Here is a 57,671-nt window from a genome sequence, read left to right on the forward strand (position 1 = left end):
CGGCGGCGGGCTTCGGCAATGGCCTGCAGCTCCAGATGGCCACCGCCAATGGTGCCCACAATGCGGTCCGCGAACACCGCCATCCACGCGCCGGGTTCACGCGGGGCCGAGCCTTCGGTAGACTCCACCCTTACCAGACAGGCAGGGGCGGCTGCAAGGCCGTCCAGCAGTAAAAGTACATCAGTCAATCCAGATCCTTCACGCCATCAAGGGTCGTCCGCCCTGCGGGGCCTCGTTCCAGTCCACAGAAGCCACCATGCCGCCCACCCCCACCGAGCGCTCTTCCAGCCACCGCAGCCACTGGCTGCTTGCCGGACTCATGGCCGCCGTTGCAGCGCTGGTGGCGGCCTGCAAGTCGGCCCCCGAGCCCCCGGCCCCTGTGCAGGACAGCACCATGCCCAGCACGGAACCCCCAAGCGTCAAGGGGCCTGTGCCCGCCACCGCAGGCTCGGCCCGCGCGTCTGCAGCCAGCACCGCACGCGCCTACCGGCAGGATGCAGCCACCCACCTGTACGGCCTGAACGCGCAGCGCGTGTTCAAGGGCAAGCTGCCGCCCATGCTGTATGCCATCGGCGTGCTGGAGGTCGATATCGATCGCACCGGCAAGGTCACGCGCCTGCGCTGGATGCGTGCCCCGCGCCATGCGCCCGAGGTGGTGGCCGAAATCGAGCGCACCGTGCGCGCTGCAGCGCCCTTCCCGGCGCCCACGCGCATGGGCAAGGTCACCTACACCGACACTTGGCTGTGGGACAAAAGTGGGCATTTTCAGCTCGACACGCTCACCGAAGGGCAGCTTTAAGTACATCCCCCTGAGACGCTTCGCGCCCTACGAGCCGCGGTAGGTCGAATAGCTCCAAGGGCTCACCAGCAACGGCACGTGGTAGTGCTGGTCGGCATGCGCAATGCCGAAGTCCAGGCTCACCTGGTTCAGAAAATTGGGCTCGGGCAGTTGCACGCCCCGGGCCTTGAAGTAGCCCGCCACATCAAAACGCAGCCGGTAGGTGCCGGTGCGCAGGCTGACGTTGTCGAACAGCGGCGCATCGGTGCGGCCGTCGTGGTTCAACACCAGGCGCTTGATCAGCGTGGCGCTGTCACCCTCAGTGGAGTACAGCGTCACCTCCATGCCAGCGGCGGGGCAGCCGTTCATGGTGTCGAGAACGTGGGTGCTCAATCCCATAGGGAATCTCCTGAAACGGGTTTACAGCCGATCGGCGAGGATTGCCAGACCGCAGCGTGTAGACCAAAAGTGTATACACTTTTCGCCATTCCAACGTATCATGACACCATGGAATCCTCATCCACCAGTGCAATTGTCGACGCGTTGACGCGTGCCATCGTAGAGCACCGCCTGCAGCCGGGCACCAAGCTGGCCGAGCAGAAGCTCGCCGACCATTTCGGCGTGTCGCGCACGCTGGTGCGCCAGGCGTTGTTCCAGCTGGCGCAGAACCGGCTGGTCACGCTGGAGCCCGCGCGCGGCGCTTTTGTCTCCACGCCTTCCGTCGAAGAAGCCCGCCAGGTGTTTGCAGTGCGCCGCATGCTCGAAACCGAAATGACGCGCGCCTTTGTGCAAACCGTGACCCCTGCCAAGATCAAGGCCCTGCGCGCCCATGTGGCCAGTGAGAAGGCCGCCATGGGCACGGCCGACGCGAGCAGCCGCACCGAGCTGCTCGGCGACTTTCACGTGCGCATGGCCGAACTCATGGGCAATGAGGTACTGGCGCAGATGCTGGGCGACCTGATCTCGCGCTGCGCGCTCATCACGCTGATGTACCAATCGGCCAGCGCCGCCGAGCATTCCCACGAGGAGCATGGCGACATCGTGGCCGCCCTGGCCGCGCGCGACGAGGCCCTGGCCGTCTCCCTCATGCAGGCCCACCTCGAACATGTGGAAGCCAGCCTGACCTTCGACCGTAAGCGCCCGGCCAGCGACCTGGCCGCCGCGCTCAGCGCGTGACATCCCCGTCCGTGACATGACCCCTTGAATCCCCGATGCCCATGATCTACGACTCCACCCAGCCCTACCCCCGCGACCTTATCGGCTACGGCAAGACCCCGCCCCACGCGCAGTGGCCGGGCGGCGCGCGCATTGCCGTGCAGTTCGTGCTCAACTACGAAGAAGGCGGCGAGAACGCCGTGCTGCACGGCGATGCGGGCAGCGAGCAGTTCCTGTCCGAAATGTTCAACCCCGCGAGCTACCCCGAGCGGCACATGAGCATGGAAGGCATCTACGAATACGGCTCGCGCGCTGGCGTGTGGCGCATCCTGCGCGAGTTCGAAAAGCGCAAGCTGCCGCTCACGGTGTTCGGTGTGTCGAGCGCACTGCAGCGCCACCCCGAGCTGACCCAGGCCTTCGTGCAACTGGGCCACGAGATCGCCTGCCATGGCCTCAAGTGGATCCACTACCAGCACGTGCCCGAAGAGGTCGAGCGCGCCCACATGGCCGAGGCCATGGAGATCATCCAGCGCATGACGGGCCACCGGGCCCTGGGCTGGTACACCGGCCGCGACAGCCCCAACACCCGGCGCCTGGTGGCCGACTTCGGCGGCTTCGAGTACGACAGCGACTACTACGGCGACGACCTGCCGTTCTGGATGGATGTGAAGAAGAGCAACGGCACCACCGTGCCCCAGCTCATCGTGCCCTACACACTGGACTGCAACGACATGCGCTTTGCGCTGCCGCAGGGCTACTCGCACGCGGACCCGTTCTACCAGTACATGAAGGACACGTTCGACGTGCTGTACGCCGAAGGCGACCCGGCCGGCGACAACGCGCCCAAGATGATGAGCATCGGCATGCACTGCCGCCTGCTGGGCCGCCCCGGCCGCATCACGGCGCTGCAGCGATTCCTGGACCACATCCAGCAGCACAGCGACGTGTGGGTGTGCCGCCGCATCGACATCGCGCGCCATTGGAAACAGGCGCACCCCTACCCTTCTCAGAAAGCAGGCTGACACCATGGCCCTGACCCTGGAACAACTCAACACGGCCGGTGCGGCCGAAGCCCTGCAGCTGCTGGACGGCCTGTACGAGCACTCGCCCTGGATCGCCGAGCAGGCACTGGCGCAGCGGCCCTTCCGCTCGATGGCACACCTGCAGCACGCCATGGCCCAGGCCGTGCGCACCGCCAGCACCGAGGCGCAACTGGCCCTCATCCGCGCCCACCCCGAACTGGCGGGCAAGGCCATGGTGGCCCAGAGCCTCACGGCCGAGTCCACCAACGAGCAGAGCAAGGCGGGCCTCACGCAGTGCACGCCCGAGGAGTTCGCACGCATCCAGGCGCTCAACACCGCGTACAACGAGCGCTTCGGCTTCCCGTTCATCCTGGCGGTGCGCGGGCCGCGCGGCACCGGCCTGCCCAAGCGCGAGATCATCGACACCTTTGCACGCCGCCTGGACAACCACCCCGAGTTTGAGCTGGCCGAAGCCCTGCGCAACATCCACCGCATCGCCGAGATCCGCCTGAACGACAAGTTCGCCGCCGAGCCCCTGCTGGGCAACGACGTGTGGGACTGGCAGGAAAAGCTCGCCGAACACTCCGACCCCGGCTTCGCTGAAAAGGGCCAGCTCACCGTCACCTACCTCACCGACGCGCACCGCGCCTGCGCCCAGCGCATCAGCCACTGGATGCGCGACTGCGGCTTCGACGAGGTGGAGATCGACGCCGTCGGCAACGTGGTGGGCCGCTACCACCCCGCCACGGAAGGGGCCCGCTACCTCATCACCGGTTCGCACTACGACACGGTGCGCAACGGCGGCAAGTACGACGGCCGCCTGGGCATCTTCGTGCCCATGGCCTGCGTGCGCGAGCTGCACCGCGCCGGCAAACGCCTGCCCTTCGGCATCGAGGTGGTGGGCTTTGCCGAAGAAGAAGGCCAGCGCTACAAGGCCACGTTCCTGGGCTCGGGCGCGCTCATCGGCGACTTCAACCCCGCCTGGCTCGACCAGAAGGACGTGGACGGCGTGACCATGCGCGCGGCCATGCAGCACGCGGGCTTGTGCATCGACGACATCCCCAAGCTCCAGCGCGACCCCGCGCAATACCTGGGTTTCATCGAGGTGCACATCGAGCAGGGCCCGGTGCTCAACGAACTGGACCTGCCCCTGGGCGTGGTCACCTCTATCAACGGCAGCGTGCGTTTTCTGTGCGAAATGATCGGCACCGCCAGCCACGCCGGCACCACCCCCATGGACCGCCGCCGCGACGCGGCCGTGGCCGTGGCCGAACTGGCGCTGTACGTGGAGCAGCGTGCCGCGCAGGACGGCGACTCGGTGGGCACTATCGGCCAGCTGCAGGTGCCTGCAGGCTCCATCAACGTGGTGCCCGGCCGCTGCCAATTCAGCCTCGACCTGCGCGCGCCCACCGACACCCAGCGCGACGCGCTGGTGAGCGACGTGAAGGAGCAGCTCGCCAAGATCGCCGCCCGCCGCGGCCTGCGCTACACGCTGGAAGAATCCATGCGCGCCGCCGCCGCGCCCAGCGCGCCCGCCTGGCAACACCACTGGGAGCGTGCTGTGGATACGCTGGGCGTGCCCGTGTTCCGCATGCCCAGCGGCGCGGGACACGACGCGATGAAGCTGCACGAAATCATGCCCCAGGCCATGCTCTTCGTGCGCGGCCTGAACTCGGGCATCAGCCACAACCCGCTCGAATCCACCACCAACAACGACATGCAGCTGGCCGTGGACGCCTTCACCCAAGTGCTGCGCCAACTTGCAGAGGAACAACAACCATGACCACCCCCCACCACTACGCCGCGCTGGACGCCTGGATCGACCAGCACTTTGACGAGGAAGTGCGCTTTTTGCAGGCACTGGTGCGCGTGCCCACTGACACGCCACCCGGCAACAACGCGCCCCACGCCGAGCGCACCGCCGAGCTGCTGAAGGACTTTGGCTACGAGGCCGAGAAACATGCCGTGCCCACCGCCGACGTGTTGGCCTACGGCATGGAGTCCATTACCAACCTCATCGTGCGCAGGCCGTACGGGGACGGCGGCAAGACCATTGCCCTGAACGCCCACGGCGATGTGGTGCCGCCCGGCGAAGGCTGGACGCACGACCCCTATGGTGCAGAGATTGTGGACGGCGCCATGTACGGCCGCGCCACCGCCGTGAGCAAGAGTGACTTTGCAAGCTTCACCTTTGCGGTGCGGGCGCTGGAGGCCGTCGCCAAGCCCGCGCAGGGCGCTGTGGAACTGCATTTCACCTACGACGAGGAGTTTGGCGGCGAACTGGGCCCCGGCTGGCTGCTGCAAAAGGGGCTAACCAAGCCCGACCTGATGATCGCTGCCGGCTTCAGCTACGAAGTGGTCACCGCCCACAACGGCTGCCTGCAGATGGAGGTGACCGTGCACGGCAAGATGGCCCACGCCGCCGTGCCCCACACCGGCGTGGACGCACTGCAGGGCGCGGTGCACATCCTGAACGCGCTGTATGCGCAGAACGACGAGTACAAGAAGGTCACGTCTAAGGTCAAAGGCATCAAGCACCCGTACCTGAACGTCGGCCGCATCGAGGGCGGCACCAACACCAACGTCGTGCCCGGCAAGGTCATGTTCAAGCTCGACCGCCGCATGATCCCCGAAGAGAACCCGGTGGAGGTGGAAGCCGCCATTCGTCGCATCATCGAGCAGGCGGCGGGCGAGCGCGACGGCATCCGCGTGGAGATCAAGCGCCTGCTGCTGGCCAACGCTATGACGCCGCTGGCCGGCAACCAGCCCCTGGTGGACGCCATCCAGAAGCATGCGCAGGCCGTGATCGGTGAGCCCGTGCCCGCCGTGGGCACGCCGCTGTACACCGACGTGCGCCTGTATGTGGAGCGCGGCATCCCCGGCGTGATCTACGGCGCGGGCCCGCGCACCGTGCTCGAATCGCACGCCAAACGTGCCGACGAGCGTCTGCAACTCGAAGACCTGCGCCGCGCCACCAAAGTGATCGCGCGCTCGCTGAGCGACCTGCTCGCCTGATGCGGTCTCGCGCTCAGGCGCTGCGCCGTGCCCGCTGCGCCTGGGCCAGCCGCGAAAGCCGCTGCACCAGGGCCGGGTACTGCGATTCGGACGTATTGCCGTAGCCCAGCACCAGGCCGTTGTCTTCGGGCTGTGCACGCAGGGCAAAGCGTGACAGCGGCGCGGGGGCCATGTCGTAGGCGCGGGCCGCCTCGGCAATCGCCTGGTCGGGGTATTCGGGCGGCAGGCGCACCGTGAGGTGCATGCCGCTGTCGCCCCCCAGCACCCCATGTGGCACAGCCAGGTGCTGTGCCAATGCGTCGCGCAACAGCGCCTGTCGGCTGCGGTACAGGCGCCGCATGCGGCCCAGGTGCCGGCTGAACTGCCCGCTCTCGATGAACTCCGCCAGCGCCAGCTGCTCGTGGCGGTGTCCGCCGCGCAGCGTCTCCCTGAGCAGTGGTGCGGCCACGGCCGCCAGGGCCTGTGGCAGCACCACAAACCCGAGCCGCAACGATGGGAACAGCGTCTTGCTGAACGTGCCCACGTACATCACCGGCGCTTCAGGCACCAGGCCCTGCATGGCACCGATCAACTCGCCCGCATGGCGAAATTCACTGTCGTAGTCATCCTCGATGATCCAGGCGCCACAGGCCTGCGCCTGGCGGATCAGCGCCAGCCTGCGGGCCACGGGCAGCACCCCGCCCGTGGGGTACTGGTGCGACGGCGTGGTGTAGATGAGCCGGGGCGGCGCTGCCGTCCAGGCATCGGCAGACACCACCAGGCCAGCACCATCGACCCGCAAAGGCGCCACCCGCAGGTCCCCACACTGGAACGCCGTCTGCGCCCCCCGGTAGCCCGGGTCCTCCACCCAGGCCGTGTCACCCGGGTTGGCCACCAGCCGCACACACAGGTTCAGCGCCTCCTGCGCACCTTCGGTGATGACCACCTGCCCCTCCTCGCAGCGCACGCCGCGTGCCACCGCCAGGTGCCGCATGATGGCGCCCTGCAAGGCGGCCTCGCCCGCCGGATTGCCATAGCCCAGGGCCGACACGCCAGATGCCTTGAAGGCGCGGTCAAAACAGCTCTTCCAGGCACTCAGGGGAAAACGCGCCAGCGCCGGCACTCCCGGCCTGAAGGCCAGGGTCTCGCCCGCATCGGCAAAACGGCTGACCACCTGCGCGCTGCGTTCGGACAGGCGCGGCGGCGCAGCGCGTGCGGGGTCCGCATGGCCTCGGGCACGGTTGCGGTCCAGCGCGGACACCTTGGTGCCCCGGCGGCTCAGCTCGATGTAGCCCTCGGCCCCCAGCTGCTCGTAGACCGCTGTCACGCTGTTGCGCGAAACGCCCAGGTCCGCCGCCAGATCCCGTGACCCCGGCAGGCGGCAGCCCGAGGGGAAACGCCCATCCAGGATGGCATCGCGAATGCGGGTCAGGAGCTGGCGCTGCAGCGAATCGCCCTGCCGGTCGCGCACCAGCGGGGCGTCCAGAAAGACATGGCGGACGGGGTCGATGGCAGGGAGGCGTTGGATCATGGTGGCCTGTGAAAAGCCACCAGATAGCAACCCCAGTGGCACCATCAGATTGTGCATGAGTGGATCTTTTGAATGGTCCACAAGAATCCTAAAGTCACACGCTCGATCTCTCTCTTGCCCCTTCGACCGCGCAATTCCATGTCCACCTTCATGAATGATTTCGCCCAGCCCATCGGTGCCCCCGCGCCCGGCTGGACACCCCGCCCCCAACCCGCCGGCGTCACCCTGGTGGGCCGCCACTGCCGGCTGGAGCCGCTGCAGGCCGACCGCCACGCGGCCGACCTGGACACGGCCTACCGGCTCGCGCCGGACCCGCGCGCCTGGACCTACATGTTCATCGGCCCATTCGACACGCCCGAGGACTACCACCGCTATGCACAGAGCGCTGCACAGAGTACCGACCCTCGCCACTTCGCCGTGGTGGACAAGGCCACAGGCAAGGCCGTGGGCACCCTGGCGCTGATGCGCATTGATCCCACCCATGGCGCCATCGAGGTCGGAAACGTGATGTTCTCGCCCCTGCTCCAGCAAACCCCCGCCTCCACCGAGGCGCAGTTCCTGCTCATGGCGTATGTGTTCGACACGCTGGGCTACCGCCGCTACGAGTGGAAGTGCGACAGCCTCAACACCCCTTCGCGGCGCACGGCCGCGCGCCTGGGTTTCCAGTTCGAGGGCATCTTCCGCCAGGCCGTGGTCTACAAGGGCCGCAACCGCGACACCGCCTGGTTTTCAATCATCGACACCGAATGGCCCGGGTTGCGGCAGGTGTTCGAGGCATGGCTGTCGGACGACAACCAGGATGCACAGGGGCGTCAGCGGCGCTCGCTGACGCAGGTGCGCGAATCACTGGGCTCAGGGGCTTCATAACCACCGCGCTGAAGGCATCGAGGAGTGCGGCGCCGTGCAGCACCTCCTGCACAAAAAGCAGGAATAACGGGCGTGCACTGGGCGCATACTCAATCGGCATAACCCGCTGCCCGCACGCAGCGCGTGCCCACCCTACACTTGCCGCGGGCGCCCTTCGCACGGCCCACCCGCCCTCCCCTTCCTACAGAGCCAAAAACCATCTCAGGAGCATCACCCATGAACATACGACACACGCTGCTGGCCTCCAGCCTGGCGCTGGCGCTGGCCAGCCTCACGGCCTGCGGCAGCATACCCACCACGGCAGCAGCGCCCGCGCCCGCCGTACAGCAGACCGCATCGGCCCAGGCCGCCAGCGCCGCGTACGACTTCGACATGGACGTGTTCCACCCCGTGGTGGCACGCAACGGCATGGTCGCCACCGAGCAGGAGCTGGCCTCGCAGATCGGCCTCGACATCCTCAAGGCCGGCGGCAACGCGGTGGATGCGGCCGTGGGCATCGGCTTTGCGCTGGCCGTGGCCCTGCCCAATGCGGGCAACCTGGGTGGTGGCGGGTTCATGGTGGTGCACGATGCCAAGACCGGCAAGAGCGTGGCGCTCGACTTCCGCGAAGTGGCGCCATCAAAGGCCACGCGCGACATGTACCTCGATGCCAAGGGCAACGTGGTGGACGGCAAATCGCTCTACACCCACTACGCCGTGGGCGTGCCCGGCACCGTGGCCGGCATGGAGCATGCGCTCAAGACATGGGGCACCCTGCCCCTGTCGCGCGTGATTGCCCCCGCCATCGAGTTGGCGGACAAGGGATTCCCGGTCAGCGAGACGCTGGCCAAGATCCTGCAACAAGAGAAGAAGAACATGGGCAAGTGGCCCGCCACCCAGGCCATCTTCTGGAAGAACGGCGAACCCCTGAAGGTGGGCGACCCTCTGGTGCAGAAAGACCTGGCCCAGTCCATGCGCCTGATCGGCCAGCAAGGCGCCAAGGCTTTCTACGAAGGCGAGATCGCCCAGAAGATCGCCGCCGAGATGGCACCACACGCCGGCGCCCTCACGCTGCAGGACCTGCGCGAATACAAGGTGGCCGAGCGCGTGCCCACGCGCGGCACCTACCGTGGCTATGAGATCGTGACCATGCCGCCACCCTCCTCCGGCGGCCCGCACCTGGTGCAGATCCTGAACATGCTGGAGCCCCTGCCCCTGGCCCAGTGGGGCCCCAACAGCGCGCAGACCATCCACTACATGGCCGAGAGCATGAAGCTCGCGTACGCCGACCGCGCCGAGTACCTGGGCGACCCGGACTTCGTGAAGATCCCGCTCAAGGGCCTGACCTCCAAGCGCTACGCCGAATCGCTGGCCAAGGGCATCGACGCCAACACCGCGCGCAGCGGCAAGAGCATCAAGCCCGGCCAGCCCCAGCCGTATGAAAGCGACCAGACCACGCACTACTCCGTGGTGGACAAGGCCGGCAACGCCGTGGCCGTGACCTACACGCTCAACACCAACTTCGGCAGCGGCATCGTCGCCAAGGGCACGGGCATCTTGCTCAACAACGAGATGGACGACTTCTCGGCCAAACCCGGCGTGGCCAACGCCTACGGCCTGGTCGGCGGCGACGCCAACGCGGTGGCCGCCAAGAAGCGCCCCCTGTCGTCCATGACGCCCACCCTGGTGCTCAAGGACGGCAAGCCCACCCTGGTGACGGGCAGCCCCGGCGGCGCGCGCATCATCACCACGGTGCTGCAGACAGTGGTCAACACCATCGACTTCGGCATGAACCCCGCCGAAGCCGCTGCCGCACCCCGCGTGCACCACCAGTGGACGCCCGACGAGCTGCGCGTGGAAAAGGGCCTCTCGCCCGACACCCTGGCCCTGCTCAAGCAGCGCGGCCACAACATCGCGGTGAAGCCCTCGATGGGCCGCACGCAGACCATCCAGATCCGGGGTGGCGCGCTGTATGGGTACTCGGACCCGCGTAATCCGGATGGGAAGACGCTGGGGTATTGATTGCTACTCAATTAATAGCTACTACCGCTTGATGAACGTGCGGTAGCGGCCAATTTGAATCAGAAATCCCGCTCACCGAGAGGTGTGCGGGATTTTTTCTTTTCTTCAGCCCACGGCCACGATGCTGGATATGACCCGGCGCACATCCGCGACAACGCGATCTGGTAGCGTGGCAGCAGATTCAAGAGTGTTTTTTTGCAGCAGCATTTCGCTCGTGGGCACATTGCTTACCGTTGGCGACGGCCGCACTCCATCGAAGTAAAGCTGGTGCAACGACTGCCCGAGAGCCTGCAGAAAAAGTACGCACTCTCGCAACTTCTCGGGATCGATGGAAGTAGATCCATTCGATATCTCGCTTTCCTGGGCAACACCACGATGAGCAAAGATCTCATGCCGGAACGGTTTCACATCCGCGACGTAGAACTTCCGACGCTGCTCCACAGATTTTTTTAGCTGCTGGAAGTCAGCATATGTGGGAACAAATGCCAAATCTATCCGTTGCTGAGCCTGCTCTCTGGATTGCAGGCCATACCGGTCCATCTGGCGCTGTGTAAAAGCTGTGAGCTCGAAAATTTCGATATTGTCTACACAGTGCTTCAGTAGCCGATTCACGGAATAGTTGCGCCCCTCGGGATCGAAAATCCTTCCTAGCGTAACCACTGCGGACGTCAGCAGAGCATCCAAAGCCGTATTCCAGAACGTGGCTGCGCTACCCATTGCAGTCGTAGCGCTCTGGCTACCAAATATTGAAGCGTAGAGCGCATGCATTGAATAGACGTAACGAACAGCATCCCTGCATTCAGACTGGAATACCTCAAGCAGTTTTTCGAACTCATCAGAGGCTTCTGACATAGCCCACCTTTGATTTGGTCTCGGTAAGACCCAGTCTGCCATGACCCCGCCCTGGGAGAACTTCAGGTCGAAGCGACCTCCCCAATCTCAAAATTCGCCATCTTCTCCAGCGCCCGCACCATCGCCGAGTGGTCCCACCCCTGCCCGCCATGCGCCACGCAGGCGTTGAACAGCTCCTGCGCCATCGCCGTGTTGGGCAGCGGCACGCCCAGCTCCCGCGCGCTCGACAGCGCGAGGTTCAGGTCCTTCTGGTGCAGTCCGATGCGAAAGCCGGGCTCGAACCTGCGCTGGATCATGCGTTCGGCATGCACCTCCAGGATCTTGGACGAGGCGAAACCGCCCAGCAGCGCCTGGCGCACGCGGGCCGGGTCGGCGCCCGCGCGGGCGGCGAAGAGCAGCGCCTCGGCCACGGCCTCGATGTTCAGGGCGACGATGATCTGGTTGGCCACCTTGGCGGTCTGGCCGTCGCCGTTGCCGCCCACCAGGGTGATGTTCTTGCCCAGGCGTTCGAACAAGGGCCTGATGCGCTCGAACACCGCCTCGGGGCCACCGACCATGATGGACAGCGTGGCGTTCTTCGCGCCCAGTTCGCCGCCCGAAACGGGGGCGTCCAGGTACTGCGCACCCAGGGCCTCGATGCGCGCCGCAAAGTCCTTGGTGGCCACGGGCGAAATGGAACTCATGTCCACCACCACCTTGCCCACGTTGCCTTTGAGGCCCTGGGCCACACCGTCGGCGCCGAACAGCACCTTCTCCACATCGGGCGTGTCGGGCAGCATCAGGAAGATGATGTCGGCCCGCTCGGCCACGCCGCGCGCCGTGGTGCACTGTGTGGCGCTGCTCTCTGCGATCTGCGGCGCCACGCGGCCGCGCGTGTGCACGTACAGCTGGTGACCCGCAGCGATGAGGTGGCCGCACATGGGCGCTCCCATGATGCCCAGGCCGATGAAACCGAGTTTGAGGGGGGTGTCGGTCATGTTCTTGTTCTCCTTGTGTGGTGGTGATTCGTCGATCCGTGGGTGTGGCTCATGCGGCAAGCGCCGTGCGCCACCCCAGGCCGATTTCCGTGGTGCGTGCAGGCCGGTACTCGCAACCCACCCAGCCGTCGTATCCGATGCGGTCCAGGTGCGCAAACAGGTAGCGGTAATTGATCTCGCCCGTGCCCGGCTCGTTGCGGCCGGGGTTGTCGGCCAGCTGTACGTGGCCGATGCGCGGCAGGTGCTTTTGCAGCGTGGCGGCAATTTCGCCTTCGGTGCGCTGCGCGTGGTAGATGTCGTACTGCACCAAGGCGTTGCTGGCATCCACTTCGTCCAGGATGTCCAGCGCCTGGTCCGTGCGGGTCAGGTAGAAGCCCGGGATGTCGAAGGGGTTGATGGGCTCGACCAGCAAACGCAGCCCGGCCGCCTTCAGCTCCGTGGCCGCAAAGCGCAGGTTGTCGACCAGGGTGCGGCGCAGCAAGGCGGCGTCCACGCCCATAGGCGCCTTGCCGGCCAGGCAGTTGAGTTGTGGCACGCCCAGCGCCTTCGCATAGGTGATGGCGCGGGCCACTCCCGCGCGGAACTCGGCAACGCGATCCGGGTGGCAGGCAATGCCGCGCTCGCCCGCGTCCCAGTCGCCGGCGGGCAGGTTGTGCAGCACGATCTGCAGGTGGTGTGCGTCAATCTGTGCGCGCAGTTCCTCAGGAGTGTGGACGTAGGGGAAGAGGAATTCCACGGCTTCGAATCCGGCGCGGGCAGCGCGCTCGAAGCGGTCGAGGAAAGGCACCTCGGTGAACAGCATGCTGAGGTTGGCAGCAAAGCGGGGCATGGGGAAGTCTCCGTGAAGGTGAATCAAAAAAAGAGGAGCTGGGGCTGCTGTAGGACGGCCTGGCTCTCTGCCCCTACCGTTCGGGCTGAGCCTGTCGAAGCCGGGGCACTGAGGCGGCATTCGACAAGCTCAGGCTGAACGGTGGGGGTCGCCTCAGTCCAGCACCGCCAGCGCGCTCGGCACATCCGCCACCTGCGTGGCCAGCTCCTCGAACTCGACGACGTTGTCGATCTCCGTGCCCATGGCGATGTTGGTCACGCGCTCCAGGATCACCTCGATGACCACGGGCGTTGCGTGCTCGGCCATCCAGGCCTCGGCCTGGGCGATGGCGGGCGCGAACTCCTCGGGGCGGTGCACGCGGATGGCCTTGCAGCCCAGGCCTTCGACCACCTTCACGTGGTCCACGCCATAGCCGCGCGCCACCTCGCCCTCGGCCATGTTCACGTTGTCGAACGCGAGCTGCACGCAGTAGTCGATGCTGAAGCTGCGCTGCGCCTGGCGGATCAGGCCCAGGTAGCTGTTGTTGACCAGCACGTGGATGTAGGGCAGCTTGAACTGCGCGCCCACGGCCAGCTCCTCGATCATGAACTGGAAGTCGTAGTCGCCCGACAGCGCCACGATCTTGCGCGCCGGGTCGGCCACGCGCACGCCCAGGGCGGCAGGCACCGTCCAGCCCAGCGGGCCGGCCTGGCCGCAGTTGATCCAGTGGCGCGGCTGGTACACGTGCAAAAACTGCGCGCCCGCTATTTGCGACAGACCGATGGTGGAGACATAACACACGTCCTTGCCCAGCGCGCGGTTCATGCACTGATACACGCGCTGCGGCTTCATGGGCACGCTATCGAAGTGGGTCTTGCGCAGGTAGTCCACGCTGTGCTTGCGGCCCAGGCATTCGGCGGCCCAGCTGCTGTGGTCCTTCAGGCGCCCCGCGGCCTGCCATTCGAGTGCCACGTCGACAAAGAGCCGGAGTGCGGCGCCCGCATCGGAGACGATGCCGAAGTCCGGCGCGAACACGCGGCCGATCTGCGTGGGCTCGATGTCCACGTGCACAAACTTCCGGCCCCGGGTGTACACATCGACCGAGCCCGTGTGCCGGTTGGCCCAGCGGTTGCCGATACCCAGCACGAAGTCGCTGGCGAGCAGCGTGGCATTGCCATAGCGCTGGCTGGTCTGCAGGCCGCACATGCCGGCCATGAGCGGGTGGTCGTCGGGGATGCTGCCCCAGCCCATCAGCGTGGGAATCACCGGCACGCCCAGCAGCTCGGCCAACTGCACCAGCAGGTCCGACGCATCGGCATTGATGATGCCGCCGCCCGCCACGATGAGCGGGCGCTCGGCGCCGTTGAGCATGGAGAGCGCTTTCTCGATCTGCGCACGCGTGGCGGCGGGCTTGTAGGGCACCAGGGGTTCATACGTGTCGAGGTCGAACTCGATCTCGGCCAGTTGCACGTCGATGGGAAGGTCGATGAGCACGGGCCCGGGCCGGCCGGAGCGCATGAGGTGGAACGCCTGCTGGAACGCCTGCGGCACCTGCGCGGGCTCCAGCACGGTGGTGGCCCACTTGGTCACGCTCTTGGCAATGGTGGCGATGTCCACCGCCTGGAAGTCTTCCTTGTGCAGGCGGGCGCGCGGCGCCTGGCCGGTAATGCACAGGATGGGGATGGAGTCCGCACTGGCCGAGTACAGGCCGGTGATCATGTCGGTGCCGGCGGGGCCGCTGGTGCCGATGCACACGCCGATGTTGCCAGCCACGGCACGCGTGTAGCCCTCGGCCATGTGGCTGGCGCCCTCCACATGGCGCGCCAGGATGTGGCCAATGCCGCCGTGCGCCTTGAGCGCCGCATACAGCGGGTTGATGGCCGCGCCGGGCACGCCGAACGCAACGCTCACGCCCTCTTTCTCCATCACCTTCACGGCGGCCTCGATGGCCTTCATTCTTGGCATTGCACATCTCCTTCGGTTGGGGTCGTTGATGTGGCAACTCTAGGCAAGCACCCGCTGTGGCGGAAGGTGGCGGCAGACCATAAAATTTATTCCACACAGGAATAAGCCGCAGCGCACAGGCGCTGCACCATGCGCTGCAAGGAGGCAAAAACGATGGACAGGCTCGATGCCATGCAAATGTTCGTGCGGGTGGTGGAGACCGGCAGCTTCACCAAGGTGGCCCGCGAGTTCGTCACCACACAGCCCACGGTGACCAAGCAGGTGGCCGCCATGGAGGCACACCTGAAGGTGCGGCTGCTCAACCGCAACACGCGCGGCGTGAGCCTGACCGAGCCCGGTGCGCTGTACTACGAAAAGTGCAAGGCCATCGTGACCGACGTGGCCGATGCCGAGAGCGTGGTGCGCGTGCGCCAGACGCAGGTGCAGGGCCAGCTGCGGGTGGGCAGCTCGGTGGCGTTCGGGCGGCGCGTGGTGGTGCCGCTGGCGCTGGAGTTCATGGCGCAGAACCCGCAGGTGCAGCTGGACCTGAGCTTCGAGGACCGCTACACCGACCTGGTGGCCCACGGCATCGACGTGGCGATCCGCCTGGGCAAGCTGGCCGACTCGGCCCTGGGCGCGCGCACGCTGGGCATGAACCCCTGGGTGCTGGTGGCTTCGCTCACCTACCTGCGCCGCCACGGCACGCCGCGCCGGCCGTCGGACCTGAAGGACCATTCGACGCTGATCTACAGCAGCGTGCAGGGCAACGACCTGTGGCGGCTGCGCAATGCGAGCGGCGAGGCGGTGTCGGTGCCGGTCACGGGGCGGCTGCGGTCCAACAACCTCTCTGCGCTGCTGGCGGCGGCGCGCGCGCACATGGGCATCGCGGCGCTGCCGCACTACGTGGCGGTGGAATCGCTGGCGGCAGGGCGCGTGGTAGAGGTGCTCAAGACCTGCCGCCTGCCCGAGCAGGAGATCCATGCGGTATACCCGTCACCGCGGCTGGTGCCGCAGAAGGTGCAGGCGTTCGTCGCGTTTTTGCAGGGGCGGTTTGGCAAGGACTGGGTTGACGCTTTGCCGCGTGAGGGGGCTGCGAGGAAGTAAAGGATGGCTGGGAGATGACGAGGTTGCGCCCTAATTGGAGGCCCTCTCTCCCCAACCCTCTCCCGCGAGGGGAGAGGGGGTTAAGAAAGGTACGCCGGTGGTGGTTGTACGGTCTTGGCCGAGTCAGCCGCTTTTGCTGCAGCCTTCAAGCATGGCCGCAGGCGCAGCCGTTGCAAACATCCTGGCCGTCGTGACGCCCATCAAGCTCCCTCTCCCCTTGCGGGAGAGGGCTGGGGAGAGGGGTAATGATCAGGCACAGCGCCAGCAAAAACCCTGGACCTTATCGCCCTGCAGCCCAGGCACAGCCACCGCCAACCGCTACAAAATCAGGATCGCCCGGAAGTCATTGACGTTGGTGTGCGTGGGCCCCGTGACAACCAGATCGCCCAGCGCATCGAAATAACCATACGCATCGTTGCGGTCCAGATGGTCCGCGATGGACAGGCCGTGCGAGGTGGCACGCGCCAGGGTGTCGGGCACCACACGCGCGCCGGCGTTGTCTTCCACGCCGTCGATACCGTCGGTGTCCGCAGCCAACGCCCACACACCAGGCTGGCCCTGTAGCGCCTGCGCGAGCCCCATGCAGAACTCGCCCGCCCGGCCGCCCCGGCCCTTGGCAGCGTCGGGTGCGCGCGGGCGGATGGTGACGGTGGTCTCGCCGCCCGAGAGGATCACGCAGGGCCGCGCAAACGGCTGGCCATGCCTTGCCACAGCGCGGGCCAGCGCAGCGTGCACCTTGCCCACCTCGCGCGATTCGCCTTCGATTTCGTCGGAGAGGATGTACGCAGCCACACCGGCCGCACGCGCGGCCTCGGCAGCGGCCTGCAGCGACTGCTGGGGCGTGGCCGTCATGTGCACCACATGGTTCGCAAACACGGCGTCGCCGGGCTTGGGGGTTTCCAGCGCGCCTGCTTCCAGTGCAACGCGCACTGCGGGGGGCACGTCGATGCCATAGCGCGCCAGGATGGTCAGCGCATCGGCGCAGGTGGTGGCGTCGGGCACGGTGGGGCCGCTGGCGATGACCGAGGGGTCGTCGCCCGGCACGTCGCTGATGGTGAGCGTGACCACCCGCGCGGGTGCGCAGGCCGCCGCCAGGCGCCCGCCTTTGATGCGCGAGAGGTGCTTGCGCACGCAGTTCATCTCGTCGATGGCGGCGCCGCTCTCGAGCAGCGCCTTGTTGATGCGCTGCTTGTCTTCGAGCGTGAGGCCGTCCGCCGGGAGCGTGAGCAGGGCCGAGCCGCCGCCCGAGATCAGGCACAGCACCAGGTCGTTTTCGGTAAGGCCCTGCGTCAGCGCCAGGATGCGCTGCGCGGCGGCCAAGCCGGCCGCATCGGGCACGGGGTGCGCGGCTTCGACCACCTCGATGCGCTGCGGGTAGCCCTCGGGCCGGGGCGGCAGTCCCAGGAACGCCGCCTCACGCGGCGGCGTGTGGTGGTAGCGCGTGACGACCAGGCCCGACAGCGGCGCATCAACCGGCCACAGCGCCTCCACCGCCTGCGCCATGGCGCCACCGGCCTTGCCCGCACCCAGCACCAGGGTGCGGCCTCCGCTCTCACGGCTGGGCGGCGCGGGCAGAAAGGCGGCGGTGTTGTGCAGCGGCAGCGCACGGCGCACGGCCACCCGGTACAGGTATTCGAGGAACTCGGCGGGCTGGAAGACGGGATCGGGCACGTTGTCGTTGTTGGTCATGGTGGTCTCCGCGGGCGATTGTGGAGCAGTAACTCCAAGGTAACCGCGCGTGAAAGTCAAAAGTGCTTCAACCACCACCGCGCCGGCGGGCCCCCAACGGCAGGGCCCAACACGGGATAACCCCATGTTCTGGCTCGCAACACTTGTCTACAGTTCTTGTATGCAAGATTGATCACAGTGCCACCGTCTCCTTTCTTTCGTCAAAGGGTTCCCATGCTCCGCTTCCTCAACTCCTTGTTCGGCCGGGTGATCCTGGCCCTGATTGCCGGCGTGGCCGTCGGGCTGTTCTGGCCCGATACGGCCGTACAGCTCAAGCCTCTGGGCGACGGCTTCATCAAGCTCATCAAGATGCTGATTCCGCTCATCGTCTTTTGCGTGGTGGTGCATGGCATTGCCGGCACGGGCGACCTCAAGCGGGTCGGCCGGGTGGGCATCAAGTCGCTGATCTACTTCGAGGTGGTCACGTCCATCGCGCTGGTGTTGGGCCTGGCGCTCGCATTTTGGTTCGAGCCCGGTGTGGGCATGAACGTGGACCCGAGTGCGCTGGACCCCAAGGCCATGGGCGCCTATGCGGAAAACGCCAGCAAACTCACGGGTGGCGGCTTCAGCGACTTTTTGCTCAAGCTCATCCCCACCACCGCCGTGAGCGCATTCGCCAATGGCGACGTGCTGCAGGTGCTGCTGTTCTCCATCATCTTTGGCTGCGCGCTGGCGCTGCTGGGCGAGCGCGGTGCGCGGGTCACCAGTCTGATCGAAGACCTGTCGCACGTGCTCTTCAAGACCATGGGCCTGATCATCAAGCTGGCGCCGCTGGGCGTGCTGGGTGCCATCGCGTTCACGGTGGGCAAGTACGGCATCGGCTCGCTCAAGCAGCTGGGCATGCTGGTGGTGCTGTTCTATGCGGCGGTGTTCCTGTTCGTGGCGGTGGTGCTGGGCCTGATCATGCGGGTCTCGGGCTTCAGCCTGTTCAAGCTGCTGCGCTACCTGCGCGAGGAGCTGGCCGTGGTGTTCGCCACCACCTCGTCGGACAGCGTGCTGCCCCAGATCATGGCCAAGCTCAAGCACATGGGCATTCGCGACTCGACCGTGGGCCTGGTGATCCCCACGGGCTACTCGTTCAACCTGGACGCGTTCTCGATCTACATCACGCTGGCCGCCGTGTTCATCGCCCAGGCCACGAACACGCCGATCTCCATGGCCGACCTGCTGACCATCCTGGCGATCTCGCTGGTCACGTCCAAGGGCGCGCATGGCGTGCCGGGCTCGGCCATCGTGGTGCTGGCGGCCACGCTGCATGCCATTCCGGCCATCCCGGCCATCGGGCTGGTGCTGGTGCTGTCGGTGGACTGGTTCATGGGCATTGCCCGCGCGCTGGGCAACCTGATCGGCAACTGCGTGGCCACCGTGGCCATTGCCGCGTGGGAAGGCGATATCGACCGCGAGCGCGCCCACGCCGTGCTAGACGGCCAGGCCGTGCCGCCGCAGCAGCAGTGACCGCATGCGACAAGCCAAGCCATAACAACCCACAACACCACGGCCCACCCCATGCCCCCTTCTACCGTTCTGACCCGCCGCCGCGCCATCGCAGGCGCTGCGGGCCTGTGCGCCCTTCCCTTCGGCTGGGGCCTCGCCGCCGCCCAGGGCAAGGGCGAGCCCGACCAGCTGGACCGCATCCTGCGCAGCCGGGTGCTGCGCGTGGCAGTGCCGCAAGAGTTTCCGCCGTTCGGCTTCACGCGCAACGGCGTGGTCGATGGCTTTGACATTGCGGTGGCGCGCATGCTGGCCAGCGACCTGCGGGTGTCGCTCAAGATCCTGCCCGTGGCCAGCGGCGACCGCCTGGCCGCCCTGCTCGAAGACCGGGTGGACCTGATCATCGCCAGCCTGGGCAAGACCGCGGAGCGCGAGCGCGAGATCGATTTTTCCACCGCTTACGCACCGACCTACATGGGCATCTTCAGTGACTCCGGCGCGGGCCCGGCGGACCTCGCCGCGCTCAAGGGCCGCCGTGTGGGCGTGGTGCGCGGCAGCCTGGAAGAGACCGAGTTCAAGGCCCAGGCACCGCACGCCACAGCCGTGGCATTCGACAGCTCGGCCCCCATGCTTGATGCGTACGTGCGCCGCAGCATCGACGCCTTTGCGGCGGGCAATGTGGTGGCTGAATCCATCCCGGATACCGCCCTGCGCGAGCGTATCAAACGGGTGGCCGTGCTGCGGCAAAGCCCCTGCCACATCGGCGTGCGCAAGCACGAGCCTCGCCTGCTGGCGCGGGTCGATGCCTTTCTGGCCCAGGCCCGGTCATCGCAAGCGCTCATGGTCAATGCCATGCACTGGTTCAAACACAGCCTGTCGCCAGAGATGTTCCGCGATGGCAAGGGCTGAGCAGGCGCTCCACACGCCGCGCGGTCCCCGCCCTCCCCCGCCTGCAGGCGCGTTCCCCGCCACCGGCACGAGAACTCTCCCACCATGATGACTTCGCTCCGCACCCGCATCCTGCTCATCACCACGGCAGCGGTCACCGCCGCCCTCGCACTGACGGGCGCCGCCACCTACGCCATCGTGCGGTCGGCAACCCTGCAGACCATCGAGGACAACCTCACGGCCATCGCCTCGGGCAACGCGCTGGCCATCGAAAAATGGGTGTCGAGCAAATCCCTGGCCGTGCAGGCAGCCGCTGCCGCCGTGGAGCATGGCGACCCGCAGGGCATCGTCCTGCACATGAACAAGGCCAATGGCTTTCCCGTTACCACGGTGGGCTGGCAGGACAAGCGCTGGGTATCGAGCAGCCCCACCACACCACCCACCTATGACCCCACGGCGCGCCCCTGGTACCAAAGCGCGGTGAAGACCGGCAAGCTGCTGGTCACCAAGCCCTACGGCGACGCGTCCACGGGCGAGCCTTTTGTGTCGTTCGCCGCGCCCATCCTGCGCGACGGAGCGGCACAAGGCGCAGTGAGCGGTGCGGTTCCGCTCAAGGGCGTGCAGGAAGTGGTGGCCGCAGTGCACCCCACGCCCAGCAGCCTGGGCTTCGTGGTGGACAAGGACGGGCTGGTGCTGGCGCACCCCGATGCGCAGCGCATGCTCAAGCCCGCCTCAGAACTCTCGCCCGCGCTCACTCCCGCCGTGCTCGCAGCGCTGCCCGTTGCCACCCACGCGCTGGAGGCCACACTGGCAGGCTCTGCCAAGCTGCTGCGCGCACTGCCCGTGGCAGGCACCGACTGGTACCTGGTCGTCGCGCTGGACAAGGCCGAGGCCACCGCCGGCCTGGCAGGCGTGCTGCGCACCTCGGCCATCGCCATCGTGCTGCTGGCGCTGGCCGCTGCGGGTGTCAGCGCACTGCTCACGGCGCAGTCCTTCCGCCGGCTGTCGCAGGTGCGCGATGCGATGGATGAGATCGGATCGGGCAGCGGCGACCTGACGCACCGGTTGCCCGTCACCGGGCACGACGAGGTGGCGCAGATCGCGTCCTCGTTCAACGCCTTCGTGGACAAGATCAGCACCGTGCTGCAGGACGTGCGCCAGGGCGTCGAATCCATGAAAACGGCCACCGACGAGATCAAGGCTGGCAACCACGACCTGTCCCACCGCACCGAGACATCGGCCAGCAACCTACAGGAAACCTCTGCCTCGCTGTCGCAGCTCACAGCCACCGTGCAGCAGTCTGCAGATGCCGCAGCGCAGGCCGCACAACTGGCCCGCTCGGCCAGCGCCACCGCCACCCGGGGCGGCGAGGTGGTGGCGGACGCCGCGAGCACCATGGACGAGATTTCCAGCGCCTCGGCACGCATCGGGGAGATCATCGGCGTGATCGACTCCATCGCCTTCCAGACCAACATCCTGGCACTGAACGCAGCCGTGGAGGCTGCCCGTGCGGGGGAGAACGGCCGGGGCTTCGCGGTGGTGGCCAGCGAGGTGCGCAGCCTGGCGCACCGCAGCGCCACGGCCGCCCGGGAGGTGCGGGCGCTCATAGACGCCTCGGGCGCCAGCGTGGCCACGGGCACCCAGCGCGTGCGCGCGGTTGGCGAGACCATGAACGAGATCGTGCACGGCATCCAGCGCGTGGCGCAGATCGTGGGGGAAATCAATGGCTCCATGACCGAGCAAAGTGCCGGCATCGGCCAGATCAACCAGGCCGTGGCCGAGATGGACCGCGCCACGCAGCAAAATGCAGCGTTGGTTGAAGAGTCCACCGCCGCATCGGGCGTGCTCAACGACCAGGCCCACCACCTCGCACGCACCGTCGCCGGCTTCCAGCTGGAGGCCTCGCGTGCGCCCATCCACGCTGGCTTGCCAGCCCTGCCCCGCTGACACAATCGACCCCATGAGCCTGAGCCAGACCCAGATCGCCCAACAGGTGGTGGAATCCATCCTTGCGCAGAAGCTCGCCCCCGGCGAACGCCTGGGCGAGCAGGAATTGGCCGACCTCTTCGGCGTAAGCCGCACGCTGGTGCGCGAGGCGCTGATGCAGCTGCAGGCACGCGGCTTTGTCGAAGTGCGCTCGCGCCGGGGTTGGTACGTGGTGGAGCCTTCGGTGGAGGATGCGCGCGACGCCTTCTCGGCACGGCGCATCATCGAATCGGGCATCCTGGCCGACGCAGGCAAGCCGCTACAGACAGTGACCCGCCGCCTGCGTGCACACATTGCCGATGAGCAGCAGGCCATCGAAGGCGCCGACGCGGCCACACGCGCCTTCCTGCTGGCGGATTTCCATGTCTGCCTGGCAGAGGCAATGGGCCACCGCAGCCTCAGTGACATCCTGCGCGACCTCACCGCGCGCACCACGCTGGCGGCCTCGCTGTACCAGTCACAGCACGCGGCCAGCCAGTCCTGCGCCGAACACGCTGCCATCGTGGAGGCCCTGGAGGCCGGCGACACCGTGCTGGCCCGCGAACGCATGCTGGCCCACATCGGCCATGTGGAAGGCGCACTGAACTCCGACCAGCCGCTGGTGCGGGACCGGCTGCGTGAATCCCTGGCACCGCTGACCGGCCAACGCGCCAAGGCAGCATCCACGCACCGGGGCTAGGTCCAGCCGCAGGCGTTGCACGCCCCTACCCCAACGCCCCCAGCAGCCCACGTTTGGGGCAGCGGTTTGCGGCTGCCCGTTCTAAGGGTTTACCGGGATAAGCGCGTCCGGTCATTTTGTATACGATTTTTGTATGGACTGTTGTGCACCATTTCGCACCAGTACCCATCTCGTATTCACACTGATCCACCCTAAGGACACGCCATGAACCCACCCGTACACCCCGTGGACGAACACCTGCCCCTGGGGCGACTTACGGCGCTGGGCCTTCAGCATGTGCTGGTGATGTACGCTGGCGCGGTGGCCGTGCCACTCATCGTGGGGCGTGCGCTCAACCTCACACCCGACCAGGTGGCCAAGCTGATCTCTGCCGACCTGTTCGTCTGTGGGCTGGTCACGCTGATCCAGGCACTGGGGGCGTCGCGCTGGTTCGGCATCCAGCTGCCCGTGATGATGGGCGTGACCTTTGCCTCGGTGGCCCCGATGATCTCGATGGCACAAAGCACGGGAGGCACGGCCGGAGCCGGACTGATCTTTGGATCGGTGATCGGGGCGGGCGTCATCTCCATCCTGATCGCGCCACTGGTGAGCCGCATGCTGCGGTTTTTTCCGCCCGTGGTCACCGGCACCATCATTGCGGTCATCGGCATCAGTCTGATGCGCGTAGGCATCAACTGGATCTTTGGCAATCCAGTGGGCCCCACGGCGCCCAATGTGGTGAACCCCGAGCACATCAAGTGGCTCAGCGAGATGCAGTCCGTCGCCGGGGCACCCGGCTCGTCCCTGCCCCCCGTGCCCAAGGGCTTTGCGGTGGTGCCCACGGTGCCCAACCCCAAATACGCCGACCTGACCGGCGTGGGCATCTCGGGCCTGGTGCTGCTGTCCATCCTGCTGATCGCCAAGTTTGCCAAGGGCTTCATCGCCAACATCTCGGTGCTGCTGGGTATCGTCATTGGTGCGGTGGTGGCCGTGGCGCTGGGCATGATGAACTTCGACAAGGTGGCCAAGGCGCAGTGGTTTGACCTGGTGCTGCCGTTCGAGATCGCCGGCCCCGTGTTCGACCCCATCCTGATCCTGACCATGACGCTGGTGATGATCGTGGTGATGATCGAATCCACCGGCATGTTCCTGGCCCTGGGCGAGATGACCGACCGCAAGGTGGACCAGGCCGCTCTGACGCGCGGCCTGCGCACGGATGGCCTGGGCACGCTGCTGGGCGGAATCTTCAACACCTTTCCGTACACCAGCTTCTCGCAGAACGTGGGGCTGGTGGCCGTCACCGGCGTCAAGAGCCGCTTTGTCTGCGTGGCCGGCGGCGTGATCCTGATCGTGCTGGGCGTGCTGCCCAAGATGGCGGCGCTGGTCGAATCGCTGCCCACCATGGTGCTGGGGGGCGCCGGGCTGGTGATGTTCGGCATGGTGGCGGCCACCGGCATCCGCATCCTGGGCGGGGTGGATTTCAAGCACAACCGCTTCAACGCCATGATCGTGGCCGTGTCGATCGGCGTGGGCATGATCCCGCTCATCGCGCCCAACTTCCGCCAGTGGATGCCGCATGCCATCCACCCCCTGATCGAATCCGGTATCCTGCTGGCCTCGATCGCGGCCGTGGCCCTGAACGTTTTCTTCAATGGCGCCAGCCGCGACACCTCCGCCGCTGTGAACGCCGCACGCCAGGCCGACGCCCACTAGCGTCCCGCCTGCCCGCTGCCCGGAAAATGCTCACCATCCAAGAACTGGCCACAGCCTGCTGGCCCCACCCCCTGACCGCACCGGCTGCCAGGGGGTTTTGGATTCATGCGGCATACGCATAAACCTGCATGCCAGCCAGCCGCGCCATCGGGTACCCTTGTTTTGCATTCCGCCGAGGACTTCCAGGATTTCCGTATGACACAGAACATTTCCGCCGCCGAACAGGCCTTGCGCGACGCTGCGCGCGAATACCACCGCAACCCCACCCGGGGCAAGATTTCGGTCACCCCCACCAAGCCCCTGTCCAACCAGCGCGACCTGTCGCTGGCCTACTCGCCGGGCGTGGCCTACCCTTGCCTAGACATCGCGGCCGACCCGTCCAAGGCGTTTGACTACACCTCGCGCGGCAACCTGGTGGCGGTGATCACGAACGGCACGGCCGTGCTGGGCCTGGGCGACATCGGCCCCCTGGCCAGCAAGCCGGTGATGGAGGGCAAAGGCTGCCTGTTCAAGAAGTTTGCAGGCGTGGACGTGTTCGACATCGAACTGGCCGAGCGCGACCCCGACAAGCTCATCGAGATCATTGCGGCGCTCGAGCCCACGCTGGGCGGCATCAACCTCGAAGACATCAAGGCGCCCGAGTGTTTCTACATTGAGCAAGAGCTGAGCAAGCGCATGAACATCCCGGTGTTCCATGACGACCAGCACGGCACGGCCATCATCTCCAGCGCAGCGCTGCTCAACGGCCTGGAGCTGGTGGACAAGGAGATTGGAGCTGTCAAGATCGCTGTCTCGGGCGCTGGCGCTGCTGCCATTGCCTGCGTGAACGTGATGGTGGGCCTGGGCGTGAAGGTAGAGAACATCTTCATGTGCGACTCCAAGGGCGTGATCTACCAAGGCCGCCCCGGTGGCTACGACGAGTCCAAGGCGCGCTATGCCCAGAAGACCGACGCGCGCACGCTGGCCGATGCGGTGGATGGCGCCGATGTGTTCCTGGGCTGCTCGGCCCCGGGCGTGCTCACCGCCGAGATGGTCAAGACCATGGCTCCGAAGCCCATCATCCTGGCGCTGGCCAACCCCGAGCCCGAGATCCGCCCCGAACTCGCCAAGGCCATCCGCCCCGACTGCATCATTGCCACGGGCCGCTCGGACTACCCCAACCAGGTCAACAACGTCCTGTGCTTCCCCTACATCTTCCGGGGTGCACTCGACTGCGGCGCCACCAAGATCACCGAAGCGATGAAGCTGGCCTGCGTGCGCCAGATTGCCGACCTGGCCAAGGCCGACATCAGCGAAGAAGTGGCCAGCGCCTACGCGGGCAAGGAACTCACCTTTGGCCCCGACTACCTCATCCCCACACCGTTCGACTCGCGCCTGATCCTCAAGATCGCGCCCGCCGTGGCCAAAGCCGCAGCGGAGTCGGGTGTGGCCACGCGCCCCATTGAAGACATGGAGGCCTACAAGGAGACCCTGTCGCGTTTCGTCTACCAGACCGGCATGCTGATGCGCCCCGTGATCAACGCGGCCAAGGCCCTGCCTGACGCGCAAAAGCGCGTGGCCTACGCCGACGGCGAGGACGAGCGTGCCCTGCGCGCCGCGCAGATGGCGATTGACGACAAGATCGCCCAGCCCATCCTCATCGGCCGCCCCGCCGTGATCGCCGCCCGCATTGCCAAGGCCGGCCTGCGCATGCAGCTGGGCAAGGATGTGGAGGTGTGCAACCCCGAGGACGACCCCCGTTTCCGCCAGTACTGGGAGCACTACCACCAGCTCATGAAGCGCAACGGCGCCACGCCCGAAGTGGCCAAGGCGGCCGTGCGCCGCTCCAACACCATCATCGCCTCGCTGATGGTCAAGCTGGGCGATGCGGACGCCATGATCTGCGGTCTGGTGGGCACGTACGAGACACACCTGGAGCGCATCCACAGCATCATCGGCCGCCAGGAGAGCGTGAACGACTATGCCGCGCTCAACGCGCTGATGACCAACCGGGGCACGCTCTTCATTGCCGACACCTACGTGAACGAAGACCCCACCGCCCAGCAGCTGGCCGACATCGCCTGGATGTCCGTGCAGGAAGTGCAGCGTTTTGGCCTGCCACCCAAGGTGGCTTTCCTGTCGCATTCGAGCTATGGCTCGTCCAAGCGCGCATCGGCCAAGAAGATGCGGCTGGCCCGCGACCTGTTCGTGGCCGCCCACCCCGACATCGAATGCGATGGCGAGCTGCACGGCGATGCCGCACTGGAGCCGAACATCCGCAATGCCTACATGGCGGACTCGACCCTGACGGACTCGGCCAACCTGCTGATCTGCCCCAACCTGGATGCCGCCAACATCCTCTACAACGTGCTCAAGACCACCACCAGCGGTGGCGTGACCGTGGGCCCCATCCTGATGGGCGCCGCCGCCACGGCCTACATCCTGACCCCGGCCGCCACCGTGCGCCGGGTGCTCAACATGACGGCGCTGGCCGTGGCCAGCGCGGCCGCACGCCCCAAATAAGGGCACACCGAAGGGCCTGCGGAGCCCTTCGCCCCCAGGGCATAGCCCCTGGGCGGTGCAAACCAGCGGGCGCTTGCACCATGCGGGGAAACCCTGCATGCCCGCACGCACCACTTCAGGGAACAATGGCTGCATGCCTGGTTGCGCTACCGCGAAATCAGGCATCGATTTTGCTGAGTCCATGGCTATCCAGCCGTGTTGACGGCACCTTCCCCAGCCCTTCCCCGACAGGAGCCCCCCATGAAAAAACGATCGTTCCTGCAATCCGCCGCACTGCTGGCCGCTGCCAGCACGTTCTCGCTGGCGCAAGCGCAAACGCTCACCCCTATCAAGTTCCAGCTCGACTGGCGTTTTGAAGGCCCTGCTGCGCTGTTCCTGCAGCCGGTGGCCAAGGGCTATTTCAAGGCCGCCGGGCTGGATGTGACGGTGGATGCGGGCAACGGCTCGGGCGGCGCGGTGCAGCGCGTGGCCTCAGGCACCTACGACATCGGCTTTGCCGACCTGGCCGCTGTGATGGAGTTCCACGCCAACAACCCTGACGCGCAGAACAAGCCCGTGGCGGTGATGATGGTCTACAACAACACACCCGCCTCGGTCATGGCGCTCAAGAAGAGCGGCATCACCAAACCCGCCGACCTGGCCGGCAAGAAGCTGGGAGCCCCCGTGTTCGACGCCGGCCGCCGCGCGTTCCCTATCTTCCAGAAGGCCAACGGCATCGGCGCTGTGCAGTGGACCGCCATGGACCCACCGCTGCGCGAAACCATGCTGGTGCGCGGCGACGTGGACGCCATCACCGGCTTCACCTTCACCTCGCTGCTGAACCTGGAAGCCCGCGGCGCCAAGGCCGCCGACGTGGTGGTGCTGCCCTATGCCGACTTTGGCGTGAAGCTGTATGGCAACGTGATCATCGCCAGCCCCAAGCTCATCAAGGAGAACCCGGCCGCCGTCAAGGCCTTCCTCTCGGCCTTCACCAAGGGCGCCAAGGACGTCATCGCCAACCCGGCAGCCGCCATCGAACACGTGAAGGCGCGCGACGGCATCGTGAACGTGCCGCTCGAAACCCGCCGCCTGCAACTGGCCATCGACACCGTCATCAACAGCCCCGATGCACGCGCCGAAGGTTTTGGCCAGGCCAAACCCGGCCGCCTGTCGCTGATGGCCTCCCAGGTGTCGGACGCGTTCAACACCAAGACGCGCGTGAACGCCGACGATGTGTGGAACGCCAGCTTTCTGCCCAGCGCGGCCGAGTTGAACATCCTGCCGAAGAAGTAAACAAGCAAGCAAGTTCGTCAAGCACTGCCTTTTTACTATCAATTTAATAGCTTCTTGCGCTTATCTATCAAGCGCCAGCGGCCATTTCCATTAAAAATCTTCTACCCATGCAGGCTGCCGACTCCTATTTTGTGGACTTCCGTGATGTCTGGCTCGCCTACAACGACGAGTTGCGCGCGAAGAACCAGTTTGCGGTGGAGGCCATCGACCTGCAGGTGCGGCAGGGCGAGTTCATCGCCATCGTCGGCCCTTCGGGTTGCGGCAAGTCCACCTTCATGAAACTGGCCACGGGGCTGAAGATGCCTTCGATGGGCAAAATCCTCATCGACGGCCAGCCCGTGACGGGGCCGCTCAAGGTCTCAGGCATGGCGTTTCAGGCGCCCTCGCTGCTGCCCTGGCGCACCACGGTGGACAACGTGCTGCTGCCGCTGGAGATCGTCGAGCCCTACCGCAGCCACTTCAAGCAAAAGCGCAAGGAGTACGAAGAGCGTGCCCGCAAGCTGCTCCAGAAGGTGGGCCTGGGCGGCTACGAAGACAAGTTCCCCTGGCAGCTGTCGGGGGGCATGCAGCAGCGCGCCAGCATCTGCCGCGCGCTGATCCACGAGCCCAAGATGCTGCTGCTCGACGAGCCCTTTGGCGCGCTCGATGCGTTCACGCGCGAGGAGCTGTGGTGCATCCTGCGCGACCTGTGGGCCGAGCAGAAATTCAACGTGATCCTGGTCACCCACGACCTGCGCGAGTCGGTCTTCCTGGCCGACACGGTGTATGTGATGAGCAAGAGCCCGGGCCGTTTTGTGGTGAAGAAGGAGATCGATCTGCCCCGCCCGCGCGACCTGGAAATCACCTACACCAAAGAGTTCACCGACATCGTGCACGAGCTGCGCGGCCACATCGGTGCGCTGCGCCAAAGCGGCGCGCCCATCGCCCAATAGACGCAGACCGCGTTCATCACCACCATGCACAAGAAAACCGTAGAACGCTGGTCGCCCTGGATCCTGCTGGTCGCGATCATCCTGCTGTGGCAGATCATCTGCTCGGCCTTCAATGTCTCTGAATTCATTTTCCCCAGCCCCTGGGCCATCGGCACGCAGCTGGTCGAGTTCGGGGGCGTGATCGCCGCCCACGCCTGGCGCACCTACTGGGTCACCATGGCGGGCTTTGGCATCGCCATCGTGGTGGGCGTGCTGCTGGGTTTTGTGATCGGCAGCTCACGCCTGGCCTATGCCGCCGTGTACCCGCTGATGACGGCCTTCAACGCGCTGCCCAAGGCCGCGTTCGTACCCATCCTGGTGGTGTGGTTCGGCATTGGCGTGGGGCCGGCCATCCTCACGGCGTTTCTCATCAGCTTCTTCCCCATCATGGTCAACATCGCCACGGGGCTGGCCACCCTGGAACCCGAGCTGGAAGACGTGTTGCGCGTGCTGGGCGCCAAGCGCTGGGACGTGCTGACCAAGGTCGGCCTGCCGCGCTCCATGCCGTACTTCTACGGCTCGCTCAAGGTGGCGATCACGCTCGCCTTTGTGGGCACGACGGTGTCGGAGATGACCGCTGCCAACGAAGGCATTGGCTACCTGCTCATCAGCGCGGGCTCCTCCATGCAGATGGGCCTGGCGTTTGCGGGGCTGATGGTGGTGGGTGCGATGGCGATGGCCATGTACGAACTGTTCAGCGCCATCGAGAAGCGCACCACCGGATGGGCGCACCGGGGGTCGCAAGGGGAGTGAAGCCCTCGGCGGACACCCTGGGCGCGCGGTACCCGCACACCCAGCCGTCGTGACAGCACGGCCGTTGACCGGCCTGCGACCGGCTGCTCAGGGGAAGGACCGCCGCGAAGGGAATTCGCCATCCGACTCCCACAGTCCGGGCCGTGACCGTACACGCACGGTCCAGCCCCGCTTTCCGTGGACATAGCTGCGATAGCTGGTCGTGAACTTCCCGTCCCGGGGCTCGCTGCGGACCGCCAGAAGCTGGTCTACCGCTCCCACCCGCACTTTCTTCCACGCCGCTTTGCCCGTCTGGGCCAGTACGATGGGCTGCAGGTGGCCATCCGCAGCGCGGGCCTGCGCGTAGGTCAGTCGGTTTCCTTCGATCTGGACCAGCTTGGTCAGCGGTCCACTGTAGCTGCCCACAGGTGCCGTCAGATCCACCGTCACCAGAACAGTGGGGCTGCGCACGCCACGCAAAAGAGCGGAGTCCAGCTTGGCCAGAGGCGCCTCCAGCGTCATGCTGTCCAGCAATTCGCCGTTGCAACCTTGCAGCTGCAACACAGCCGGCGCGCCGGTGGCCTGCTCGCCGCTGGCCCAAAAACGGGCCAGTTCACGGGGGGTGACCCGCTTGTCAAGCACCAGCTTGACGCTCTGGCAACCCACAGCGGCCTGATCTCCAGCGTGCACCAGTGTGTGGGCCGCAACGAGCAAAGCCACAAGCCCCAGGCGCTTCATGACCGAGGCACCTCGATACCCGCAATGACGCCCTCGCTGGCCGCCACCCCACAGGCACCAGCACGTCGATCTGCGGGTTGACGTCCTTGTCCCGGCAGACGCCCGCTTTCTCCCACTCCCCGAGATCGTTTGGCGACGTTGTCGATCTTGAGCGGCGAGTCGTGCGCACTGCCCGGATTGCTGGCGCGCCCGGCCAGCGAGCCACCAGCCTCGACCCCGCCGGCATACGCTACGAACCGGCGCCATTGCGTCCACGCCTTGGTGGCCGCCTGGTTGACGGCCAGGATGGTGGCTTGGCTCAGCTGGCCGCCGGCGATGATGGTGCCGTGGATGTCAGCGACGACAGGTTTGGCCATGTTGGATGGTGATGGAAGGCAGCCCGAAAAAGGACGTGGCAGTGTAGGTAACGGCGATACCGTGGCTTGTGACAATTTGTTCAAGCATGCCGATAAGCACGGTGTATTTCGTCCGCTTGAGCTTGTAGCGAGGGCTCACCCAGCCATCACGCGGGCGTTCGTTGGTACCCAGCCTGTACGAACTGCACTGATCAGCAGAAGGCCGACGTCTTTGCATGGACTGCTCAGCCTCATCGAAAGGCGCGCCATCGGCTGGACGCGCGCGGAATGCCAAGCAAGTTAGCCGGGATACGGCGCGCTGAAACGGAATGGCGCAGGGGTGAATGAAGCACTGGCGCACCGGCTCTACCGTTCTGCGGCCTAAGTACCGCCTACCGCTTATCTGCAAATGATTTATTGCTCCACTTTCAGGAGCATTTCACACTACCAGTACCCGGGCCTCCCCCCTGCCGCTACACTCGCCGCCTCCGTTGACAACAGGATCCTGCACATGCGGTTGGACATCTTCTTGCGGCCTTGGGCGCTTCTGGGTTGCGCAGGCCTTGCGGCGTGCGGTGGCACGCACCCCACCCAGCCCGCGGCGACCGCACCGGCCACCACGACCGCTGTGGCACCCGCAGGCGGCCCCATCAAGGTGGGCATCGCCTTGGGCGGCGGCGCCGCCAAGGGCTTCGCCCACATCGGCGTGATCAAGATGCTGGAGGCCAATGGCCTGGCGCCCGCCGTGGTCTCCGGCACCAGCGCAGGCAGCGTGGTCGGCGCGCTGTATGCCAGCGGCATGAATGCCTTCGAGATGCAGGAAAAGGCTGTGGCGCTGGACGAAACCAAGATCCGCGACCTACAGCTTTCCTCCGGCGGCCTGGTGCTGGGCCAGAAGCTGGAAGACTATGTGAACGAGCAGGTGCGCCGCAAGCCGCTGGAGCAGATGATCAAGCCCTTCGTGGTGGTGGCCACACGGCTCGAAGACGGCGAGCGCACCGTTTTCGCACGCGGCAACACAGGGCAGGCGGTGCGTGCATCGAGCAGCGTGCCCGGCGTGTTCCAGCCCGTCTCCATTGGCAAGTACCACTTTGTCGACGGCGGCATCGTGAGCCCCGTACCTGTGGACGCCGCGCGCCAGCTGGGTGCCGACATCGTGATTGCCGTGGACATCTCCAACAAGGCCCGGGGCCAGACGCCAGGCAATATGCTGGGCGCGCTGAACCAGTCGATTGCCATCATGGGCCAGAAGCTGGGCGAGGCAGAACTGGCGCGCGCCGACGTGGTCATCCGCCCCAAAGTGCTGGACATCGGCCCGGCCGATTTCAGCCAGCGCGCCAGCGCCATCGTGGAAGGCGAAAAGGAGGCCCTGGCCGTGATGCCGCAGATCCGCGAACGCATTGCGCAGCTGCAAGCCGAACGCGCCCGCGCCGCGCAACAGACCCAGCAGAAGGTGCAAGAGGCGGAGCACAAGGCGTGTTTGGACAACCGCTCACGCCTGCAGCGGTTGGCTGGCATGGCGGGAATGGGCGAGGGGTGCCCTGCGCCAGCCACCAGGTAGGCCAGGACGGCTTGGCGAAGCGAAGTGACGTGAAGCGCACGGCGCAGCGCCAGGCTTTCGACTTCCACCGCTTGGCGGAAACGGCTGCTGCGACTGCTGCGGGCTCAGCCCGCAAGCCTGCAGTTCAGGCGGCGCCGTAGAAAAGCATGCATGCATGTCACACAATGTTCTTGGCATGCCCCATGCATGCGACTGGGCACAACACCCCACAGCCCGGAGACACGCCATGCCTGCCCTCATGCCTGCAGCGCCCCCTCAGCCCGATGCCCCCTCGGCCATTGCCGCCAACGACGGCATCTACCTGCGCCAGGCGATCGCCTGGTCGTGCACGGCCCGGGCGCGCGGCAACCGGCCCTTTGGCGCGGTGGTGATCGGCGGCGACGGCACGCTGCTGGCCGAGGCCTACTGCAACGCCACCGAGACGGGCGACTGCACGGGCCATGCCGAGACCAATGCCGTGCGCCAGCTCAGCCCGCGCGTGGGGCGCGATGCGCTGGCCCAGGCCACGCTGTACTCGTCGGCCGAGCCCTGCGTGATGTGCGCGGGCGCCATCTTCTGGTCGGGCATCGGCCGCGTGGTGTTCGGCATCGACGCGGTGCGGCTGCGCGAGTTCCGCGGGGAGCGCGCGGAGCAGCGCGATGCCGAACTGTCTTGCCGCGACGTGTTTGCGGCATCGCCGCACCCCATCGAATGCATAGGCCCGGCCCTCATCGCGGAAGCGAGTGCCCCGCATGTGGGCTTCTGGAAGCTCTGAGCAACCAGCGACAATCGCCCACCATGCCGCCCAAAGCCCCGCCCATGACCGAACCCGAAGCCGATGGCAGCAGCAATGTCTCCGGCGCACTGCTCAGCCGCTCCAAGCAGGGGCGCGAGCGCATCCTGGGTGCGATCCGCGAGGCGGCGATTGCCGAGTTCAGCCGCCATGGCTTCAAGGGCGCTTCCACCAAGGCCATTGCTGAACGTGCGGGCCTGACCAAGCCGCAGCTGCACTACTACATCGCCAGCAAGGAAGAACTGTACGAGGAGCTGCTGTACTCGGTGCTCAACGGCTGGTCGGGCGCCTTCCAGTTCGACAGCCAGAGCGACGACCCGAAGAAGGTGCTGAGCACCTATGTGCGCAAGAAGCTCGACTACGCGCTGGACAACCCGGGCCTGTCGCGCATCTTCACCACAGAGGTGCTGGGCGGCGGGCGCAACCTGGGCCGGTACTGGCCCGTGGCCGTGAAGTCCACTCAGCAGAAGGTGGACCTGATCGACCGCTGGATCGCCGAGGGCCGCATGCGCCCGCTGGACGCGCGCCTCTTGCTCATGCAGATCTGGGGCATGACGCAGCACTACGCCGACTACGGCGTGCAAGTGCACATCATGCTGGGCCTGGCGCCCGAAGAAACCATCGACCGCGAACCCATTGTTCGCGAGCTCACCAATTTCGTGCTGCTGGGCTGCGGCCTGGCACCTGATTTCGCACCAGAGTGAACAGGCCTGCACGCTTGCGGGCATAGCAGCAGCGCCAATACAGCGCCTTGACCCAGGCCAAGCCAGGCAACAGCCCAAAAAGCCCTGCTGGCACAGCATTTGCAATAGTTTGACCAATCGATCAAATCAAGTGGTCAAACATGCAAACCCCAGCCACGGCAGCGCCGCTGCCCGCCACGGAACCGGCTTCTTTTGAACTGGTGCTTGCGCGCAGCCAGATGCGGCTGCCCGTGCAGCCTGGCGAAAGCATGGCCGATGTGCTGCAGCTCGCCGGCATCGCCATCGACACCCTGTGCGAACAGGGCGTGTGCGGCACCTGCGCCACGCGCTGGCTCGACGGCTCGCCCGACCACCGCGACAGCTGCCTGAGCCCCGAAGAGCAGGCCACCCATGTGGCCGTGTGCTGCGCGCGCAGCCACGGCCCCACGCTCACGCTCGACCTTTGAAGAAGGAGCCCCCGCCATGCGCATCCTCGTGATCTATTGCCACCCGGTGGAGACCAGCTACAACGCCGCACTGCACGACGAGGTGGTGCGCAACCTGCGTGCGGCCGGCCACGAGGTGGACGACTGCGACCTGTATGCCGAGGACTTCAACCCCGTGCTCAGCCGCGAGGAGCGCCTGGGCTACCACGAGGTGCCTAGCAACCGCCTGCCGGTCCAAGGCTATGTGGACCGGCTGCTCTGGGCCGAGGCGGTGGTGTTCTGCTTTCCCACCTGGTGCTTCGGCATGCCGGCCATGCTCAAGGGCTTTTTCGACCGCGTGCTGATGCCCGGCGTGGCCTTCGACATCAGCGACCCGCACAACGTCAAGCCCTCGCTCACGCACATCAAGCGCATCTCGGCCGTGGTGACCTATGGCCGCCCGCGCTGGACGGCGCTGCTCATGGGCGATCCGCCGCGCAAGTCCGTCACGCGCTACATGCGCCTGCTCACGGGCGGCAAGGCGCGCGTGGACTACCACGCCTACTACCACATGAACGTGGCCACGCCGCCGCGGCTCGAGGCCTTCAAGGCCCGCGTAGGCCAGGCCATGGCGCGCTTTGCGTAAGGGGATTTTTTCCATGCACGCATCCAACGCCCCCGATTACCTGCTGCGCGCGCGGCTGCCGCGCTGGCTGCTGCCGCGCCAGTGGCCCACCCAGAGCAGCCAGCCCGCGCTGGCCGATGTGCACCTGGCGCAGGGCCGCGTCGAGTCCATCGCGCCGCACCACCCTGCCCAGCCCCCGGCCACGGGCGCCACCTGGGACCTGGCCGGCGCCCTGGTGCTGCCCGGCCTGGTGGATGCGCACACCCATCTGGACAAGGCCTTCACCCTGCCGCGCATGGGCACGGTGAAACCCGGGCTGCTGGGCGCCATCGAGGCCATGATGGTGGACCGCCAGGGCTGGACCGAGGCCGACATACGCCAGCGCGCCAGCCGCGCCCTGCAATGGGCTTACGAGGCCGGCACGGTGCATGTGCGCACCCACTGCGACTGGTGGGAGCCCGATGCACAGCCGCTTGCCTGGAACGTGCTGCGCGCGCTGGCGCACGAGTGGACCGGCCGCCTGCTGCTGGAGCGCGTGGCCCTGATCCCCCTGCACCTGTACACCGAGCGTGCCACCGCCATGCGGCTGGCCGCCACCGTGGCCGACAGCGGCCCGGGCGCGCTGCTGGGGGGCTTCGTGCATTCCACCAACTGGGACCCACAGGCCCTGCGCCACCTGTTCGAGGCCGCGCAGCACCACGGTCTGAACGTGGACCTGCATGTGGACGAGGAACTGCACCCCGGCGCCCAGGGCCTGGCCACCACGGCGGCGCTGCTGCAGGAACTGCGCTTCGACGGCCACGTGGTCTGCGGCCACACCTGCGCGCTGGCCGCGCAGGACGAGGCCACGGCCCTGGCCACGCTGGACGCCGTGGCGCAAAGCCCGATCACCCTGGTGACCCTGCCCATCACCAACCTGCTGCTGCAGGACGCGACCACGGGCCGCACACCGCGCCAGCGCGGCATCACCCTCGTCAAGGAGGCGCGTGCGCGCGGCATCCCGGTGCTGGTGGCCAGCGACAACATCCAGGACCCGTTCTGCCCCGTGGGCAGCCTGGACCCGCTGGAGGCCCTGGCCACCGGCGCGCTGGCGGCGCAGCTCGACGCGCCGTTCGACCGCTGGTCCGAGGCGCTGTGCCGCAGCGACTGGCTGCGCCGCGGGCCCGATGCCTTGCCGCTGCAGCCCGGCATGCCGGCCGACCTGCTCGTCTTCCAGCAGGCCGATGGCTGGGGCTTTCCGTCGCGCACGCAGCAGCGCGTGGTGCTGCGCCAGGGCCGCGTCACCAGCGGCCATGCCAGCGCGGCGTGGCATGTGGCCAACGCCACCCCAGCCCCCTCCCCCCTTCCTGACCGGAGCCTTGCATGACGACCGCTTCCACCACCCCCTCGGGCATTGCCCAGCCCCTGGCCCGCTATGCCGCCTGGCGCCGAGCGGGCGACCTGGTGTTCCTGTCCGGGATCATCGCCGTGGACCCTGCGGCCAGCCGCATCGTGCGCGGCTATGCCGACATCCCCGACGAGGCGGCCACGCTGATCGGCCGCACGGGCGAGTTCAGCAGCGACATCAAGGAGGGGCCCATCCTGGCGCAGAGCTGGTATGTGCTCGACCGCATCCGCCAGACCATCGAGGCCGCGGGCGGCCAGATGTCCGACGTGTTCAAGCTGGTGCAGTACTTCAAGCACCTGGACCACTTTCCCCAGTACAGCCGCGTGCGCAAGCTGTTCTTCCCGGGCGAGCCTCCGGCCTCCACCGTGGTGGAGGTCACCGGCATGCTGCCCACGGCCGACATCCTGATCGAGGTCGAAGCGACTGCCTACCTCCCCTTGCGCTGACCTCTCCATCCCCCTTCACGAAAGACCCGCCCCATGCTGCACGGCTACACCCCGCCCCACCGCTACCTGCCCTACCTGAGCTGGACCGAGATCGTCGACCTGCCGGACAAGGAGAACACCGTGATCGTGCTGCCCACGGGCGCCACCGAGCAGCACGGCCCACACCTGCCCTGCGCGGTGGACACGGTGATCAGCGCGGGTGTGGTGGGCCATGCGCTGGCGCGCCTGCCGGCCGAGGTGCCGGCCTTTGCCATGGCGCCCATCACCTACGGCAAGTCGGAGGAGCACCTGCACTTTCCGGGCACGGTCACCTTGAGCGGAGAGACCCTGCTGGCCACCATGAACGAGGTGGGCGAGTCGGTCTACCGCGCGGGCTTTCGCAAGCTGCTGTTCGTCAACGGCCACGGCGGCCAGCCGCAGGTGATGGAGATGTGCGCGCGCGAGCTGCGCCTGCGCCATGGCGACTTCATCGTGGTGCCCAGCTTCACCTGGCGCGTGCCGCACGTGGCAGGCAAGTACCTGTCGGAGCAGGAGAAGAAACTGGCCATGCACGCCGGCCATGCCGAGACGGCGCTGATGCTGGCCCTGGCGCCCGACACCGTGCACATGGAGCGCGCGGTGGTGAACTACCCACCCGTGTTCGACTCGCCCCTGCTGTCGCCCGACGGCCGCCCCGCCTGCGCCTGGAGCGCGCGCGACTTCGGGCCCAGCGGCATCATCGGCGACCCGCTGCCCGCCACGGCCGAGCAGGGCCACGCCATCCTCGACTCGCTGGCCGTGAGCTGGGCCGCCGCCATCACCGAGCTGCACCAACTGCGCTGGGCCGCCCGCCCCGAAGCCACCTGGGGCCGCGCCAACCACACGGGCCATGTGGAGCACTCCACCGCCCTGGCTTGAAACCTGCGAACGCAGCCGCATCCCTCCCCCGTTTTCGTCCCTGTACCCCCTCCACCACCTACCGGAGCACTGCCATGATGAAGAAGACCGCCTCCCGCCTTTCCAAACTTGGTGCAGCCGCGCTGCTCGCTGTTGGTGCCGCCGGCACCATGCAGGCCCACGCGCAGGAAAAATTCACCTACATGACCAACTGGTACGCGCAGGCCGAGCACGGCGGCTTCTACCAGGCGGTGGCCACGGGCCTGTACAAGAAGTACGGACTGGACGTGACCATCAAGATGGGTGGCCCGCAGGTCAACATCGTGCAGATGATGGCGGCCGGCCAGGCCGAGTGCGTGATGGGATCGAGCGACCTGCAGATGATCCAGATGCGCGAAGGCGGTGTGCCCGTGACCACGGTGGCGGCCGTCTTCCAGAAAGACCCGCAGGTGCTCATCGCGCACGACGACGTGAAGAAGTTCGAGGACCTGAAGGGCAAGACCATCCTCATCGCTTCGTCGGCCCAGCGCGGCTACTGGCCCTGGCTGAAGGCCAAGTACGGCTTCAACGATGCCCAGACGCGGCCCTATACCTTCAACATCCAGCCCTTCGTGGCCGACAAGAACACCGCCCAGCAGGGCTACCTGACGTCCGAGCCCTTCGCCATCGCCAAGGCCGGCGTGAAGGCCAACACCCTGATGTTCAGCGACCAGGGCTACCCCGCCTATGCCACCACGGTGAGCTGCATGGACAAGACCGTCAAGGAGCGCGGCACCGCCGTCGCCTCCTTCGTGAAGGCCACCATGGAAGGCTGGAAGAGCTACCTGGCCGACCCGGCCCCGGCCAATGCCCTGATCAAGAAGGACAACCCGAACATGACCGACGAACAGCTGGCCTACAGCGTGGCCAAGCTCAAGGAGATGGGCATGGTGACGGGTGGTGACGCGGCCAGCATGGGCATCGGCGTGATGACCGATGCGCGCGCCAAGGCGAGCTACGACTTCCTGGTGGAAGCCAAGCTGATCGACCCCGCCAAGGTGAAGCTGGCCGATACCTACAGCACCGCCTTCGTCAAGGACTTCAAGGTTCTTCCGTAAGCCCGCCCTGCCCTGAAACAGCGGCCCCGGCCCCGCGCGCAGCGGGGCGGGCCGCATCCATCGAAAGGCGACCCCATGCAGTCCGCTGAGCCCACCCCCGCCGACCCGGCAGCGACCCACCGCCCCACGCCCGCCGTGCAGGTGCTGTCGGCCGAGAAAACCTACCCCAACGGCACGCAGGCCCTGCTGCCGGTGGACCTGACCATCGAAGAGGGTGAATTTGTCACCCTGCTCGGCCCCTCGGGCTGCGGCAAGAGCACGCTGCTGAAGATGGTGGCCGGCCTGCTGGAGCCCACCGATGGCCGGCTGCAGCTGTGGCACAAGCCGGTGGCCCAGCTGGAGGAAAGCGGCAAGAAGATGGCCTTTGTCTTCCAGTCGCCCACGCTCATGCCCTGGGCCAGCGTGCAGACCAATGTGCGCCTGCCGCTGGACCTGGCGGGCGTGCCGCGCCAGGAGGCCGATGGCCGCGTGGCCGAGGCCCTGGCCCTGGTGGGCCTGTCGAAGTTCGCCAATGCACTGCCGCGCGCCCTGTCGGGCGGCATGCAGATGCGCGTGTCCATCGCGCGCGGCCTGGTGACCCAGCCTGACCTGTTGCTGATGGACGAGCCCTTCGGTGCGCTCGACGAAATCACGCGCCACAGGCTCGACGCCGACCTGCTGGACCTGTGGCGCAAGAAGAAGCTGACGGTGATCTTCGTGACGCACTCGATCCACGAGGCGGTGTTCCTGTCGAGCCGCGTGGTGATGATGGCCGCGCGCCCCGGCCGCGTGGTGGAGGAGTTCCGCATCGACGCGCCCTACCCCCGCACGGCCGACTTCATGGTCTCGCCCGAATTCAGCCGCTACGCCAAGCAGCTGCAGGACAGCCTGCTGCGCGCCAGCGCCGACACCGAGGAGACTGCAGCATGAGCACCCCTTACCCTACTGCACCTGCAGCGCCCGCACCGGTCGATCGCAGCGGGCAACCCGCCCGCGCCAAGGCGCCCAAGCCCGCCGCAGCGCGCGTTCCCCTCATGGCCCAGCCACGCGTGCAGCGCGTGGTCTACCCGCTGCTCGTGGGCCTGGTGCTCATCGCGCTATGGCAGGGCCTGGTCACGGCCATGGAGCTGCCGCCCTACCTGGTGCCCTCGCCCCTGCTCATGCTCAAGACGCTGTTCACCGACTGGGCGACCCTGGGTGGCTCGCTCTGGGTCACCGTCAAGATCACCGTGCTGGCCTTTGCCGTGGCCACGGTGGCCGGGGTGCTGATCTCGTTCTTGTTCGTGCAGAGCAAGCGCATCGAGACGGCCTTGTTCCCGTATGCAGTGCTGCTGCAGGTCACGCCCATCGTGGCGGTGGCGCCGCTGATCATCATCTGGGTGAAGGACCCGACCGCGTCGATGGTGATCTGCGCCGCGCTGGTGGCGCTGTTCCCCATCATCAGCAACACCACGCTGGGCCTGCGCAGCGTGGAGCTTGACCTGCAAAGCTACTTCCAGCTCAACCGTGCCACGCGCATGCAGACCCTGCTGCGCCTGCGCATACCGAGCGCGCTGCCCTACTTCTTTGGCGGGCTGCGCATCTCCAGCGGGCTGGCGCTGATTGGCGCCGTGGTGGCCGAGTTCGTGGCCGGCACGGGCGGCCAGGGCGCGGGCCTGGCGTACCAGATCCTGCAGGCGGGCTTTCAGCTCAACATACCGCGCATGTTCGCCGCGCTGCTGCTGATATCGCTGACCGGGGTGGCGCTGTTCGCGCTGATGGCCTGGGGCACCCGAGTGGCCCTGGGCAGCTGGCACGCCAGCGAAAACTCGCACGACTGACCCGCCATTTGCACCACACCCATTTTCGACACCGCGCACGCGTGGTGGGGGCCGCGCTTTGCCTGCCACCACCCGCCGCACCGACAGGAGAGACAGGCATGACCACCACCACCGCCCACCAACTGCCCGAACAACTGCCCGGCCTGGACTGGATTGCCGACCCGCTGCGCGTGGGCCGCCTGTCGCAGGACTTTGCCTGGTTCAGTCCCGTGCTCAAGCGCGACCTGGCCGGCAAGCGCGGCGACGTGGCCGTGCGCCCGCGCACCGAGGACGAGATCCGCCAGGTGGTGGCCGCCTGTGCAAAGGCGCAGATTCCCCTCACCGTGCGCGGCAGCGGCACCGGCAACTACGGGCAGAGCACGCCGCTGCATGGCGGGGTGATCCTGGACCTGTCTGGCTACAACGGCTTTGGCTGGGTGCGCGGCGGCGTAGGCCGGGCGCAGGCAGGCATCCGCCTGTCGGATTTCGACGCGCAGGCCAAGCCCCTGGGGCAGGAGCTGCGCTGGCTGCCCTCCACCTACCGCAGCGCCACGCTGGGCGGGCTGTTCGGCGGCGGCTTTGGCGGGGCCGGGTCGATCAACCACGGCCCGCTGGCCGCACCGGGCAACGTGCTGGCCGTGCGCGCCATGACGGTGGAGCCCGAGCCCCAGCTCATCGAGCTGCGCGGCCCCGAGGCCATGCTGCTGCACCACACCTACGGCACCAACGGCATCGTGCTGGAGCTGGAAGTGGCGCTGACCCCCGCCGTGGCGTGGACGGAATGCATCGTCACCTTCACCGACTTCGACGCCGCGCTGGAGTTTGCCGACCGCTTTGGCGCCGCGCCGGGGCTGGAGAAAAAGGAGGTGTGCTTTCTGGCCGCACCGATCCCGGCTTACTTCACCAGCCTGGCCGAGCACCTGCCCGCAGGCTGCCACGCGGTGATGCTGCTGGTGGCCCCGTACTCGGAAGACGGCATGCGCGACATGGCCACCAAGTACGGCGGCAGCGTCAGCTACCGCAAGACCGCCGACGAAGTGGAAAAGAGCCACAAGACCCTGCTCGAATACACCTGGAACCACACCACCCTGCACGCGCTGAAGGTGGACAAGACGCTCACCTACATCCAGAGCGGCTTCAACCCCGCCACCCGGCTGGAGCAGGTGAAGGCGCTGGAGAAGGCCCTGGGCGGCGAGGTGATGATGCACCTGGAGTTTTTGCGCACCAAGGAAGGCGCCTTCAACTGCAGCGGGCTCCAGCTCATCCGCTACAGCACCGAAGAGCGCCTGAACCAGATCATGCAGATCTACCGCGACCATGGCGTGCAGATCAACAACCCGCATGTCTACATCGTGGAAGACGGCAAGCAGAACAACCTGGACCCGGCCGTGGTGAGCATCAAGCAGCGCTTTGATCCGCAGGGACTGCTCAACCCCGGCAAGCTGCGCAGCTGGGTACCTCCTGTAGCCAAGGTGGCTTAGTGCCCTGCGGATTTGCCTTCAACCAGCTAGCGTCGTTGGGGAGCCTTGCCGTGCAAAAGCACTGTCTGCGGCTCCCCGCCTAGCTATCCGGCTGAATGCGATCCTTCAAAGCCGCCGTGCAAAAAGTCGCAGAGGCATAATCAGCTATTCATTTAATAGCAGCCGCGCAGCTCGGCAGTGATTCATCCATGTCCTGGCACGCCCGCCTGCAGCTCGACTACACCGTTGAAGGCCCCACCCCCAACGCCACCCGCACCGTGGCACGGTACGAGCACAACGGCCCGCTGCGCATCCTGCAAAGCCTGTACCCCGAGGGCGATGGCATCTGCCACAACGTGCTGGTGCACCCGCCCGGCGGCCTGGTGGGCGGCGACACGCTGGACATCACCGCCACCGTGGGCCCGGGCGCCCATGGCCTGGTCACCACCCCCGGCGCCACACGCTTTTACCGATCCACCGGCCCGCTGGCGCTGCAGCGCAGCCACCTCACGCTCGCCGAAGGTGCGCGGCTGGAATGGTTGCCACTGGAGGCGCTTTGCTACAACGCCTGCAATGCCGAGAACCACCTCACGCTGAACCTTGCACCCGGCGCCGAATGCATGGGCTGGGACGTGACGGCCCTGGGCCTGCCCCACGCCGACCAACCCTTTGAAACCGGCCGGTTCGTGCAGCACCTTGAAGTGCCCGGCCTGTGGCTGGAACGCGGCGCCATCCACGCTGCCGACCACCGGCTGATGCACAGCCCATTGGGACTGGCTGGGCACCGCTGTGTGGCCAGCCTGTTTTTTGCGGCGGGCGCTCCGCTGGACCGGGCGCGGCGCGACACCGCGCTGGACACCGCCCGCGCCGTGATGGACACCCATGCGCTCAAGGCGACCGCAGGGGCCACCAGCCCCAATGCGCAGATGGTCGTAGTCCGCGTGCTGGCGCCGCAGGTGGAGCCAGCGATGCAGTTGCTCAAGGCCGTGCGAACGGCATGGCGGCAGGCGCTGTGGGAACTGGCTGGCGAGGCGCCACGGATTTGGGCGATGTAGCGCAAGAGCTCAGGCGCTTTGCAGTCCATCCTTTCGACACGGACCTGCAGGAAGACGGAAGTGCCGTCTCAATACCCTTCAGAGGGCCTCCAAGGTCCTCCTCATCCCGGACGCATCGCCAAGCCCCGTCATCACGCAAACGGAGTACCAGGATACCCCGCAGCCCAGCGCTGCTGCCAACCCGCGACCCACACCAGAACCTGGTCTGCCGGCATAGGCCGAGCAATGAAGTAGCCCTGGGCCAGGTCGCATCCCGTATCTTTCAAGAATTCCCAGTCGGCGGCGTCTTCCACACCTTCCGCCACCACCTCCATGCCCAGTTCCTTGGCAAGGCCCAGGCTGGCATAAAAAATGGCCCGCAAGGTTTCGTTGTGGTGGGCCCCATGGACAAAACTCCGGTCAATCTTGAGTTGGTCAAACGGCACATCGCGCAACTGCACCAGCGACGAATGGCCCGTGCCGAAATCGTCTATCGAAAGCTTGAACCGGCGCAAGCGCAGGCGCGTCAGGATCTCCAGGGGCGCCCGCAAATCCTTCATCAACTGGCTTTCCGTCACCTCCAGAACGATGGACTGTGGTGCGACCCCGGCAGCGGCAGCTGCAGCCGTGATCTGCTCGGGGAATTCCAGTGCATGCAGGTTGTCCATGGACACATTGACGGCCACCTTGATCTTCAAGCCTTGAAGCGCCCATGAGGCGCTGTCTCGCAGCGCCTGCGCCAACACCACCTGGGTGAGTGCGTCGATCAAGCCGTGGGCTTCGGCCATGCCGATGAACTGGTCTGGAAACACCAAACCGTCCTGCGGATGGCGCCACCGCACCAGGGTCTCCACGCCCACCACAGCGCCGGTGGAGACCGAGACTTTGGGCTGGTAGTAGTTGACCAGTTCTCCCACCTCGATGCCCTGGGCCAGGCGCTCGACGGCATAGCCCTTGCCTTGCAGGTGTTGGGTCACCCTTGCCGGCGGCACCCATCTCTCGACCAGTTGGTGCAACGCCTGCGGCGACACCGGTTTTTGCAGGCTGCCCAGCACTTCAATGTGATGGGCCTGCACCAGCGTGCGGGCCGACTGCAGGGTGCGTTCGTCCTCACCGCTGACCAGGATCAGGCTGCCCGCATACCCGTGTTCCACCAACTTGCGCACGAACTCAATGCCGTCCATGCCGGGCATATTCAGGTCGCACAGGATGATTTGGGGTGCAAGCGCGGCATCGTCCACCCGCTCCAGGGCGGTCTGACCGTTGTCGCAAGTCGCGACACGGGTGAAACCCAGATTCATCAGCAACCGGGCCAGCAGCTTGAGCATGAAGGGCTCGTCATCGAGCACCAGGATGTGGATGTCCGACTTGGTGCTCATGGTGCACCGTCCTGCCTGTCGTTGGACAAAAGCTCGGCCAGGTGCCGATCAACGGCGCTCATCTCCAGCTTGAAGTGCTCAAACGCCAGCGCCAGCGCGTCGATTTGACCGGCCGCGCCAACCTGCTCCATGTCCGCACACAGGTCGCCCAGCGCCATGGCCCCCACCGAGCGTGCGGCCGACTTGAGCTTGTGCACTGCGGCCACGGTCTTGGCCGCGCTGCCAGCGCAGTAGGCTTGGCTTACCTCCTGCGCAATGCGCGCAGCACTGATGCGAAAGGTCTGCAGGAACTCGCGGATGAGCTGCGGGTCGTCTCCCACCAGGCTGCGCAGGATCTGGATGTCCACCGGCCCTGTGGGCGGGGATTGCATATCGCTGGCCACCCCCTCCGCCACAGGCACAGCGGACGCAGGCTGGGGCAACCAGCGCTCGAGCAAGTCCTGCAGCTCCGACAGCGGAGCGGGCTTGCTCATGTAGTCGTCCATGCCCGCATCCTTGCAACGCTGGGCTTCGGTCTTGAGCGCATTGGCGGTCAGCGCGAGGATGCGCACCGGGGGTTCCAACGCTTTCCCGGCACGTACGAGGGCATTGGCACGCTCTTGCTCCTCGGCGCGGATGACGGAGGCAAGCTGGTAGCCATCCATGCCGGGCATGTGCAGATCGGTCACGATCAGGGCATAGTCACCGCTGCGCCAGCGGATCAGCGCCTGCAGCCCATCGCCCGTCAGGTCTGCGGTCAGCCCCAGCAACGACAGCTGTTGCATGATGACCTTCTGGTTGATGTCGTTGTCCTCCACCACCAGGATCAGGCGACGCTGGCGCCGCGCTTCTTCGCGCGACAGCGCTATCGGCACGGCCGCGTAGCGCGCAGGCGCCAGCGCGTTCTGTTCGTCCTGGTACGGGACACGGCCCGCCGCGACGGCCACCGCACGCAGCAGCGCGCTGCGGGTCAGCACGTTGCCGTCCACGGAGACGCTGTCTGCGTCGAACTGCTGCGGATAGCGGTGGGGCCCGTGGCCTATGACCACAAAATGGGGCGCCAGACCCGGGTTGGCGCGTGCGATGGCGCGCAGGCTGTCCAGCGAGGGGGGCTTGTCGGCTTCGGTATTGACCACCCAGACCCAGGGGCCGGGCGCCAGGCTGGGCGCCAGTTGACCGGCCGCGTCCAGATTCACCACCTGCTGGGTTTGCGCCCCGGCATTGGCCAGATACGTCACCAGGTCGCCGGTGCGCGTCTTGCCATTGCCAATGATGAGACAGGACAGGCCTGCCACCAACGATGGTGCAGGTTGCGCTTCGCCGCCCGCCGGCGAAACACAGGTAAAAGGCAGGCGCAGGGTGAAGGTGGAGCCAGCACCCGGCGCACTGGCCACGGAGATGCTGCCCCCCATGCGCTGCGCCAGGTTGCCGGAAATGACCAGGCCCAACCCCGTGCCGCCAAAGCGCCGGGTCGTGGATACGTCGGCCTGGGTAAAGGCCGTGAACAGCGTGGCCAGCGTGGCTTCCCCCATGCCGATACCGTTGTCGATGACCTGGAATTCGAGCGTGACGCTCTGGGGCTGCTGCTGCACCAGCACCGCACGCACCTCCACCCGCCCGGCAGTGCGTCCACCCGCAGAAAACTTGATGGCGTTGTTGACCAGATTGATCAGTATCTGGCGCAGACGCAAGGCATCGCCCAATACGCTGTGGGGAATCTCGGGATCGGTAAACAGTGTCAGTTCCACACCCTGCTTTTCGGCCAGGCGGTTGAGCATGGCGCAGACTTTTTCGACCACCTCCCCCACGGCCATGGGCTCGCTCTCCACATCGAGGTGGCCCGCCTCGATCTTGGAGAAATCAAGAATGTCTTCAATGATGCTCAAGAGCGAAAACGCGGACTCCCGGATCAGGTCCACCATGGCAACCTGCGGGCTCTTCAGGCTGGAGCGCGCAAGCACGTCGATCATGCCAATGACGCCGTTCATGGGCGTGCGGATTTCGTGGCTCATGGCCGCCAGAAAGTTGGACTTGGCCTGGGCAGCCGCATTTGCTTCGTTGCGCGCCTGTTCCAGTTCTGCACTGCGCTGGCGTTCACGCACATTGGCGTTGGCCAGATCGCCGTACAGACGGCTGTTTTCCAGCAGCAAGACAACCAGCACGAAAGACGATGCCAGCAGCCCATAGACGCGCCCGCCATAGAAGCCCAGGTCGAAACGCGCGCCGTTCAATACCGACGCGAGGGCAATGTCCAGCAGCCATGCCACCAGCGTCACCATCAGCCACAGGTCCAACACACTGCGGGCCTTGCGCCACAGGTACAGCAGCGCCGCCAGCGACAAGGTCCACGTGCAGAAAGCCACCAGACGCTTGCCCGAATCGTCCTGGTTACCGCGCATCAGCAGCGGCAGGACATCGTGGCCGACCGTGGTCAGCAGCACCAGCGCCATCGCCAGCGCCATGGCGCCCACAATGGCCCAAGCAATGGCCCGGTGCGCCGACCCTGCTGCCCGCACCTGACGGGTCGCATCGTGGGCCGCAGGCTCCTTCAACCAGACATAGGCGACGACAAACAGTGGAAAGCCGCCATGCCATAGAAAGTACAACCACGCCGTGGTTTGCGGCCCCGCACCCAATACGCCGGTGGGGGCAAAAAGCCCGGGAAAGCTCAGTGCATGTGCCACCGCCATGTATGCACAGAAGAGGTAGCCCGTCCCCAGCACCAGCAGTGCACGGGATCGCAGGAAGCTGTATTGCCCGAGCAGCAGAACGGCAGTGATCAGGTCATTGGTAACCAGCGCAGTCTGGTAAATCGGAATGAATGCGCTGACTTGCGGCAAGGCCACGCGCGCGAAAGGCGCCGCCGCCACAAAGATCAGGAAGGACGCACACAGCGCTATGCACGCCATGCGCCGGTGGCGTGTGTCAGCCGCCAGCGTGGACAGAAATTCCGAGCGGTTGTTGCTGGAAGAATTACCCAAAGAATGCGTGGTGTCCAACGCAGCCCCCTCCCTCTGCCATCGTTTCCGACGCCGCAGGTGCCTCTGAGTGGGCATTGGCAGGCGCCATGTGGGTTCATCCCATCGTACGGAATCAGCTTAGTGCAACTACCGGATGGGGGCAAGGGAAATCGATGCAGCGGCAATGGTCATGCGTTACCCCGTCAATGAAGCCGAAAGCACCTGCAGACTCAGAAATCACGCACGGTCGGCGCAGCACCTGTGGCAGCAGCCATTGCCCTGAAACCTTCTAGGGTCCTTCCGTCCGAGACGGACTCGCTAGCGCTTTTGGCACAGCGCCTCGCCGCTGCTGACCACGCCCCGGCCGCTGAGCCAGGCCGCCGCATCCTTGGCCCCCGCACAATTCGCCCAGGCCAGCAGGGAGATGTTTTTCTTGTCCAGCCGGTGGACGTCGAGTGGGGTCTTGGCGTTCATCACCTCCAGCTTCTCGACGCTGTTCTCTATGACGGCCCGGATGAACGGCGGCCTGCCATCGGAATTCGGATCGTTAGGGTCCGCCCCAAAATCGAGAAGCGCTTTCACCGTGGCGACATCGCCGAAGAAGATTGCCATCTCCAGGGGGTTCAGGGGGTTGCAGCCCGGACAGGTCGGGCGCACGTTGGCGTTGTTGTGCCGGCTGAGCATCTCCACCACCATCTGCGCCTGCGGCGGATGGTCCTCCATCCCCACGGTCAGGTACATCAGCAATGGCGTGTCCTGCCGTTGCCCTGCGTACTTGGGGTAGGGGTAGTTGACGTTCAGGGGCAAACCCCGCTGGAGCAAGCCCTTGAACCCTTCCGGGCACCTTCGTGCAAAAACACCGAGGTTGGTTTCGGAAAACTCCTGGTTGTCAAATACCCCCTGCACCCTGGCGCCTTGCGCCACCAGAAAATCAATCTCTTTCCAGCGCGCGGGATCGCTGGAGCACTGGGCCAGAAGTTTGCCGAGCACCAGCGTCGTTTGGTCGGCAAGAATACGGGCCTGGGCCGGGTTTGCCTTTGCAGCGGCCACAGCGGCATCCAGGAGCAAGGGGTAGATGCCGGATGCGGCAGCGGGGTTCATGCGGGCCCTGGCCAACCAGCCGCGTTGGGCCGGGCTGGCCCCGGCATGGAGCATTCGCCGCACACCTTCGATGCCATTGGTGTCAATCAAGGTCGTCATCACGCCATCGTCGTTGGCGGCACTGGGCCCAGCCTCTGCCAGCAGGTAGTCGAAGGTTTCCGCGGGAATGCGCGGGGTACTGAACTGCAAGAGCTGAAGTGCGACGCTTTGCGACGAACGGGGCGGTGAGCGGCGCAGAAGGCCTCTCCGGTTCAATGTCCTCAGCGCCGCAACCCCCAGGTCCGGTGGCATCAGAATCACTTCCTTCAAGAGGTAAATCCGCTGGTGGAGGTCATGTTCGCTGCCTTCCCCATCATCGAGCCGAGGCAGGATGCCTTTGGCAAACAGCGCGTTGAACTCGTCCTGGAAAGGAATCTTTTCGCCCCGCGTGCCCTGGTTGCTGGCCAGCAAGCTTTGCGACGCCGAGCTCCAGGAGGCCTTTCCGTCGGCATTGCGGGGGACTTGCCCAGCGCGCAGCAAGGCGGAAATCTTCGTGAGAGTGTCGCCTCTCGGTGCATCCAGTGCAGCGCTCAGGTGCGTGCTCAGGCTCATCAGATCGTTCAGGTATTGCCCGCAGACGAATCTCGTTTGGGCTTTGGTGTCCAGCCGGTGAAACCAGTTCTTCTGCCCGGATGGCAGGGCGTCAAAGGCCGCCTGGCCCATGTCGGGCGCAATTTGCCCCGGGCAAGTGGCCGAAACCGGAACCTCACGGCCGCTGACCGCTGCTGCGGGCGCAGGGGGCACCGGGGGCGACACACCCACGCGGGCCACCGGGAACAAGTCGGTGGCCCCCATGGCAAACCCGCTGGCCTCGTAGTACAGATAGCCGCTCAGGACCTTTCTAGGGACAGTGGATTTCTCGGTGGCGCTGCTGACGGCGTATTCATGGCCGACCGGAAGCTGGAACAACACACCGCCGTCCATCCCCAGACCGCACAGCGGTGCCGAACGGTCCGCAGGGTCCACGTCCATGACCCTGCGCACTTGATCCGACGGCAATACCGGGCCTTCAAAAAACCTCGTGCTCCATTGGCCGTTGTCGTCCTTGTGCCGCGTATGGATACGGCCGTTGGCTCTCTCCACGCGAAGCACAGCGGTGCCATTTTCTTCGAGGGCATAGTCACCCAGCAAAGTCTCGGCGCAGTCAAGGGCAGCTGCCGCTTGGGAAAACACAGAGAACCAACAAAAAAACAGAATCTGGAGAATAGTGGGCTGTTGCATTCGATAACGTGGCGGCTGAAAGGCCGCCGCTCTGAGGTCACAGGGTGATTGGGGCAAACAAGCAAGTGGGGCGAGACCCGGGTGGGCGTCTTGTAGGCAGCAGCGGGCAGCGATCAACCCTGCTTGCGCAGCGGCAGCCACAGCGTGAACGCCGAGCCTTGTGCCCCAGCCTCGTCATCACGGCTCCAGGAGCAATGTGCGCCCAGTGCCAGCGCGCGGCTGTGCACGTTGGCCAGGCCCCGGCGGGCGGGCGCCAGTGCTTGCGGCGCGGGCGGTGTGAACGGGCGGCCGTTGTCTCGCACGCGCACCTGCACGCCGGGCGTGTCGTCGTTGCGGGTGCCGGCGCCATCCGGCGAAGGCCGGGGTGCTTCGGCGGTGCTCAGCGTGATCTCCGTTGCGCCGCTGTGCTTGAGGATGTTGGTGAGTACCTCCTGCAGGATGCGCAGCACATGCAGGGCGCTTTGCGCGTCCAGCCAAGGCAGCGGCGGCAGGTCGTCCACCTGCCAGTGCATGACCAGACCCGCCCCCTCCAGCCGCAATCCCAGCCGGTAGCGCAGGCCTGCGAGCAACACCAGCAGGTCCGCGTCCACGGGCTCCAGCGAGTCGATGGAGATCTTCAGGTCGTCGATGCATTCCCGCAGCACCTGCGCCACGTCCACAGGTGTCGCAGGCTCGGTCTCCACCAGCCGCAGTGCGCTCATCAGCGACGATCCCACGCCATCGTGCATCTCCCTCATCAGGCGCTGGCGCTCGTGCAGCAGCGTTTGTTCGCGCTCGGCAACCCGCAGCAGCTCGTGCGTTTCTCGCAACTGCTGCTCCTGTGCGGCCAGGCGCTCGGCCTGCACCGCATTGGCCCGCTCGGCGCCGCCCAGGGCGCGCTGGTAGCGTGTGAACGCAACCCACATGAACATCGTGAAAACCCCCATGTAGGCATAGGGCGTGAGGTAGACGTGTTCGATGCTGATGAGGTAGCGCTGCATCGCCAGGTCATGAAAAGCCAGCGGAAACGACAGCGCCACTGCACTCCCCAGCAGCACGCTGGGCCACGATCGATCAGACCACGCGCCCCACAGTGCCACACACAGCACCACCATCCCTGGCGGAAACAGCGCCAGGCGCAGCAGCGGCAGCATCGCCTCGTGTCGCACGTTCCACAGGGGCAGTGCCGCCAGCGCCACCACACCACAATAGGTCAGCAGCACCCGCGCCAGCCGGGGGTAGCGCAGGCCCTGCATCAACCGCAGCAGCAAGAAGGAGCACACCGACGATCCGAGTGAGCCCGCCAGCGTGAGCCACGAAAACCAGGCATCGGGCACATCAAAGCCCTCCGTATCCACCAAATAGAACAGCGTGGCCAGCAGGTGCCCCACCGACAGGAGAAAGAACAGCAGATAGCCCCTTTCACCCCGGCCGCGCAGCCCCAGCCACACCGCCAGCGCCAGCACACCCAGAACCAGGTAGGCCCCGCGCAGGTACGCCACCAGCTCGGTCTGCAGCAGCCTGCGCAGCCGCCACCCTGGCCAGAGCGCCTCGGCCGGCCCCGCCCACACCGTGGACAGGGCCCCACCCACGCCCGGCAGGTTGGCCATGCGCACGTGCACCTCCAGCGCAGCGCCGGGCGCGGCATGGCCCGCCAAGTCCACCCAAACCGGGCGATTGAAGCTGTTCCATACGCGGCTGCCGTGCGTCTGCCAGACCAGGCGCCCATTGGCATACACCGCCACCGTGCCCACTGTCTGCCAGCGCGGGATGTACAGGCGCGAGCCCTGCGGCGTGGCCACCAGCGCCTCGGCCGGCACCCGCAGGCGATACCACCACACCTCGGGGGGCGCATCGGCCTGCGCGGCTGTCGAAACCGTACTGCGCGCGCGGGCATGTGGCAGATCCACCGTGCTCCACGGCGTGGCGCTCGAAAGCACTGCATCGGGTGATTCGTGCAGCGAGGGTGGCGGCGCCCAGCCCCCGCTGGTGGAACCCCAAGCCTCTGCCTGCATCAGGTGTGCGGGGGACGGTACGTCTGCCAGCGCCACGCCCCAGGCGGCGGCCCCGGCCAGAAAAAGCCGCAGCGCCAGGCGCGCGAGCTCAAGCCACATCGATCCACCCTTTGCGCGCCGCAGCGCTCACCGCCTCGGCCTGGGTCGTCACCTGCAGCTTGGCGTACACGCGCCGCACAAAAGTACGCACCGTGTGGCGCGATACCCCCATCGCCCGCGCCACCTCGTCCAGCGTGTAGCCGCGTGCCACCATCCGCAGCAGCTCGGCCTCGCGCGCCGACGGCCCCACCTCCGTGATCTCTGCCGCCTCGGCCAAACCCGGCTCCGGACCCACTGGCGATTTGGCGGCCACGGATGACTGCGCTCGGCGCAGCAGCAGCTTGCGCGCCACCATCGGATTGATGGGGCTGCCCCCCGCATGCAGGCTGCGCACTTCGTCCACCACCGCGCTGGGTGGCAGATCCTTGAGCAGGTAGCCCATCGCCCCGGCTTCGATGGCACCCAGAACGTGCACCTCATCGCCAAAGATCGTGCTCACCATCGCTGCGGCGCGGGGCCAGCGCACGCGCAGCACAGCCAACACGTCAAGCCCGCTACCGTCGGGCAGCCCCAGGTCCAACAACAGCACGTCCAGCGGCGCATCGTCCACCTGCAACGCCGCCAGTGCCTCGGCGCGGCTGGCGGCCACCCACTGCAGATGCATGTCGGGCGCGCCTTGCAAGGCATGCGCCATCGCGTTGCGGCAGACGAAGTCGTCCTCCACCACCGCCACGCGGACGGCCGGGGGCGCAGGGGCCGCATCGGGCGCCAAAGGGAATGTGCGGGACGGTGAAACCATGGTTGATGCTGCCACAGGCCTTGATCAAAAGCGCGGAGCCCGGCGAGGCTCCGGCGCCCAGCAGGTCGGCAACACCCACAGGCACGGCAGAAAGAGGCGGGTCATGGATGGTTCTTCGGTGGAGCAGGGGTGATAAGTTTTTGCATCAAAACAGCCGCCAGCGCTTATTTACAAAGCACATATAGCTATTATTTTTGTAGCATTCATGCGAATGCATACCCATGCTGCCACCACGCGAGCCCGTTGTCATGTCGCCCAAAAGGGGGACATACAAAACGATGCCCATCCGGTAACTTTCAATCCGGCAAAGGCAAGGACCTCTGCACCACGAAGCTGCAAAAACACAGTTGCCAGCACCTGCCTACCTAGAAAAAGCCAGTGCGGCTTCTTCTCGAACGCACATCGGAGCGAGGGATACATGATTCAAACGAAGAAGGCCGCGACGCGGTCCGGCACGATGCTGCGCCAATGTGCCCGGCAAGGGAGTAACGCGGCCGGGCGTGCGTCTCGGGCGATTCGGTGGGTTGCGTTCGCCGGGGTAGCGTTCTTGCTGCAGGCTTGCGGGCAAACCACCCAATCATCGTGGATTGAGGCACCACTCGTCGCCGACGCCTACAGCAACGATTCCGACTACTTCCCTTACGAGCCCAAGCTCCTCGTGAACAGTGACGCGAATGCGCAATTGAAGTTTTCCTATGCCACCCTGCCCAATGGTGTATTGAGCAAGCTTCTCGTCGATGAGGCCAACACAAGGGTCACCGTTGATGAGGAAAGCTACACGCTGGATGCCGGCAAGGTCGCGAGCGCCCGCCTCGTGTTGTACGTGGACAAGGTGATAACACCCGGCTACCTCAGGATAGTCAGCGCTCACCAGACGGGCACCGATTGCTTCGGGCGCGAAGACTTGGCGCCCGCCTGTGGCCATCTCGTTGACAGCACCAATGGAGGGGCCGCCACCAACGCGGACAACCCTGCACAGCCCCTGCGCATCACCGATCCGGGCTTCTACAGCTTCGACGTCACCAAGCTGGTGAAACACAGGCTGGCCAACGGCGTCGAATCGATGGTGGTTGTGGCCCCCTTCCTTGACCCCGGCACTGCAACAGGCAGTTTCGAGTTTGCGAGCAAGGAACAGCAAACAGGGCAGGCCCACGTACTGCACCAGCCGCAGTTGCTGATCACGCTCAGCGACGTGGCCGGCGTTAACACCAACGCCCCCGCCGCGACCAGCGTGCGCCAGTCGTCGACCGATCCAGCGGTCGCCACACAGAATTTTTCGCGGGACGAGAATCTGTGGATGAACGGCGCCTCAGGCAACCGCGCCTATGCATTGATAGGACTGCCGCCGCCGCCCACGGGTCCGTTCTCACTGCGTTTTGCGCTGAATCAGATGGGCTCGGTGGCGGGCAAGCAGACGATGGTGGTGTTCGTGAATGAGCGGGTGGCAGACCAGGCCACCGCGCAACCGGAGGCGCAGTTCTATAGAAGGCGCAAATTCAACGTGGTCGGCCAGGTGGTGAACTCTTGGAATGATGGTTGGGCCGAACCGCCGGGCTCCGCCTTGATCGCCAATGTGCCACTGGACCGTGGCGCACAGAACCAGACCTTGTTCATCGACATGGGGTCGCACTATGTCACCACACTGGCAGATGCCTACACGGCCAACCGCACGCAAGATCTCGCGGTGGCCGCATCGACCAATCTGCAGGTGCCGGTGACGCTGGACAGCGATGACAACACAAAGACCGGGCGCGTTCCGAGATTCGTCACCGTGTTCAAACCGGATGCGGGAGATTTGTGGGAGAGCCCCTTCAACTTCGACCGTGGGGACAGCGTGCACACCCACAACTACTGCCTTTACCGAGTAGACGATTCGTGCAACGCATCGTTGTCGATGCGCGCACGCCTGGGGCAGGCTTTCGCGCGCTCCGGCAACCCGATCATCATTGATCCGCGCGCCACAATTCCTGGGGGCGGCTACTTGCCGTATGTGACGCCTATCAATATCGCAGTGCCCACCACGGGCGCCAGCGTGGTCATGGTGACCGACCCCAATCCGGAAAACCAGGGTTTCGGAGGGGGCTTCGGCGGTACCGGCTACTTCATCCACGACGCCAAGGCCAACCGCATCGCGGGCCAGTACCAGGGCATCATCAGCATGCCGGGGCACAACCTGCGCGCCGTCATCCAGTTCGAAAACCTGCCGCTGCCTACGCCTTCGCTGAACGGACCGACGGCCATCAGCATGGCGCTCGGTGCCACATCCGTGGTGGTGCCGGCCGACGCGCCAACGCCGTTCCGGCTGAGCGTGGAAGACCCGGTCAATGCGAACATTGACGACACGACGCGGTGGATCATCACGAGCAGCAACCCGAACGACACGATGCCGGGTGAGATCCAGCAAAGCGATGGCAGCGCAGCTTTTGCAGTGACGTTTTTCGGGCCTGGCTCGCGCACGGTCACGGCAACCAGCAAGGGTGACAACACGATCACGGCGACGATGGGCGTTGTCGTCCAGCAGACCGCCTTGACCAGCCAGGTGATCACCTTCACTTCCACGCCCCCGGTGCTCCCCGCCGTGGGGGGCACGTACACCGTGGCCGCTGCCGGTGGCGACTCGGGCAATCCGGTCGTGTTCACTATCGATGCAGCCTCGACGGCTGGTGCCTGCACGGTCACAGGCAGCGTGGTGACGTTTGCCGGCGCTGGCACCTGCACCATCAACGCCAACCAGGCGGGCAATGCGACCTACGCCGCTGCAGCCCAGGCGCAGCAGACATTCGTCATCCCCGTCACCTACACAGGCACCACCGTCCCCACGGGGGGTGCAGGCGGCGCGGCCAGCGCCAGCTTCACAGGCGGGGGCGCGACTTGCCGGTTTGACCATTCCGCCACCGGCTTCATGGCCGCCAGCGCCTTACCACCGGGCCGGGTGGCGCCGCAGGGCGCTTTCCGCTTCAAGCTGGTGGACTGCACCCCCGGTGCCACGGTCCGTATCACCACCACCTGGCCACAACCGGTTGTCGGTTTCACCAAGTACGGCAAGGCCAGCAGCGGCGCCTCCAGCGCCAGCTTCTTCGCCCCCAAAAACCTCGCCATCAACGGCCACACCGTGAGTTTTGACTTGACCGACGGCCAGCTGGGTGACGACGATTGGGCGCCCAACGGCGTGATGGTGGACCCCGTGATGCCACTGGCTGCCGCCGCTTTGGCCACAGCCATTCCCACGCTGAACGAATGGGTCCTGTTGCTGGCGACTGCTGCCCTGGCCGCCATGGCCCTGCCAGGCTTGCGCCGCCGCCAGGGCTGAAAAGAGCCGGACGAAACGTTCAACGGACAGACGCCAGAGCAGAAAGGAGACAAAGATGCGCCTCGTTGACGGCGATCACGATGCACATCGCGTCTGCCCCTTTTTTTGCCCATTGGCGAAAAGCGCTGGTCGGCAACTTGGAGGGGCCACGCCCAGCGGGCGTTGAACACCAGCTTCACTCCAACATCGCGTCCGACTGCGGAGCAACGCGTCATGGCTTGGGAAGATTTTGCCGCGCGGCGCGGTCTTCGAGGCGCTGTTGTTCCCGCATCAAGACCTTGCTCACTTTGCGCAGGTTCGCAATTTGCGCCTCGACCGCCGTGCGTTTCTCCGCCATCAAGCGGGCACCTTGCGCGCAATCGATGCTGCTGGCGCGCATCGCGTCCAGCACTTCACGGATCTCCAGCAGCGAAAACCCCAGCGACTGCAGCTGCTGAAGCAGGATTGCGTCCTTGACGGCGGACTCCGGATAGTCCCGGTAGTTGTTGGAGCCTCGGCATATGCCGACCAGAAGCCCCTCGCGTTCATAAAAGCGCAGCGCGTGGCGCCCCAGCCCGGTGCGGCTTTCCAGTTCGGCAATTCGCATGAAAATCCTCTTGACTGTAGACCCAACTCTACAGATTAGCATGGCCTTTTTGAAGAAAGCACACCATGCACTTGCTTGCTGAAAAAACGGTCTATCTCCACCGGCCTGCGCGGGAGGTTTTTGCGTACGTGTCGAACATGGAGAAATTTGGAGAGTGGTTCCCCGGCGTTATCTCCATCGAATCACTCAACACACTCCCCCACGGGCAGCTGGGGAAGGAGTACCTTGAAACCGTGTTCGTACCACTGCGGGGACGCCAGAAAATCACCCTGCAGGTGCGGGAAGTCAGAGGCCACCAGTTTTTTGCGACAGAGGGCCGGTTTCCACCCCTCCTGCCGCGCATGGAGATCACGCTGGATGAAACCGCGGCGAATGCGTGCGAACTCACCTGGCGGATCTTCAGCAGAAACAGCAACCCCGTCGTCAGATACCTTTTGCTTCCGCTGGCCAGGCGGGTGATGGACAAGCGGGCGACCTTGGGCGTCGCTGCATTGAAGGGGTGGATGGAGGGGGCTGGTACGGCGCGTCGCTAGGGAGCGGGCACGCCACGGGGATCGCAACCCAGGTACGCACACCCATTGCGTTGAACGTGTGGGGTGGACGGAGGATTCAACCGGTCGATGCCACCCTACCCGACGCCATTGCCGACGGCCCTCAGACCCCGACAGCTGTTGGCACCTTCAACAGCCCATCGGCCTTGAACATCGCACGGATACCGCGCACAGCCTGGCGGATGCGGGCCTCGTTCTCGATGAGGGCGAAGCGCACGTATTCGTCGCCCTGGTCGCCGAAGCCGATGCCGGGCGATACACACACCTTGGCCTTGTCGAGCAGCTGGCGCGCGAACTCGAGCGAGCCCAGGGCGCGGTAGGGCTCGGGAATGCGGGCCCAGATGTACATGCTGGCCTTGGGGCAGTCCACGGCCCAGCCGGCTTCGGTGAGGCCTTTGTACAGCACGTCGCGGCGGCGCTGGTACTGGGCGGCGATGTCCTTCACACACTGCTGGTCGCCCTCGAGCGCGGCAATGGCTGCGACCTGCAGGGGGGTGAAGGTGCCGTAGTCGTGGTAGCTCTTGATGCGCGCGAGCGCGGCCACGAGGTCGGGGTTGCCCACCATGAAGCCCACGCGCCAGC

The 57,671-nt window shown here is 66.1% G+C and carries 48 protein-coding genes and 1 pseudogene (2 of these 49 cut by a window edge); 32 read left to right on the forward strand and 17 right to left on the reverse strand.

Translation table 11 applies throughout. The annotated features are described in order from the left end of the window. Positions 1 to 188, reverse strand: partial view of a xanthine dehydrogenase accessory protein XdhC gene (gene xdhC, locus ASE52_RS19675; protein ID WP_057228661.1) — the start only. The gene continues 649 nt to the left of window position 1, outside the view; 188 of the gene's 837 nt are visible here — the first part of the coding sequence; its start codon is at positions 186 to 188; the stop codon falls past the left edge of the window. 68 nt (positions 189 to 256) lie between these two features. Here xdhC and ASE52_RS19680 point away from each other — a divergent pair, with 68 nt between their 5' ends. Further along, positions 257 to 799 (forward strand): hypothetical protein, encoded by a 543-nt coding sequence (locus tag ASE52_RS19680; RefSeq protein ID WP_082606960.1) that lies wholly within the window; start codon positions 257 to 259, stop codon positions 797 to 799. A 27-nt stretch (positions 800 to 826) separates the two neighbouring features. On the opposite strand, the gene uraH is transcribed toward ASE52_RS19680, so the two are convergent. Further along, positions 827 to 1,177: a hydroxyisourate hydrolase gene (gene uraH, locus ASE52_RS19685; protein ID WP_057228663.1), complete on the reverse strand. Its 351-nt coding sequence runs from the start codon at positions 1,175 to 1,177 to the stop codon at positions 827 to 829. A 108-nt stretch (positions 1,178 to 1,285) separates the two neighbouring features. Between uraH and ASE52_RS19690 the strand changes: the two genes are divergently transcribed. Genes ASE52_RS19690 through ASE52_RS19705 form a run of 4 tightly spaced genes read left to right on the forward strand, consistent with a single transcriptional unit; the run spans position 1,286 to position 5,970 of the window. Further along, on the forward strand, positions 1,286 to 1,954 hold the full coding sequence (locus tag ASE52_RS19690) for a GntR family transcriptional regulator (RefSeq protein ID WP_057228665.1): 669 nt from the start codon (positions 1,286 to 1,288) through the stop codon (positions 1,952 to 1,954). Positions 1,955 to 1,995: 41 nt separating this feature from the next. Further along, positions 1,996 to 2,955, forward strand: coding sequence for an allantoinase PuuE (gene puuE / locus ASE52_RS19695; protein WP_057229617.1), 960 nt, complete (start codon positions 1,996 to 1,998; stop codon positions 2,953 to 2,955). A 4-nt stretch (positions 2,956 to 2,959) separates the two neighbouring features. Beyond that, entirely contained in the window at positions 2,960 to 4,738 is a 1,779-nt protein-coding gene (gene uraD, locus ASE52_RS19700) for a 2-oxo-4-hydroxy-4-carboxy-5-ureidoimidazoline decarboxylase (protein WP_057228667.1), read from the forward strand. Next, positions 4,735 to 5,970: an ArgE/DapE family deacylase gene (locus tag ASE52_RS19705; RefSeq protein WP_057228669.1), complete on the forward strand. Its 1,236-nt coding sequence runs from the start codon at positions 4,735 to 4,737 to the stop codon at positions 5,968 to 5,970. The genes uraD and ASE52_RS19705 overlap by 4 nt, the downstream gene beginning before the upstream one ends. A gap of 13 nt (positions 5,971 to 5,983) precedes the next feature. Here the strand turns inward: ASE52_RS19705 and ASE52_RS19710 are convergent, their stop codons facing one another. Then, on the reverse strand, positions 5,984 to 7,480 hold the full coding sequence (locus ASE52_RS19710) for a PLP-dependent aminotransferase family protein (RefSeq protein ID WP_057229619.1): 1,497 nt from the start codon (positions 7,478 to 7,480) through the stop codon (positions 5,984 to 5,986). Positions 7,481 to 7,618: 138 nt separating this feature from the next. Between ASE52_RS19710 and ASE52_RS19715 the strand changes: the two are divergent. Together ASE52_RS19715 and ggt are read left to right on the forward strand one after the other, a co-directional pair. Next, positions 7,619 to 8,326: pseudogene (locus tag ASE52_RS19715) on the forward strand (GNAT family protein); the annotation flags it as partial. Between the two features lie 237 nt (positions 8,327 to 8,563). Beyond that, positions 8,564 to 10,348 (forward strand): gamma-glutamyltransferase, encoded by a 1,785-nt coding sequence (ggt, locus tag ASE52_RS19720; protein ID WP_057228674.1) that lies wholly within the window; start codon positions 8,564 to 8,566, stop codon positions 10,346 to 10,348. 105 nt (positions 10,349 to 10,453) lie between these two features. Here the strand turns inward: ggt and ASE52_RS19725 are convergent, their stop codons facing one another. The 4 genes from ASE52_RS19725 to gcl form a co-directional block, all read right to left on the reverse strand. After that, on the reverse strand, positions 10,454 to 11,200 hold the full coding sequence (locus ASE52_RS19725; RefSeq protein WP_010461713.1) for a hypothetical protein: 747 nt from the start codon (positions 11,198 to 11,200) through the stop codon (positions 10,454 to 10,456). 62 nt (positions 11,201 to 11,262) lie between these two features. Then, positions 11,263 to 12,177 (reverse strand): 2-hydroxy-3-oxopropionate reductase, encoded by a 915-nt coding sequence (glxR, locus tag ASE52_RS19730; RefSeq protein WP_057228677.1) that lies wholly within the window; start codon positions 12,175 to 12,177, stop codon positions 11,263 to 11,265. A 49-nt stretch (positions 12,178 to 12,226) separates the two neighbouring features. Further along, positions 12,227 to 13,006: a hydroxypyruvate isomerase gene (gene hyi, locus ASE52_RS19735; RefSeq protein ID WP_057228679.1), complete on the reverse strand. Its 780-nt coding sequence runs from the start codon at positions 13,004 to 13,006 to the stop codon at positions 12,227 to 12,229. Positions 13,007 to 13,159: 153 nt separating this feature from the next. Then, on the reverse strand, positions 13,160 to 14,950 hold the full coding sequence (gcl, locus tag ASE52_RS19740; protein WP_057228680.1) for a glyoxylate carboligase: 1,791 nt from the start codon (positions 14,948 to 14,950) through the stop codon (positions 13,160 to 13,162). 153 nt (positions 14,951 to 15,103) lie between these two features. Here gcl and ASE52_RS19745 point away from each other — a divergent pair, with 153 nt between their 5' ends. Further along, positions 15,104 to 16,033: a LysR family transcriptional regulator gene (locus ASE52_RS19745; RefSeq protein ID WP_057228683.1), complete on the forward strand. Its 930-nt coding sequence runs from the start codon at positions 15,104 to 15,106 to the stop codon at positions 16,031 to 16,033. Between the two features lie 318 nt (positions 16,034 to 16,351). Here ASE52_RS19745 and ASE52_RS19750 read toward each other — a convergent pair whose 3' ends face one another. Then, on the reverse strand, positions 16,352 to 17,722 hold the full coding sequence (locus ASE52_RS19750; RefSeq protein ID WP_057228685.1) for a glycerate kinase: 1,371 nt from the start codon (positions 17,720 to 17,722) through the stop codon (positions 16,352 to 16,354). A gap of 213 nt (positions 17,723 to 17,935) precedes the next feature. On the opposite strand from ASE52_RS19750, the gene ASE52_RS19755 reads away from it, so the two are divergent. The 9 genes from ASE52_RS19755 (at position 17,936) to ASE52_RS19795 (ending at position 29,935) form a co-directional block, all read left to right on the forward strand. Next, positions 17,936 to 19,216: a C4-dicarboxylate transporter DctA gene (locus tag ASE52_RS19755; protein ID WP_057228687.1), complete on the forward strand. Its 1,281-nt coding sequence runs from the start codon at positions 17,936 to 17,938 to the stop codon at positions 19,214 to 19,216. A 51-nt stretch (positions 19,217 to 19,267) separates the two neighbouring features. Next, positions 19,268 to 20,101, forward strand: a complete 834-nt coding sequence (locus ASE52_RS19760) for a transporter substrate-binding domain-containing protein (protein WP_010461720.1) — start codon at positions 19,268 to 19,270, stop codon at positions 20,099 to 20,101. Positions 20,102 to 20,185: 84 nt separating this feature from the next. Next, positions 20,186 to 22,027: a methyl-accepting chemotaxis protein gene (locus ASE52_RS19765; RefSeq protein ID WP_057228689.1), complete on the forward strand. Its 1,842-nt coding sequence runs from the start codon at positions 20,186 to 20,188 to the stop codon at positions 22,025 to 22,027. 13 nt (positions 22,028 to 22,040) lie between these two features. Beyond that, positions 22,041 to 22,745 (forward strand): GntR family transcriptional regulator, encoded by a 705-nt coding sequence (locus tag ASE52_RS19770; RefSeq protein ID WP_057228691.1) that lies wholly within the window; start codon positions 22,041 to 22,043, stop codon positions 22,743 to 22,745. 204 nt (positions 22,746 to 22,949) lie between these two features. Next, positions 22,950 to 24,437, forward strand: coding sequence for a nucleobase:cation symporter-2 family protein (locus ASE52_RS19775; RefSeq protein ID WP_057228692.1), 1,488 nt, complete (start codon positions 22,950 to 22,952; stop codon positions 24,435 to 24,437). A 195-nt stretch (positions 24,438 to 24,632) separates the two neighbouring features. Beyond that, entirely contained in the window at positions 24,633 to 26,939 is a 2,307-nt protein-coding gene (locus ASE52_RS19780) for an NADP-dependent malic enzyme (protein ID WP_057228694.1), read from the forward strand. A gap of 240 nt (positions 26,940 to 27,179) precedes the next feature. After that, on the forward strand, positions 27,180 to 28,211 hold the full coding sequence (locus ASE52_RS19785; protein ID WP_010461725.1) for an ABC transporter substrate-binding protein: 1,032 nt from the start codon (positions 27,180 to 27,182) through the stop codon (positions 28,209 to 28,211). A 107-nt stretch (positions 28,212 to 28,318) separates the two neighbouring features. Continuing rightward, on the forward strand, positions 28,319 to 29,143 hold the full coding sequence (locus ASE52_RS19790; RefSeq protein WP_010461726.1) for an ABC transporter ATP-binding protein: 825 nt from the start codon (positions 28,319 to 28,321) through the stop codon (positions 29,141 to 29,143). Positions 29,144 to 29,167: 24 nt separating this feature from the next. Beyond that, positions 29,168 to 29,935 (forward strand): ABC transporter permease, encoded by a 768-nt coding sequence (locus ASE52_RS19795; RefSeq protein WP_010461728.1) that lies wholly within the window; start codon positions 29,168 to 29,170, stop codon positions 29,933 to 29,935. Between the two features lie 87 nt (positions 29,936 to 30,022). Here the strand turns inward: ASE52_RS19795 and ASE52_RS19800 are convergent, their stop codons facing one another. Both ASE52_RS19800 and ASE52_RS19805 read right to left on the reverse strand, forming a co-directional pair. Continuing rightward, the gene (locus ASE52_RS19800; protein ID WP_057228695.1) at positions 30,023 to 30,652 is read right to left on the reverse strand and encodes a hypothetical protein; all 630 of its coding nucleotides are present in this window, start codon (positions 30,650 to 30,652) and stop codon (positions 30,023 to 30,025) included. Then, a complete protein-coding gene (locus ASE52_RS19805) occupies positions 30,649 to 31,008 on the reverse strand; it encodes a hypothetical protein (protein ID WP_057228697.1) in 360 nt (119 codons plus the stop codon). The genes ASE52_RS19800 and ASE52_RS19805 overlap by 4 nt, the downstream gene beginning before the upstream one ends. A gap of 490 nt (positions 31,009 to 31,498) precedes the next feature. Between ASE52_RS19805 and ASE52_RS19810 the strand changes: the two genes are divergently transcribed. The 13 genes from ASE52_RS19810 (at position 31,499) to ASE52_RS19870 (ending at position 43,152) form a co-directional block, all read left to right on the forward strand. Beyond that, positions 31,499 to 32,548 (forward strand): patatin-like phospholipase family protein, encoded by a 1,050-nt coding sequence (locus ASE52_RS19810; RefSeq protein WP_057228699.1) that lies wholly within the window; start codon positions 31,499 to 31,501, stop codon positions 32,546 to 32,548. Between the two features lie 238 nt (positions 32,549 to 32,786). Further along, a complete protein-coding gene (locus ASE52_RS19815) occupies positions 32,787 to 33,302 on the forward strand; it encodes a nucleoside deaminase (RefSeq protein WP_057228701.1) in 516 nt (171 codons plus the stop codon). A 44-nt stretch (positions 33,303 to 33,346) separates the two neighbouring features. Next, complete coding sequence (locus ASE52_RS19820; protein ID WP_057229621.1) at positions 33,347 to 34,024, forward strand: TetR family transcriptional regulator C-terminal domain-containing protein; 678 nt, start codon at positions 33,347 to 33,349, stop codon at positions 34,022 to 34,024. A 140-nt stretch (positions 34,025 to 34,164) separates the two neighbouring features. Then, positions 34,165 to 34,470 carry a 2Fe-2S iron-sulfur cluster binding domain-containing protein gene (locus ASE52_RS19825; protein WP_057228703.1) on the forward strand — a complete coding sequence of 102 codons (306 nt, stop codon included), beginning with the start codon at positions 34,165 to 34,167 and terminating at the stop codon, positions 34,468 to 34,470. 16 nt (positions 34,471 to 34,486) lie between these two features. Then, entirely contained in the window at positions 34,487 to 35,074 is a 588-nt protein-coding gene (locus ASE52_RS19830; protein WP_007858203.1) for an NAD(P)H-dependent oxidoreductase, read from the forward strand. Between the two features lie 13 nt (positions 35,075 to 35,087). Next, the gene (locus ASE52_RS19835; protein WP_057228704.1) at positions 35,088 to 36,419 is read left to right on the forward strand and encodes an amidohydrolase family protein; all 1,332 of its coding nucleotides are present in this window, start codon (positions 35,088 to 35,090) and stop codon (positions 36,417 to 36,419) included. Continuing rightward, positions 36,416 to 36,886, forward strand: coding sequence for a RidA family protein (locus ASE52_RS19840; protein ID WP_057228706.1), 471 nt, complete (start codon positions 36,416 to 36,418; stop codon positions 36,884 to 36,886). Before ASE52_RS19835 ends, ASE52_RS19840 begins: the two co-directional genes overlap by 4 nt. Positions 36,887 to 36,919: 33 nt before the next feature. Then, on the forward strand, positions 36,920 to 37,783 hold the full coding sequence (locus ASE52_RS19845) for a creatininase family protein (protein WP_057228708.1): 864 nt from the start codon (positions 36,920 to 36,922) through the stop codon (positions 37,781 to 37,783). 77 nt (positions 37,784 to 37,860) lie between these two features. Beyond that, complete coding sequence (locus tag ASE52_RS19850) at positions 37,861 to 38,859, forward strand: ABC transporter substrate-binding protein (protein ID WP_057229623.1); 999 nt, start codon at positions 37,861 to 37,863, stop codon at positions 38,857 to 38,859. A 75-nt stretch (positions 38,860 to 38,934) separates the two neighbouring features. Further along, a complete protein-coding gene (locus ASE52_RS19855) occupies positions 38,935 to 39,768 on the forward strand; it encodes an ABC transporter ATP-binding protein (RefSeq protein WP_057228710.1) in 834 nt (277 codons plus the stop codon). A gap of 104 nt (positions 39,769 to 39,872) precedes the next feature. Further along, positions 39,873 to 40,658 (forward strand): ABC transporter permease, encoded by a 786-nt coding sequence (locus ASE52_RS19860; protein WP_140426322.1) that lies wholly within the window; start codon positions 39,873 to 39,875, stop codon positions 40,656 to 40,658. Positions 40,659 to 40,756: 98 nt separating this feature from the next. Further along, positions 40,757 to 42,118, forward strand: coding sequence for an FAD-binding oxidoreductase (locus ASE52_RS19865; RefSeq protein WP_057228713.1), 1,362 nt, complete (start codon positions 40,757 to 40,759; stop codon positions 42,116 to 42,118). 188 nt (positions 42,119 to 42,306) lie between these two features. Continuing rightward, on the forward strand, positions 42,307 to 43,152 hold the full coding sequence (locus ASE52_RS19870; RefSeq protein WP_057228714.1) for an urease accessory protein UreD: 846 nt from the start codon (positions 42,307 to 42,309) through the stop codon (positions 43,150 to 43,152). Positions 43,153 to 43,283: 131 nt separating this feature from the next. On the opposite strand, the gene ASE52_RS19875 is transcribed toward ASE52_RS19870, so the two are convergent. The 5 genes from ASE52_RS19875 to ASE52_RS19895 all read right to left on the reverse strand — a co-directional run bounded on the left by ASE52_RS19875 (position 43,284) and on the right by ASE52_RS19895 (position 52,642). Then, positions 43,284 to 44,510: an EAL domain-containing response regulator gene (locus ASE52_RS19875; RefSeq protein ID WP_057228715.1), complete on the reverse strand. Its 1,227-nt coding sequence runs from the start codon at positions 44,508 to 44,510 to the stop codon at positions 43,284 to 43,286. Then, positions 44,507 to 47,470: an MASE4 domain-containing protein gene (locus ASE52_RS19880; protein ID WP_241777065.1), complete on the reverse strand. Its 2,964-nt coding sequence runs from the start codon at positions 47,468 to 47,470 to the stop codon at positions 44,507 to 44,509. Before ASE52_RS19880 ends, ASE52_RS19875 begins: the two co-directional genes overlap by 4 nt. 297 nt (positions 47,471 to 47,767) lie before the next feature. Continuing rightward, positions 47,768 to 49,867 carry an ankyrin repeat domain-containing protein gene (locus ASE52_RS19885; RefSeq protein ID WP_140426300.1) on the reverse strand — a complete coding sequence of 700 codons (2,100 nt, stop codon included), beginning with the start codon at positions 49,865 to 49,867 and terminating at the stop codon, positions 47,768 to 47,770. Positions 49,868 to 49,923: 56 nt separating this feature from the next. Next, positions 49,924 to 51,903, reverse strand: a complete 1,980-nt coding sequence (locus ASE52_RS19890) for an ATP-binding protein (RefSeq protein ID WP_057228718.1) — start codon at positions 51,901 to 51,903, stop codon at positions 49,924 to 49,926. Continuing rightward, positions 51,893 to 52,642, reverse strand: a complete 750-nt coding sequence (locus ASE52_RS19895) for a response regulator transcription factor (protein WP_057228720.1) — start codon at positions 52,640 to 52,642, stop codon at positions 51,893 to 51,895. The genes ASE52_RS19890 and ASE52_RS19895 overlap by 11 nt, the downstream gene beginning before the upstream one ends. Positions 52,643 to 53,189: 547 nt before the next feature. On the opposite strand from ASE52_RS19895, the gene ASE52_RS19900 reads away from it, so the two are divergent. Then, positions 53,190 to 55,952 (forward strand): IPTL-CTERM sorting domain-containing protein, encoded by a 2,763-nt coding sequence (locus ASE52_RS19900; RefSeq protein ID WP_057228722.1) that lies wholly within the window; start codon positions 53,190 to 53,192, stop codon positions 55,950 to 55,952. A 211-nt stretch (positions 55,953 to 56,163) separates the two neighbouring features. Here the strand turns inward: ASE52_RS19900 and ASE52_RS19905 are convergent, their stop codons facing one another. Next, positions 56,164 to 56,538, reverse strand: coding sequence for a MerR family transcriptional regulator (locus tag ASE52_RS19905; protein ID WP_057228724.1), 375 nt, complete (start codon positions 56,536 to 56,538; stop codon positions 56,164 to 56,166). 65 nt (positions 56,539 to 56,603) lie between these two features. Between ASE52_RS19905 and ASE52_RS19910 the strand changes: the two genes are divergently transcribed. After that, on the forward strand, positions 56,604 to 57,071 hold the full coding sequence (locus ASE52_RS19910) for an SRPBCC family protein (protein ID WP_057228726.1): 468 nt from the start codon (positions 56,604 to 56,606) through the stop codon (positions 57,069 to 57,071). A 121-nt stretch (positions 57,072 to 57,192) separates the two neighbouring features. Here ASE52_RS19910 and alaC read toward each other — a convergent pair whose 3' ends face one another. Continuing rightward, on the reverse strand, positions 57,193 to 57,671 hold the 3' end of the coding sequence (alaC, locus tag ASE52_RS19915) for an alanine transaminase (RefSeq protein ID WP_057228728.1). 748 nt of this gene lie beyond the right edge of the window; 479 of the gene's 1,227 nt are visible here — the last part of the coding sequence; its start codon lies beyond the right edge, outside the window; the stop codon is at positions 57,193 to 57,195.

Source organism: Acidovorax sp. Root275 (assembly GCF_001428965.1).
Lineage (GTDB): Bacteria > Pseudomonadota > Gammaproteobacteria > Burkholderiales > Burkholderiaceae_C > Acidovorax > Acidovorax radicis.

Bases quoted from the DNA above. Each gene is read 5' to 3' on its own strand.
- ASE52_RS19680 (WP_082606960.1), top strand. From the start codon at position 257: ATGCCGCCCACCCCCACCGAGCGCTCTTCCAGCCACCGCAGCCACTGG.
- uraH (WP_057228663.1), bottom strand. From the start codon at position 1,177: ATGGGATTGAGCACCCACGTTCTCGACACCATGAACGGCTGCCCCGCC.
- ASE52_RS19690 (WP_057228665.1), top strand. From the start codon at position 1,286: ATGGAATCCTCATCCACCAGTGCAATTGTCGACGCGTTGACGCGTGCC.
- puuE (WP_057229617.1), top strand. From the start codon at position 1,996: ATGATCTACGACTCCACCCAGCCCTACCCCCGCGACCTTATCGGCTAC.
- uraD (WP_057228667.1), top strand. From the start codon at position 2,960: ATGGCCCTGACCCTGGAACAACTCAACACGGCCGGTGCGGCCGAAGCC.
- ASE52_RS19705 (WP_057228669.1), top strand. From the start codon at position 4,735: ATGACCACCCCCCACCACTACGCCGCGCTGGACGCCTGGATCGACCAG.
- ASE52_RS19710 (WP_057229619.1), bottom strand. From the start codon at position 7,480: ATGATCCAACGCCTCCCTGCCATCGACCCCGTCCGCCATGTCTTTCTG.
- ggt (WP_057228674.1), top strand. From the start codon at position 8,564: ATGAACATACGACACACGCTGCTGGCCTCCAGCCTGGCGCTGGCGCTG.
- ASE52_RS19725 (WP_010461713.1), bottom strand. From the start codon at position 11,200: ATGTCAGAAGCCTCTGATGAGTTCGAAAAACTGCTTGAGGTATTCCAG.
- glxR (WP_057228677.1), bottom strand. From the start codon at position 12,177: ATGACCGACACCCCCCTCAAACTCGGTTTCATCGGCCTGGGCATCATG.
- hyi (WP_057228679.1), bottom strand. From the start codon at position 13,006: ATGCCCCGCTTTGCTGCCAACCTCAGCATGCTGTTCACCGAGGTGCCT.
- gcl (WP_057228680.1), bottom strand. From the start codon at position 14,950: ATGCCAAGAATGAAGGCCATCGAGGCCGCCGTGAAGGTGATGGAGAAA.
- ASE52_RS19745 (WP_057228683.1), top strand. From the start codon at position 15,104: ATGGACAGGCTCGATGCCATGCAAATGTTCGTGCGGGTGGTGGAGACC.
- ASE52_RS19750 (WP_057228685.1), bottom strand. From the start codon at position 17,722: ATGACCAACAACGACAACGTGCCCGATCCCGTCTTCCAGCCCGCCGAG.
- ASE52_RS19755 (WP_057228687.1), top strand. From the start codon at position 17,936: ATGCTCCGCTTCCTCAACTCCTTGTTCGGCCGGGTGATCCTGGCCCTG.
- ASE52_RS19760 (WP_010461720.1), top strand. From the start codon at position 19,268: ATGCCCCCTTCTACCGTTCTGACCCGCCGCCGCGCCATCGCAGGCGCT.
- ASE52_RS19765 (WP_057228689.1), top strand. From the start codon at position 20,186: ATGATGACTTCGCTCCGCACCCGCATCCTGCTCATCACCACGGCAGCG.
- ASE52_RS19770 (WP_057228691.1), top strand. From the start codon at position 22,041: ATGAGCCTGAGCCAGACCCAGATCGCCCAACAGGTGGTGGAATCCATC.
- ASE52_RS19775 (WP_057228692.1), top strand. From the start codon at position 22,950: ATGAACCCACCCGTACACCCCGTGGACGAACACCTGCCCCTGGGGCGA.
- ASE52_RS19780 (WP_057228694.1), top strand. From the start codon at position 24,633: ATGACACAGAACATTTCCGCCGCCGAACAGGCCTTGCGCGACGCTGCG.
- ASE52_RS19785 (WP_010461725.1), top strand. From the start codon at position 27,180: ATGAAAAAACGATCGTTCCTGCAATCCGCCGCACTGCTGGCCGCTGCC.
- ASE52_RS19790 (WP_010461726.1), top strand. From the start codon at position 28,319: ATGCAGGCTGCCGACTCCTATTTTGTGGACTTCCGTGATGTCTGGCTC.
- ASE52_RS19795 (WP_010461728.1), top strand. From the start codon at position 29,168: ATGCACAAGAAAACCGTAGAACGCTGGTCGCCCTGGATCCTGCTGGTC.
- ASE52_RS19800 (WP_057228695.1), bottom strand. From the start codon at position 30,652: ATGAAGCGCCTGGGGCTTGTGGCTTTGCTCGTTGCGGCCCACACACTG.
- ASE52_RS19805 (WP_057228697.1), bottom strand. From the start codon at position 31,008: ATGGCCAAACCTGTCGTCGCTGACATCCACGGCACCATCATCGCCGGC.
- ASE52_RS19810 (WP_057228699.1), top strand. From the start codon at position 31,499: ATGCGGTTGGACATCTTCTTGCGGCCTTGGGCGCTTCTGGGTTGCGCA.
- ASE52_RS19815 (WP_057228701.1), top strand. From the start codon at position 32,787: ATGCCTGCAGCGCCCCCTCAGCCCGATGCCCCCTCGGCCATTGCCGCC.
- ASE52_RS19820 (WP_057229621.1), top strand. From the start codon at position 33,347: ATGACCGAACCCGAAGCCGATGGCAGCAGCAATGTCTCCGGCGCACTG.
- ASE52_RS19825 (WP_057228703.1), top strand. From the start codon at position 34,165: ATGCAAACCCCAGCCACGGCAGCGCCGCTGCCCGCCACGGAACCGGCT.
- ASE52_RS19830 (WP_007858203.1), top strand. From the start codon at position 34,487: ATGCGCATCCTCGTGATCTATTGCCACCCGGTGGAGACCAGCTACAAC.
- ASE52_RS19835 (WP_057228704.1), top strand. From the start codon at position 35,088: ATGCACGCATCCAACGCCCCCGATTACCTGCTGCGCGCGCGGCTGCCG.
- ASE52_RS19840 (WP_057228706.1), top strand. From the start codon at position 36,416: ATGACGACCGCTTCCACCACCCCCTCGGGCATTGCCCAGCCCCTGGCC.
- ASE52_RS19845 (WP_057228708.1), top strand. From the start codon at position 36,920: ATGCTGCACGGCTACACCCCGCCCCACCGCTACCTGCCCTACCTGAGC.
- ASE52_RS19850 (WP_057229623.1), top strand. From the start codon at position 37,861: ATGAAGAAGACCGCCTCCCGCCTTTCCAAACTTGGTGCAGCCGCGCTG.
- ASE52_RS19855 (WP_057228710.1), top strand. From the start codon at position 38,935: ATGCAGTCCGCTGAGCCCACCCCCGCCGACCCGGCAGCGACCCACCGC.
- ASE52_RS19860 (WP_140426322.1), top strand. From the start codon at position 39,873: ATGGCCCAGCCACGCGTGCAGCGCGTGGTCTACCCGCTGCTCGTGGGC.
- ASE52_RS19865 (WP_057228713.1), top strand. From the start codon at position 40,757: ATGACCACCACCACCGCCCACCAACTGCCCGAACAACTGCCCGGCCTG.
- ASE52_RS19870 (WP_057228714.1), top strand. From the start codon at position 42,307: ATGTCCTGGCACGCCCGCCTGCAGCTCGACTACACCGTTGAAGGCCCC.
- ASE52_RS19875 (WP_057228715.1), bottom strand. From the start codon at position 44,510: ATGAGCACCAAGTCGGACATCCACATCCTGGTGCTCGATGACGAGCCC.
- ASE52_RS19890 (WP_057228718.1), bottom strand. From the start codon at position 51,903: ATGTGGCTTGAGCTCGCGCGCCTGGCGCTGCGGCTTTTTCTGGCCGGG.
- ASE52_RS19895 (WP_057228720.1), bottom strand. From the start codon at position 52,642: ATGGTTTCACCGTCCCGCACATTCCCTTTGGCGCCCGATGCGGCCCCT.
- ASE52_RS19905 (WP_057228724.1), bottom strand. From the start codon at position 56,538: ATGCGAATTGCCGAACTGGAAAGCCGCACCGGGCTGGGGCGCCACGCG.
- ASE52_RS19910 (WP_057228726.1), top strand. From the start codon at position 56,604: ATGCACTTGCTTGCTGAAAAAACGGTCTATCTCCACCGGCCTGCGCGG.